Raw genomic sequence first — 56,410 nt, 5'->3', positions numbered from 1 at the left:
ATTGGGGCTGGAGGCGTGGAGCAGACGAGTATGCATAAAGCACACCGATCCCGCCGCGCCAAAACAGGCCTGCGGCTGCTGGCAGTGGGTCGCTTCAACCTCCCGATCCACGGCGCCGGTAAAACGATCGTTTTGCCAGTGAGACCACAGCGGTCCCCGATGGCTTCCCGGTACCACGTTGAGCGGACCGTTCTCCGGCGTCACTTCGCTGACCATCAGCAGGGCGGTGATGATGTCGTCGTTGCTGTGGGGGGTAAACAGAAAATCCTGGTGCCACTTCACCTGCGTGGCGGTGTGCGGCAGCTTGGAGTTGATTTTGCTGTGATGGAAGCGGGTCCCGCTGCCGCCGATCAGCTGGCCGGCAATCGCCGCCATTCTCGAATCAAGCGCGGCGTGGCGGTAGGCGGCGGAAATCTCCGTGGGGGAACTCACCCGGCGCAGCGACGGATGATGGGGCGCGTGGTCGCTTTCGAGGTCGAAACGCGGCCGACCGTCCAGGGTTTCGCCCCACACCTCGCTATGCTGTCGGCTCTCTTCGACCCAGGCGTCGAAATCGGCCTGCAGCAGCGCGACTTCCTCGGCGGAAAGCACCTCTTCGACAACCAGAAAACCCTGCTGATGAAACTGTTCGATTTGCCACTGCGCGATCATATTTTTCTCCTTTCGGGAACGGAGGCGTTAAGCCAAAGAGACATCTTTCAGGAAGGCGTCCACGCGCGGATGCTGGCCGTCGCGCATTGCCTGAGGCGTGTCGTCGCAGACCACGCGTCCTTTTTCCATAAACACAATTCGATCGGAAACCTTAAAGGCGAAGTTCATTTCATGGGTGACGATCACCATGGTGATGCCTTCATGGGCCAGCGATTCGATAACCTGCAGAACCTCGTTAACTTTTTCCGGATCCAGCGCCGAGGTGGGCTCATCGAACAGCATAATTTGTGGGCGCATCATCAGGGCGCGGGCAATCGCTACCCGCTGCTGCTGGCCGCCGGAAAGCTGATGCGGATATTTCCACGCGTGTTCCAGCATGCCGACTTTATGCAGCAGTTCGCAGGCGTGCTGCTTCAGCTCGCTTTCGCTGGCCAGATGGTGATAGCGAGGCGCCAGCAGCAGGTTGCCGAGTACGGTCAGGTGGGGGAACAGGTTGAAGCTCTGGAAGACCATGCCGATATTCTGGCGATGCTCGCTGTTCTCCATAAAACGCGGCTTCTGCTGCCCCTGGCGGTCAAGGTGAATAAAGGGCTGGCCGTTGATTTTGATCTCGCCGTTATCAATCTGCTCAAGGCCGTTCAGCAGGCGGATCAGCGTGGTTTTACCGGAGCCGGACGGGCCGATGACGGAGACCACTTCGCCGGGCTGAATTTGCAGGCTGACGGCGCCCAGCACTTCGACATTGTTATAGGCTTTATGCAGCTTTGACGCCTGTAGCGCCGGTTCCTGCGCGACGCTAACGCTGCGGGCCGTTGCCGGACGCCGCGCGGTGGCCAGCTGCTGCATTTCTTCATCCACCGGTCGCGTGGTTTTACGCTGGGTGACGTCGAGCCAGGTCTCGAGGCGCTTAAGCAGGAAATCAAACACCGTGACGATCAGGATGTAGTAAAACGCCACCGCCGCCATGGTCTCCATGACGAGGAAATTCTGCGAATAGAGCCGCTGGCCGACCATTAAGATCTCGGTCAGGGAGATAACCGACACCAGCGAGCTGAGCTTGACGATGGCGATATACTCATTAGCCAGCGCCGGCAGGGCGACGCGCAGCGCCTGCGGGATCACCACACGCCACTGGGTGCCGGCATAGCGCAGCCCGAGCGCGCGGGCGGCTTCGCTCTGTCCTTTCGGAATCGACAGCAGTCCGCCGCGATGAATTTCAGCAATATAGGCGGCTTCGCTCAGCACCATCGCCAGCAGTCCGGCCCAGAACGGGTCGTTAAGCACCGGGGCGAAGGCGGGCAGCGCCTGCGGCATGTTGTAAACAAAAATCAGCAGCACCAGCAGCGGCATGCTGCGAAACAGCCAGATATAGAGGCGGGCAGGCGCGTTAAACAGCTTGCGCGGCGACTGTTTGGCCAGCGCCAGAATAAACCCCAGCACAATACTGAAAGCCCAGGTCAGCAAACTTAATTTGATGACGGTCCAGGTGGCCTGCCAGAAATCGACATCGCTGAGCAGGCTTAACATATAGTTCCAGTTAAACGTCATGGGCTATTTCACTCGCCATAATTAACGGAAATTAAGGCGATTCCCCTGTTCTAAAATGGGGAGCCGCCGGCGTTCATCTTGCCATGACACTATGCTGGCACTCTTCGACCGGTGGCAATTAGTAAATTTTTGGCCTTTAAGTTTAAAAAAACTATACAGCTATATTAACCTCAGGGAATTTAACGCAATTAATGAGAAACAGCATTGAAACAACTTAAAAACAATCACCCTTATTTTTAAACCTGATTTTTCGTAAAATGACAATTTGTGCAATATTGGGGCGCGCCGCGGGCGAATAAGGTGCAGGGCGATGCTTTATGGTGCAATACGCGAAATCAGGCAAAAAAGAGGGTGGTTTATTAAATAGAAACGACGGCTATTTGCCGACGAGGCAAAGCGCAAACGGCATGGCACGATGCTTGCAGGCTGCTTATCGTAAAACTAAGCCCGTTCGTAATAAGACAATATTTTATCAATGGTGAAGCGATGAACCGATTTACCCTCAAACAGCTTAAATATTTCGTGACGGTGGTGGAAACGGAGAGTATCGCTGAGGCTTCCCGTCAGCTGCACATTGCCCAGCCGTCGATCTCTATTGCGATTAAAAACCTCGAAAGTACCTTCGACCAGCAGCTGTTTATTCGTCACCATGCGCAGGGCGTATCCCTGACCTCAAGCGGGCGGCGCTTCTACGATAAAGCCAAAGAGCTGCTGCGGTTGTCCTATGAGTTTGAGCAGAACTCGCGGGCGGATAAAGAGCTGGTATCCGGGACGATTTCCGTCGGCTGCTTTGAATCCGTCGCGCCGCTGTATATGCCAAAACTGGTAGCGGGATTTAAAAAAATGTATCCCGAAATTACTCTCCAGCTCTACGACGGCGAACAGCATGAACTGATGCACGGTCTGCACCGCGGACGCTTCGATCTGGCGCTGGTCTACGACCTGGAACTGGGTCACTCCATTCATAAAGAGCTGCTGAACGCCCCGCATAAACCCTATGCTTTGCTGCCCGCTTCTCATCCGCTGGCGCAGAAAAAATGCGTCACGCTCCAGGAATTAAGCCGGGAACCGATGATTTTGCTCGATGCGGTCCCCAGCAAAAACTATTTTGTCTCGATATTTAAAGAGAAAGGTTATCACCCGGAAGTGGCCTACAGTTCGCCGTCCATAGAAATGGTGCGCTGTATGGTCGGGCAGGGATTAGGCTTTTCGGTACTGGTTACCCGTCCGCTGTGCGATATGACCTATGACGGCGAAAAGCTGGTGCAGCTGGATATTGCCGACGAAATGCCCGCATCGACATTAATTATGGCGCATCTTGCCAATAATGAACCCACGCGTCCGACGCAGCTATTTATGGATTATTGCCGCAGCATAGAATTAACGCCGCATCAGCACGCGTAATTTAATTAACGCGACCGCAAGCGTTATTTTCTTGTCGCGTTATTCAGCCTCGTAAATTTCTATTCAGACGATCGTTTTATAATAATTTACCATTTCATCACACTTACTTAACCTGAGTTCTGTCAATCCCGGCGGATAAGCCGGACAACCGTGCTTGAAGGACACAGATATGACAGAGCAGATTACAGAGATCGATACCCTGGTGGTAGGCGCGGGGCAGGCGGGCGTCGCCATGAGCGAGCATCTGACGCATCACGGCATTCCGCATCTGGTGCTGGAAAAAAAGCGCATCGCTGAGGCCTGGCGCAGCGGCCGCTGGGATTCGCTGGTGGCCAACGGCCCGGCCTGGCACGACCGGTTTCCCGGCATGACCTTTCCCGGCTGCGACGCCGACAGCTTTGTCGCCAAAGAGCAGATCGCCGACTACTTCGCCGCGTATGCCAAAACCTTTAATGCACCGATCAAAACCGGCGTTGAGGTCTTTAGCGCCGAGCGTTTAAACGGCCGTCCGGGGTTTCGCGTGGAAACGTCACTGGGCGTGATTGAGGCGCAGCGTATCGTCGCCGCCACCGGGCCGTTCCAGCGCCCGGTGATACCGGCCATCGCGCCGCAGGATAGCGCTGTACAGCAGATTCATTCCGCACACTATTTCAACCCGCAGCAGCTTCCGGAAGGCGGCGTGCTGGTGGTTGGCGCGGGGTCGTCCGGCGTGCAAATCGCCGATGAGCTCCGCCGGGCGGGGCGCGCGGTATGGCTCTCCGTTGGCGCGCACGATCGCCCGCCGCGCCGCTACCGCCAGCGCGATTTTTGCTGGTGGCTGGGGGTGTTAGGGCTGTGGGATGCGGCGGCCAATCAGCCCGGCAAAGAGCACGTGACGATTGCGGTCAGCGGCGCGCGCGGCGGTCATACCGTTGATTTTCGCCAACTGGCGCACCAGGGAATTACCCTGGTCGGACAGACGCACGGCTTTACCGAGGGCAAAGCCGTTTTCCGTGCCGATCTGGCGGACAACATTCGTCTTGGCGACGCCTCCTATCTGGCGCTGCTCGACGCCGCGGATGAGTATATCGCCCGCAACGGGCTGTCGCTGCCGGAAGAGCCGGAAGCGCGCTTTTTCCTGCCCGACCCCGATTGCCTGACCCAGCCCCTCACCGAGCTCGACCTGGCAGCCGCGGGGGTGAGCTGCATTATCTGGGCTACCGGCTATACCACCGATTACCGCTGGCTGAAGGTCAACGCCTTTAATGAACAGCAGCGCCCGCAGCACCACCGCGGCGTCGCCAGCGAACCGGGGGTCTATTTCCTCGGTCTGCCGTGGCTCTCCCGCCGTGGCTCAACCTTTATCTGGGGCGTCTGGCACGATGCGAAATATATCGCCGACCAGATTGCCATTCAGCGCCAGTATCAACGCTATCAACCTTCCTGCTAATGCCTGATTTGAGGACGTAACCTATGCCAACCCATACCCGTATTCGGATGTTTAACACCAAAGAAACCTATCCCAATCAGACGCTCAATAACGATCTGTGCCAGGCGGTGCGCGCGGGAAACACCGTGTACGTTCGCGGCCAGGTGGGTACCGATTTTGACGGCAATCTGATTGGGCTGGGCGACGCGCGTGCCCAGGCGGAACAGGCGATGAAGAACGTTAAACAGCTGCTGGAAGAGGCTGGCAGCGATCTGACGCATATTGTGAAAACGACGACCTATCTGATCGACCCGCGCTACCGTGAACCGGTGTACCAGGAGGTGGGGAAATGGCTCAAAGGCGTGTTTCCCATTTCGACCGGCGTGGTGGTATCGGCTCTCGCGCAGCCGCAGTGGCTGATGGAAATTGACGTCACGGCGGTGATCCCTGACGACTGGCATGCGCAGGAGGCACCATGACCCTCTCTATTTCCGCCCTGTGCCCGGAGTCAGGTCAACTGGGCATTGCGATTAGCTCATCCAGCATTGCCGTTGGCGCCCGCTGCCCGTGGCTGCTGGCGGGCGTTGGCGCGGTGTCCAGCCAGAACATCACGCTGCCCGCGCTCGGACCGCAGATCCTTGCCGGGCTTGAGGCGGGGCTCACGCCGCAGCAGGCCCTGACGCAGGCGCTGGGCGAAGACCGGTTTAGCGATTATCGCCAGGTGGCGGTCATCGACGCCAGCGGCGAGAGCGCCGTGTTCAGCGGCGAACATACGCTCGGCATCTGGCAGCTGGCGCAGGGCGAGAACTGCGTGGCGGCGGGGAATATGCTGGCCAACCCGCAGGTGATTACCGCCATGACGGCGGCGTTCGAAGCCGCCAGCGGCGAACTGGCCAGCCGCCTGATTGCGGCTCTGCAGGCGGGTATCGATGCGGGCGGCGAAGCCGGGCCGGAGCACTCGGCGGCGCTTAAAGTCGTGGAGGATTACGCCTGGCCAGTGGTGGATTTACGCGTCGACTGGGCGGAAGAACGCCCGGTAGCGGCGCTGGAAGCGCTGTGGCTGGCCTACGAGCCGCAGATGGAAGCGTATATCACCCGCGCGCTTGACCCGCGCGAAGCGCCGACCTACGGGGTGCCGGGCGATGAATAACCGCGTGCGTGAGATCCTCGGCGCGCTGCTGGCGTTTGATACCACCAGCCGCGAGTCGAATCTGGCGCTGATTGCCTGGATCGGCGACTTTCTGCGCGCGCGCGGCGTGACGTCGCAGCTGTTTTATGACGACGAAGGGCGCAAGGCAAACCTCTATGCCCGCCTTGGGCCAACCGGCCCCGGCGGGGTGATGCTCTCCGGCCATACCGACGTGGTGCCGGTGGATGGTCAGGCGTGGACGGTGCCGCCGTTCGCCCTTACCGAACGCGACGGGCGCTACTACGGTCGCGGCAGCGCGGATATGAAAGGGTTTATCGCCTGCGTGCTGGCGTCGCTGGAGGCGTTTCTTGCCGCGCCGCTGCGGATGCCTCTGCACCTGGGGTTCTCTTATGATGAGGAGGTTGGCTGCCTGGGCGTGCGCAGTCTGGTGGATTTTCTCCGCGCCTCCGCCGGCAAACCGGCGCTGTGCATTATCGGCGAGCCGACCGACATGCGCCCGGTCTACGGCCATAAAGGCAAGCTCGCGGTGCGCTGCCGCGTGGAAGGACACGCCTGCCACTCGGCCTACGCCCCGGAAGGAGTTAACGCGATCAGCTACGCGGCCAGGCTGATTTCCCGGCTGGACGCGCTGGGTGAAAGCCTTGCGCAGCAGCAGGATAGCCGGTTTTCGCCGCCCTCGGGCACGCTGCAGGTGGGGACGATTCACGGCGGCGCGGCGCTGAATATCGTTCCGCAATCCTGCTGGTTCGACTTTGAAATTCGCTATTTACCCGGCACGCGCCCGCAGGCCGTGACCGACGCCCTGGGCGATTATGCCCGCGAGCAGCTGCTTCCGGCGATGCGCAAGGTGGCGCAGCGCAGCGATATTCATTTCCAGACGCTGAGCCACTATCCGGGGCTGCTGAGCGACCCGCAGTCAGAGTTCGCCCGCTGGCTGGCGCAGTGGTGCGGCAGCGATGATTTCACCACCGTCGCCTACGGTACCGAAGGCGGCCTGTTTGACGAGGCGGGCGTTGCGACGCTGATCTGCGGGCCGGGCAGCATGGCTCAGGGCCACAAGGCGGACGAATATATCAGCATCCCCCAGACCGAACGCTGTATGGCGATGCTGGAAAACCTTTGCGCCTGGATGCGCGCCGATCCCTCCGATTCTCTTCGCTGATTTATCAACACAGGATGGCGACTATGCAAAACCCGAACTCCCCGCTTATTGATCAACAGACCATCGACCGCTGGCAGGCCGACGGCGTCGTGCTACTTAAAGGCGTGTTCACGCCGTGGATCGAGAGCCTGTCGCGCGGCGTCGCCGCGCTGATGGCGAACCCCAGCGAGTACGGTCACGCGCGAACGGTGATCCCCGAGGACGGCTCGGCGCCGTTTTTTCAGGACTATTGCAACTGGCAACGAATCCCGGAATTTCGCGATTTTGTTTTTCAGTCGCCGGCGGCGGAGATCGCCGCGGCGCTGATGGGGTCGCAGACGGCGAAGTTTTTCCACGAGCACACGCTGGTGAAACAGCCCGGCGGCAGTACGGTAACGCCATGGCACCACGATCAGCCCTATTACTGCGTGGAGGGGCGGCAGAATGTCAGCCTGTGGATCCCGCTCGATCCGGTAGCGGAGACGATTTCTCTGCGCTGTATTCGCGGTTCCCATCGCTGGGACGATGAGTTCAGCCCAACGCGGTTTAACGGTTCAAAGCTCTATTCCCATTCGCGCTTTAAAGAGCTGCCGGACATTGATGCCCATCAGGAGGATTACGATATCGTCAGCTGGGCGCTGGAGCCGGGCGATGCGGTCGCTTTTCATTTCCGCACGCTGCATGGGGCAAAGGGCAATTCAACCGCCCGCGCGCGGCGGGTATTTTCCGCCCGTTGGGTAGGGGATGATGCGACATTCGCCGACCGTGGCGGCGTGACGTCGCCGCCGTTTCCGGGGCTTAAGCTTCGCGACGGAGAGCCGCTTGTCGCCGATGAGTTTCCGCAGGTCTGGCCGCGGTAGCGGCGGCAGGGCGGGCGAGGCCCCGCCCATCTTGCGGCGAAAGGTTTTCACTCACTGACTGAGGGAATTGAAGCTCCTTAATTTTTTGCTGTAAGGGCTAAGGGGGAAAATTGATATGACTCGGTTACTCGTGGTTATGATCTCTTAGAAAGACGGTCAGTACGTCCTTGGGTGGGGTTACACCACTTTCTGAAAGTAGCCAACCTACAGCGCCGCGATGATATGTTCCGTGAAACAGCACATGATTGAGCATATCGACCGCCTTCATCTCACCCGGTCCGCCATCGACAAACTGGAATTTAATGGTTTCAGCAAGGTCAACGGGGGACATAGCATTGACGTATTGAATATACCAGTCTGTACATTCAGTCATCGTTCTCAGAAGCTCATCGGCAGAGGGCGTCTCTGGCGTGTTCAGTGCGGTGTAGGAGTGCTTCTGGCCGGTAATGTTAGCGCGGAAGATCATATCAACCACATGTATGTGATTCATTAATCTGAGCGTCAGATGGTGTTTTTCTGCATTCGCAGACGCATCAATTCTTTTAATCGCTTGTAGCGTTTCAATATCTATCCAGCGTTTGTATCTAAACAGCGTAGCTATTTTGTCAGTACCCATGCGTCACCTCTTTTATCTATTTTGTGATTATATCAGTAACATTCAGTACCGCTGGCAGGGCGGTACTATTGCTTTAGCGTAGGCCGCCGTCAGGTTTATATGCCGTTTATGACGTCAGCCGATAGTGCGACTGCACCAGTCCCGAAGGGAAGCTGCGGCTTGATAACAGCGTCAAATCGATATCCCTGGTCAGGGATCCGAACAATGGTTTTCCCGAACCGAGCAGGACAGGAACGGTCGTGATAACGATATCGGCGACCAGACCTTCACGCAGGAACGACTGTATTACCTGCCCGCCATCCAGATAGACGCGATGCGCGTTTTGCGCCGCCAGGTCAGCAAGCACTTCCCCCGGCGTGCGGCTTGAGAGCTGCACTTTGCCCTTCAGCGCCTCGGGAATGGCGGTATCGGTTAGCTGTCGGGAGAGAACCAGCACGGGTCGATCGTAAGGCCATTGGTCAAAAGTCAGCGCTTTCTCATAGCTCCCCCGGCCCATCACGATCCAATCTTTGTCCGCGATGAATGCGGCATAGCCATGATCTTCTGTTGGGTCATCGCGCTGCAACAGCCAGTCGATATCGCCATCCTGTCGGGCGATATAACCATCAAGACTGACCGCGATAAAAACATGTGTGGTGACCATCAAGTGCTCCGTATACAGCTTATATTTATGCCGTTGAGTTTAGGGGGAGGTGTTTTGTCCACATAATATGATTCAAGCTTTTCCAGCCAAAATATTCAACATGCGGCGCAATGGTTCCGCTGCTCCCCACAATAGCTGATCGCCGACCGTCAGGACCGAGTAGATCGGTTCATTGTTTAGCGACATTTTCTTGTAACGACCAATACCCACCTTAAGCGAACCGCTGATACAGGCCGGTGTCAGGGTACTGACACTCTCTTCCTTGTTATTGGGCACATAGTTAACCCAGGGGTGGGAATTCATCACTAATTCGGCAAATTCCTCTTCGTTGACTTCACGCTTGAGCTTAAGGGTTATAGCAGCGCTGTGGCAGCGGATCACGCCGACGCGTATGCATAAGCCGTTTACCGGGATCGTACCGGGAGACAGGCCTAAAATTTTGTTGGTTTCCGCCTCACCTTTCCATTCTTCACGGCTATTGCCATCGCCTAAATCGCTGTCAATCCAGGGAATGATGCTGCCCATCAAAGGTGCACCGAAGTTCTGGGTCGGCATATCAGCGCTGTTAATCAATTCACTGACCTTATTAACTAACGGAAGCACTGAACCTGAGGATGCCAGCTCATCCGGAGATAAATGGCGGCTTATGTAAGCACTTTGCGCAATGAGTTCCCGTACATACTGTGCACCAGCACCCGATGCGGACTGGTAGGTCATCACACTCATCCATTCGATCAAGTCAGCCTTTATCAACCCAGCCAGCCCCATAAGACTCAGCGTAATGGAACAGTTGCCGCCGACAAAAAGTTTAATACCTTCTTTAATTGCACGATCGATATTGTTGCGGTTGACGGGGTCGAGAATAATGCAGGCTTTCTCATCCATCCGCAGCGCTGAAGCCGCGTCAATCCAGTAGCCTTCCCAGCCATGGTTAAGCAAAGCAGGGTATATTGCTTTGGTATAATCCCCGCCCTGGCAGGTGATGATGATGTCCATTTCGGCCAGCGCACTTACAGAATTAGCATCTTTAAGTGTGTAGCTGACGCCATCAATGACAGGACCGGCGGCTCCTGCACTGGAGGTGCTGAAAAAATGCGCTGATATATTGTCGAAGTCGTTCTCTTCGATCATTCGCTGTAGCAAAACAGAACCGACCATTCCTCGCCAACCAACAATGCCAACCTGCTTCATTTGCTTAATCCTGATTACGTTATGAGAATGTTAATTTTCTTCGGAGCACGTTATATCTCATTCCAAATTAAAGGTCATTACGAACAACATCCGATTCCATCATTATTAAAATCTTTCATCTGGCATCAGCGATTTTTATCTCTTTCACAGCTAAAAAATCATAACCTGTTGACCTGCGGCATTTGTATTTAAAGGCAAGAACAGGCGTAAGACATCCGCTTCTGGCACACAACAGCCAGACTGAACAAAGCCAGGGTTTGCAATGAGCGGGGAGCGGACGCTGGTTTACCGCGCCTTGTCATGGTAAATATCTGGCAGCAAGAGCCGTGCTTCGTTCAGTTAATATAGTGGAATCGATTTTTATTTGAGGTTATAGGGAAAAGCCGCTCTATGATCTTTTCTGTCCCTGATAGTTAATGAATAAGTAATAAATGAAGGTTAGCAAATAATGAAGTCAGTTCAGCCAACAATGATTGCCGCCGCCGAAACTCGCGGCGGTAGGGGAGTAATGGTGACTGACTCCTGATAAAACAGATTCTCACGCCCCGCCAAACCTGACGGGGAAGGAAATCTCTCCGTTCAGAACGTTCTGAGACGTCAGGAGGCGCGACTATAGTCTATCCAGCTCATGTACAGTACGTTCATTGACGATATTGCCCGTATTCAGCGTCGTTTTTGGCTCAAGTAAAACGACGCAGCACTCTTCAGTTAACGCTTCAGGACAATGCTCGGTTCCTTTCGGCACAATGATAAACTCACCCGCTTCAAGCACGATATCGCCCGTTCTTAACCCCATTCGCAAGCGGCCGCTGATAACAAGAAAAAGCTCGTCCTCATGCTCATGATGATGCCAGTCAAACTTTCCGGCTAACTTAGCCAGTTTGACATACTCGTTATTAATTTCGCCGACAATTTTGGGGCTCCAGCATTCGCTGAACAGAGCAAAACTTTCTTTTAAATTAACTTTATGCACTCATCTTCTCCGTCACATATATAATCCAGATGGATTTATTTGGCATAGTAAAAGAACCGACAATGGTAGCGCGGTGCGCTACCGGAAGGTTGATATTCATTGCTAAAAAAACTCCGGCGGACCAAAGATAAATTGGCCGTAACATGGCCAGCTTTCTGGCGCTAACAACTGCTTCGCATTGCGGAAAATACAGCGCAGGGAAGCCGGTGCTGTTGTTCGAAATAACAATACAGTCAGCCCGCACGCAGAACAATGGGTTTCCCGGTTACGGGCGCAATAATTTATCAATACGAAATCAGTCGGCTGAATTTACTTCATTTTATTTATAAAAGAATTTTCCGCCTGGCTTTCAGGAGAGCGTTTTTGTTTCTTTAAGTGAACACATGTCCGCTCTTCGGCATTTTATCAGAGGGCTCCTGGCCAGGTAATCGCGTAGAGGAGTTAACCTGGCTCGAGGTGAGTCATCACCACCGTTGCGCTAATCGCCGTCTCTTTTGAGCTGTATGTGTGCGCAACCTGCGCGGAGAAAGCGTAAAAATCCACGGGTTCTAATGTGATGACTTCGTACTGACTAAAGCGCAGATGCAGGGTGCCGCTGTGAACCAGAATATGTTCATGCGACCCGTCTGAATGCCCGGGGCTGTGGATGGTGACCTGCGGCTCCATTTGCAGCAACCATATCTCGGAGGTATTGCCGGGGCCGATGCGGAATTTCATCATTTGTGAATATTCGCCCGGTGCGGGACGATGCTTATCAAAACAGGGATATATCCTGCTGCCGCCGCTCAGTAAATCGCCAACCGGTAAACGTAATGCAGTGGCGATAGCGTCCAACGTATCGACACGGGGGCTGGAAAATCCTGACTCCAGTTTGGATAATGCCCCCTTTGAAACCCCTGACAATTTAGACAGGTCGTTTAACGAAATCCCCCGTGACTGCCGCAGTCGTCTTATTTTATTGCCGATATTTAATGACAACGCAGCAGGTTTATCGTGTCCTGAATCAGCCATTATTGCGACCCTCCCCGAGCGTGGCTTTCTCATATGAATAAATGCCCGCCCAGTTGTGATCGCGGTAAGGACATGACGATGCTGTCGCCGGCCTGATATAGCATAGCTGCATCAACAGGCAGCAATTTATCACGCGCCCGCAATGCCTGGATACTCTATTTATCCATTCAGATGACCCCCCCTGGGGTTTACAGACTCATGAGGGGCCGCCTGAAAAACGGGAAATATGGCACATCAAGTAAAAATTTTAGCGCTCAGATGTTGATGGGCTGCTTTGAACGATAAGCCGGTCTCCAATGATTTGTATCAGACTCTCTGACGAGAGTTCCATTGGTCGCGAGTGGTTTCCCGGATAGCGGTGTTTGTCCTGGGATTTGAGTATTGGCGGCATCTTCCACGATAGTTTTACATTCCGGCCATGTAAGCGGCCGGAAGTATCGTTTAAACCCGTTCAGAATACGCTTTCAGCATGGCAAGGAGCGCCCGTCGTGCCGCATCGTCCGCGATATTTTCAGGCAGCGCATCAGCGCGCAGATTGATATAAGCGTCAACCGCCTTTCTGATGGCGATGCTGACGGAGTCACGATCGTGCGTGGCCAGCGTGGAGGTCAGCAGGCCCTCAGGATCGATATTGTGGCATTCAATGCGGCGAACCCCACGCTGCGGTAGATTGGCGCGGCGGTACAGCATCGGTCCCAGCACTTGCTCCCGGAAGAATGACAGCATACCCATCGCTTCGAAAAGTTCGCCCCTTCCCAGTTTAACCACCGCATAATGAAGCCAGATCCAGGCTCGGGACTCAAACCACTCCGGCGTCATGTCAGGCCACTGGGCACGAAATTGTGCCAGATGTCGCTCCAGGGCATGGCGATCGCGAGAAAATAACACTACCGGCTCCTCAACGCGTTGAGTGAGCATGTCCAGGGTGACAAATTTCAGATCGACATGGAGGAGTTCAGGGCCATACAGGCATATCAGCAGGCGAGGCTCTCCGACATGTTCCCCGGTGAACGCATGCAGCAGGTTGCCTGCAGTTCCGGCGAACGCCACACGCTGCGCCATGATTTCATCATAGTAAAGAGGGTCTACTACAACGACAAAATCCAAATCGGAGTATTTATCAAATCCGCCATGAATAAGCGATCCGCCCGCGAGCAGGGAGTGAATCCGGGCGTCAGACTGAACGTTAAGCTTGAGTTGCTCTGCAAAACTTCTGTGTAAATCGGGTAACGTACTAAGCATACTTTTTCCTGTTCACAAAAAATACAAAGCATTATAGAATATCGAGTTCGGTATATTCGGGCCAGATATTTTTGCAGGAAGCGTCGTTTCCTCATTGAGTCTCGGGTCCACTATGGGTGGATAGCCTGAGCCACGTAGCCCGATCCTCCGCTACGCCCGCCGTCAGGGCTTTCAGGCAGGATGGAAACGCTGGCGGATAGTCCCGCCACCAGTTCAATCCCTTCCGGTATCTTATCTAACTGAATACGAACGGGGACTCGCTGCGCAAGTCGCACCCAGCTGAAGGTGGGATTGACATCCGGTAGTCCCAGCCCGCCGGTCTCGTCATTGCTATCATCGATCCCCCGGCCGATACTCTCCACGTGCCCGGTGATGAGCGGGTCAAACCCCATCAGAGAAATGTGTGCGGCGCTCCCGACGCGAATATGACGCAGCTTAGTCTCTTCAAAATAGCCCACCACCCAGAAACTGTGCGCATCGACCACGGCGATCTTTGTCTCCCCCGCCGCGGCGTAGTCGCCGGGGCGGAGCCGAAGATGCGTCACGTAGCCGGTAACCGGGGCGCGCACCGTTGCATGGGATAAATTCAGCTGCGCCAGTTCCAGCGCAGCCAGCGCCCCCTGATAATTGGCCGCCGCGACGCGCGCTGCGCTGCCTGTTTGCTGGATATCCTCGCCGGAAATGACCCCTTTGATGAGCGCGCGTCGCCGGGCGGCATCCTGGCGCATCAGCATTTCATGACGTTTTGCTTCGACGTCGGCCTGCGCGCTGAGCACCGCCAGCTTCAGCCAGCGCGGGTCGATGGCATAAAGCACATCGCCGCGGTTAACCCACTGATTATCCCGCACCGCCACGCTGCTCACCGGCCCGGAAACATCCGGCGCAATCTGCACCACATCTGCCCGAACCCGGCCATCGCGCGTCCAGGGCGTCTGCGCATACTGTTTCCAGAAAATAAACGCCACGCAGGCCGCTACCGCTACTGCGATTAACGTCAGCGCGTAACGGCCCAGCAAAGAGAAAAAAGATTTCATGCGAATAACCCCAGTGTGGTCAGGCCCTGCAAAAGCAGGAAAAAGGTCACGATATAGGTTGAAACATCAAGCAGCGGGCGTAAGGGCAAGCGGCGGTAAAGCCTGCTGCAGGAGAAAAGCGGTACGAGTAACAGCGTACAGACCAGGGCAATGAGCGCGGTCAGCAGCAGTCCGGGGATAAAAACGCCCCCGATATTGATGTCATTTATCATGGGTGGGTTCCTCGTTCTGCGTCCGTAACGCGCAGTGCAGATCGACCAGTCGGTCGATAAACCGGCATGATTGTTCATCCCTCGCGGGCAAGCAGCTGCCCACCATGGCGGCAATGCGCTCGCGTAAGGCTTCGGTCTCCGTTGCGCGGGTAAGACGAGAAAGGACATCGTGGATATCGCTGCCGGCGGGCGTTTCGCAACGGCGCAGGCGCATCACGCAGAGGCCTATGCGCAGAAAGTGCACCAGGCGATCGAGCGCCCGGGCGGAGGACTGCCCGCTGCGCGGCAAGCGTGGTAGCAGCAGGGCGGCCCGGTCGATCATCAGATTGGTCCAGTGCGTTTCATCGCCTTTAAATACGCCGCTCACGCTGCGGCGAATATCGCGTTGGCACAGTTTCAGCAGACGCTTTATCGCCGCGTCCGCCTGTACGGTTTGCAGCAGACTCATGCCGATAACCGCAAAGCCGGTCGCGAAAAACAGGGCGATCGCGGTGTTGGCCGCGTCGGCGAAGTCGCCGCTGTAGCGCGCGCCCAGCTCGCACAGTACCGGCAGCGTCAGGGTTATCCCCATGGCCATAAAGGTCGTGGGGGGCCGCGCCTGCAGCGATCCGGCAAGCAGATAGACCGGGGCAAGCACCGCCACCAGCACGGGGAAATCGCTGAGCGGAGGAAGCAGGGCGAAGCTATAGATAAGGCTTATCACTACGCCCCAGACAGAGCCGATAATATATTTCACAATATGCGGGGCCGGCGTGTCGAAACTGCCAAACAGCGTGCAGCAAACCCCGAGAATCGACACCGCCGTGCCGCCATCGGGCCAGGCAGAGTAAATCCATAGCAGACAGCCGCTCAGAATGATGACAAAAGCGCCCAGCGCCGTGCGGGCGGCGCTGAGGGGATCGCGATGGAAAACGTATCCTGTCGCCGCACGATCTTCCGCCTGCGCTGGCGCAGGTCTGGCGTGATGAATGGCCTCCGAAAGCCGCTCACACTGTTGCAGGAGGGTAATCAACTCAGCGATGTAGCGTAAGAAATTTACCCGCAGCGCATCTTCAAAGGTCAGCGCCTGCGCCGCGAGCCGCCGCGCTAACTGGGCGCTGCGCTGGTGCAGCGCTTCTGCGGCGTTTTTGCGTTGGCCGGTATCGTCGCAGGTCAGCCAGACCTGCACGTCATTCAGTAGAGTCTGCATCGCGGCGGGCATCTCGGCGATGGTCTGCAAACGATCGCGTACTTCGCCGTTGACAATCACTAACCGCGCCAGCCTGTCATGGAGCGCTTTCCTGGCCTGGCGGGCCGGAACCGAAAGGGCAAAATCATACGGGATATGGTGGCTGATGCCCTGCAGAAACTGTAGCGCCAGCGCCAGATGCAGCGGCTCTGACTGCGCGTCGGCCTTGCCTGCCAGGGTGTCGGCAATCCGCTGGCGCGCGGCGTGCAGCGTCTGGGCTAATTTGCTGTTGAACAGCCCTGATATCCGGGCAGGTAAAATGTAGCGGTGAATCAGCGCGGCGCAGACGATACCGATAGCGATTTCCTGTACCCGGATGAGGGCGATGTTAAACACCGTGCCGGGATCGGCGACGGCGGGAAAACCAATCAGGCTTGCGGTATAACCGGCCAGCACAAAGGCATAGGCGCGGGGCGTGCGTTCAAGCAGGGATAAATAGAGGCAGAAGGTGATCCAGCCAGCCAGAATCACGCTACAGAGAATTGGCGTATTCACAAACGTCGGCACAATCAATACCGTGGCCCCCGCGCCGGCCACGGTACCGGCCAGGCGATAAAGGCTTCTGCTCAGGGACGCGCCCACCGAGGTTTGCGACACGATGTAGACGGTGATGATGGCCCATGAGGGCCGTTCAAGGCCAATCGCCAGGGCAACGTAATAGGCGAGCATCGCGGCGGCAAAACTCCTGACGGAATAGAGCAGGGCATGGGCGTCGCTCAGCAGCGAGGGAGAGGCTATGCGGCCTGACCAACGGCTTATCGCGTGTAAAAAACGGCTGTGATGGGAAGTTAATGTGCTCATGCCGGGAATTATTCCCGCTTTGCGCGTCTCCTTAAATACTCTATTCTGTCAAAAAATACCTAAATGTTGCCAATGAGATGCCAACCAGACTTGCCCATACCCTGTTTGATCCCGATAGCACGCCGAGCCCTGCCGTCGCGCGGCATATTGATTTCGTTGATTACGCGGCAGAAGTGCCGGTTCATACCCACCGTAAGGGACAACTGATCGTTGCCCTCTATGGGGCGGTGATTTGTCGTGTGGAAAACGATATCTGGATAGTGCCGCCAGACTGCGCGGTGTGGATCCCCGGCGGGATCCCGCACAGCGCCAAAGCGACCTGGAATGCGCATCTCAACTATTTGTTTATTGAACCCGGCGCCGCCGCGCTGCCGGAGAAATGCTGCACGCTGGCGATTTCGCCGCTGATTAAAGCGTTAGTTGACCGCTTAACGAATGCGGACGTCGATTACGCCGCGGAGAGCCATGTCGGCAGGCTGACCAGAGTGACGCTCGATGAGCTGGCCACCATGCCGCAGCAGAAACTGAGCCTGCCGGTTTCGGCGCATCCTAAGATCCGCGCCATGGCGGATGCGCTGGTCAGCCACCCGGAGGATCGCAGCACCTTTAAAGTTTGGGCGAAACGGCTGGCGCTCAGCGAGCGCTCATTAGCGCGCCTGATGCTGCGCGAGACCGGCCTGACCTTCGGGCGATGGCGTCAGCAGCTGCACTTGATTATTGCCCTGCGGGAGCTGGCAAGCGGGGTATCGGTGCAAAACGTGGCGGCTAATCTGGGGTATGAGTCGGTCAACGCGTTTATCACCATGTTCAGAAAAACGATGGGGAGCACGCCCGCGCACTATTTTGCCGGTCGAAGGACGGCAGATCCCTGAGCGGCGCGCAGGCTGGATGCGGAGTGAGGCGCTTAATATCCGCCGCGGCCACAGCGCCGCGGCGAGCGCAAAATTTAGTCAGAGAAGGGCGGGGTCGGCTGGCGTAATCCCGTCGTATCCGGGTTGCCGATGCTGCGGCGCCATGCGCCGGGGGCCTGGCCGAACTGACGCTTGAAGCTGCGGTTGAAGGACTGCTGGGAGTCAAAGCCCAGGGCGATCGCCACGTTCAAAATCGGTTCGTCGCTGTGGGCTAAGCGCTCGACCGATTTTTGTAGCTTTTGTGCGCGAATATACTCGGCGAGAGGATAACCGGTATGCTCCTTAAATAGCCGCTGCAGATGCCATTTCGAATAGCCTGCTCGCCTGGCGACGGTGCCAATGTCCAGACGGCTATCAAGATTGTTGTCGATCCAGTCGAGTAAATCGTGAATGAATGCGCCAGTGTTCATCTGATGTACCTCTACGCAGCGTCTAAAAAAAGCATCTTTATCTGTTGCATTTAAAGGTGGCCCGTTTTCGCGTTAATTGCAAGTTTTATTGTTGCATTTAAATCCATGCCGGAAACGCGCCATTTTTAGGCGCCAGGAATAGCACATAAAGTGCAACAATTATTCTTGCACTAAATTTAGCGCCTTCCTACAATCGCCGCGATAGTGTATTCGCAACTGTTACATTTTTGTGGCGATGAACGACACAAATGGCCTTAAGCCAGCCCGGACAAAGGAAGTGGCGCGGTGTCTTCCGCTGCGTCTTGCCCGGCGGCTACCAATACCGGAATAAAAATAATGAGCCTGCAAAAATACTGGGGTAACTTTCATCTGACTGTGCCGGGCGTGATGCTGCTCTCGGCGTTCCTCGTTGGATGCGATGAGGGCGTCGCGCAAAACGCCGCGCCGCAGGCGCCCGCCGTCAGCGCCGCTGATGTGGTCGTCAAATCCATTAGTCAGTGGGACAGCTTTAACGGTCGGATTGAAGCGGTGGAAAGCGTCCAGCTGCGACCCCGCGTCTCCGGCTACATTGACAAAGTGAATTACACCGACGGCCAGGAGGTGAAAAAGGGGGAGGTGCTGTTCACTATCGATGACAGAACCTATCGCGCCGCGCTGGAACAGGCGCAGGCGACGCTGGCGCGAGCCAAAACGCAGGCCAGCCTGGCGCGAAGCGAGGCTAACCGTACCGATAAATTAGTCAATACCAACCTGGTCTCCCGCGAAGAGTGGGAGCAGCGCCGCGCCGCGGCCACTCAGGCGCAGGCCGACATTCGCGCCGCGCAGGCGGCAGTCGACGCCGCGCAGCTTAACCTGGACTTCACCAAAGTGACCGCGCCTATCGATGGCCGCGCCAGCCGGGCATTGATCACCAGCGGTAACCTCGTCACCGCCGGCGACAGCGCCAGCGTGCTCACCACGCTGGTGTCGCAGAAGACGGTTTACGTCTACTTTGACGTGGACGAGTCGACCTACCTCCATTATCAAAATCTCGCCCGCAGCGGGCAGGGCGCGTCCAGCAATCACCTGGCGCTGCCGGTGGAGATTGGCCTGGTTGGCGAAGAGGGCTACCCCCATCAGGGCAAAGTGGATTTTCTGGATAATCAGTTAACGCCGAGCACCGGCACCATCCGGATGCGCGCGCTGCTGGATAACGCGCAGCGTCAGTTCACGCCGGGTCTCTTTGCCCGCGTCCGCCTGCCGGGCAGCGCGGAATTCAACGCCACGCTTATCGATGATAAAGCGGTGTTGACCGATCAGGATCGCAAATATGTTTATGTCGTTGATAAAGAGGGTAAAGCGCAGCGCCGTGATATTACGCCGGGCCGTCTGGCCGACGGTTTGCGCATCGTGCAGCAGGGGCTGAAGCCGGGCGACAGAGTCATTGTCGATGGTCTACAGAAAGTGTTTATGCCGGGCATGCCGGTTAACGCGAAAACCGTGGCCATGACCGCCAGCACCGCCCTCAACTGATCCCTTGACCTGAGAATCCAACCCATGGACTTTTCCCGTTTTTTCATCGACAGGCCGATTTTTGCCGCCGTTCTGTCGATTCTGATTTTTATCACCGGATTAATCGCCATCCCGCTGCTGCCGGTGAGCGAATATCCTGACGTCGTACCGCCCAGCGTGCAGGTGCGCGCGGAGTATCCGGGCGCCAACCCGAAAGTGATTGCCGAGACCGTGGCGACGCCGCTGGAAGAGGCGATCAACGGCGTTGAAAATATGATGTACATGAAGTCCGTCGCCGGTTCTGACGGTGTACTGGTGACCACCGTAACCTTCCGTCCGGGTACCGATCCCGATCAGGCGCAGGTTCAGGTGCAAAATCGGGTATCGCAGGCCGAAGCGCGTCTGCCGGAAGATGTGCGGCGTTTAGGGATCACCACCCAGAAGCAGTCGCCGACGCTGACGCTGGTAGTGCATCTGTTTTCGCCCGGCGGTAAATACGATTCCCTGTATATGCGTAACTACGCCACGCTGAAGGTGAAGGATGAACTGGCGCGCCTGCCCGGCGTCGGCCAAATTCAGATCTTCGGCTCGGGCGAATACGCGATGCGCGTCTGGCTCGATCCCAACAAGGTGGCGGCGCGCGGGCTGACCGCGTCGGATGTGGTCACGGCGATGCAGGAGCAGAACGTCCAGGTTTCCGCCGGGCAGCTTGGCGCCGAGCCGCTGCCGAAAGAGAGCGACTTCCTGATCTCCATTAACGCCCAGGGGCGCCTGCATACCGAAGAAGAGTTTGGCAATATTGTCCTGAAAACAACGCAGGACGGTACGGTCGTCCGCCTGCGCGACGTGGCGCGTATCGAAATGGGCTCCGGCAGCTATGCGCTGCGTTCCCAGCTGAACAATAAAGACGCGGTCGGAATTGGTATCTTCCAGTCGCCGGGGGCGAACGCCATCGATTTGTCTAACGCGGTGCGCGCCAAAATGGACGAGCTGTCGAAGCGTTTCCCGCAGGATATGAAATGGGCGGCGCCTTACGATCCGACGGTATTTGTTCGCGATTCCATTCGCGCGGTAGTGCAAACGCTGCTGGAAGCGGTGGTGCTGGTTGTGCTGGTGGTGATCCTGTTCCTGCAAACCTGGCGCGCGTCGATTATTCCGCTGATCGCGGTACCGGTTTCGGTTGTGGGTACCTTCAGCATTCTCTACCTGCTGGGCTTCTCGCTGAATACCCTGAGCTTGTTCGGGCTGGTGCTGGCCATCGGCATCGTGGTGGATGATGCCATCGTGGTGGTGGAAAACGTCGAGCGAAATATCGAGGAAGGGCTGGCTCCGCTCGCCGCGGCGCATCAGGCGATGCGTGAGGTGTCCGGCCCGATTATCGCCATTGCGCTGGTGCTGTGCGCGGTGTTTGTGCCGATGGCGTTTCTCTCGGGCGTGACCGGCCAGTTCTACAAGCAGTTTGCGGTGACGATCGCCATCTCCACGGTGATCTCCGCCATCAACTCGCTGACGCTCTCTCCGGCGCTGGCCGCGCTGCTGCTAAAACCGCACGGCGCGCCAAAAGACTTCCCGACCCGGCTTATCGACCGTCTTTTCGGCTGGATTTTTCGTCCGTTTAACCGCTTTTTCCACCGCAGCTCGAACGGCTATCAGGGGCTGGTGGGAAAAACGCTCGGACGACGCGGGGCGGTGTTTGTGGTCTATGTGCTGCTGCTCTGCGCGGCGGGCGTCATGTTTAAAGCGGTACCCGGCGGATTTATACCGACGCAGGATAAACTGTATTTAATCGGCGGCGTGAAAATGCCGGAAGGTTCTTCGCTGGCGCGCACCGATGCGGTGATCCGCAAAATGAGCGAAATCGGGATGAATACCGAAGGTGTGGATTACGCGGTCGCGTTTCCGGGGCTTAACGCGCTGCAGTTCACCAATACGCCGAATACCGGAACGGTCTTCTTTGGCCTGAAGCCGTTCGACCAGCGTAAACATTCGGCTGCGGAAATTAACGCTGAGATCAACGCGAAAATCGCGCAAATCCAGCAGGGCTTTGGCTTCTCTATTTTGCCTCCGCCGATTTTAGGGCTCGGCCAGGGTTCCGGCTATTCGCTCTATATTCAGGACCGGGCAGGTCTTGGCTATGGTGCGCTGCAAAGCGCGGTAAACGCGATGTCCGGTACCATTATGCAGACGCCGGGGATGCACTTCCCGATCTCCACCTACCAGGCTAACGTGCCGCAGCTGGATGTCCAGGTCGATCGTGATAAGGCGAAAGCGCAGGGCGTGTCGCTCACCGATCTGTTTGGTACGCTGCAAACCTATCTGGGATCGTCTTACGTCAATGATTTTAACCAGTTCGGCCGGACCTGGCGCGTGATGGCGCAGGCCGACGGCCCGTTCCGCGAAAGCGTGGAGGATATTGCCAATTTGCGCACGCGGAATAATCAGGGCGAAATGGTGCCAATCGGCAGTATGGTGAATATCAGCACCACCTACGGGCCGGATCCGGTGATTCGCTACAATGGCTATCCGGCGGCGGATTTGATTGGCGATGCCGATCCGCGCGTACTCTCTTCCTCGCAGGCGATGACGCAGCTGGAGAAAATGTCCGGCCAGATATTGCCGAACGGGATGAATATCGAATGGACGGATCTGAGCTTCCAGCAGGCCACGCAGGGCAATACGGCGCTGATCGTCTTCCCGGTGGCGGTGCTGCTGGCGTTCCTGGTGCTGGCGGCGCTGTATGAAAGCTGGACGCTGCCGCTGGCGGTGATTCTTATCGTGCCGATGACGATGCTCTCCGCGCTGTTTGGCGTCTGGCTGACCGGCGGCGATAACAACGTGTTCGTACAGGTGGGGCTGGTGGTGCTGATGGGGCTGGCCTGTAAAAACGCGATTCTGATCGTGGAGTTTGCCCGCGAGCTGGAAATTCAGGGGAAAGGGATCATGGAAGCGGCGCTGGAGGCGTGTCGCTTGCGTTTACGTCCAATTGTGATGACCTCTATCGCCTTTATTGCCGGGACCATCCCGCTGATCCTCGGCCACGGCGCGGGCGCGGAAGTGCGCGGCGTTACCGGGATCACGGTGTTCTCCGGGATGCTGGGGGTGACGCTGTTTGGTCTGTTCCTGACCCCGGTGTTTTACGTGACGCTGCGTAAATTCGTGACGCGCGGTAAACCTGCTGAGGACGTTTCGCCGGCGTAGGGTGCGGCAGATAACAAAAAACCGCCTTCACTGTGAAGGCGGTTTTTTTTTGCGCTCAAGGAAAATTAATGGGCTTCTTTATATTTGGCGATAAGTTCAGGCACCGGATCGCACCCGCTGGTATCGGCTTTTTTCACCTCTTCCAGCGCGCTTGCCACGGTGTGGCGTGCCAGTACCTGTAGCGAAGCCTGCTCCGCTTCATCGGCGATAGATTTGAAGTACCAGCACGCGTTCGCGCTGACCACGCAGCGGGCGGGGACGTCAGGGCGCGACGCCCACAGTTTTTTATCTTCGATAACGGAGACGTAGATATCGCGCAGGGTGATCTCTTCCGCCGGGCGGCCGAGATGAATAGAGCCGTTGCGGCCAAGCGTTGAGACAATTATGCCGTCACGCGTGAGAGGAACCATGAGTTTGCGGATAAAGCTCGGGTTCGCTTCCAGGCCGTAGGCCAGAATCGCGCTCGTCGAACGTTCACCCAACTGCTCCGCCATTGCTACGCTGAGAACCATCTGCAAAGCTGTCGGGAAGCGGTAATCTAACATTTTCTTATCCTGGGTAGCGGTGAATCTTGTTCTTTTTGGCACCGCAGAGGTGAGTAAGCAATAAACAACAATATACCAAATACGGTAATTTTTTTGAAGCAATCTGCGCTTTTCCCACCAGGTAAAAAAGCGTAAGTGAGAGCGGGGCCAGCCGACGCTTCACGCCATGGCGTGAGGCACTGATGAAAAAGGTATCAGCATTTAATACCCGCTCGGGCACACAGGACCCCCGGGGTCTTAATGGGCGTTTACCGTTGAAGTTGAATGAGGTGGGTAGCCATCCCCCATCTGAGTGCGGCGCATTTGCCGTCCGTAAAATCGAAAACAGAGTAACTCGCATTGGGGTGAGCATAGCGAGAGAAGTTATCGAGAGCCCCCTCTTTAAGTATCGCCAGCACGCCCTGACTGACATGCCCGTGAGAAACAACACAGACGATCTGATGTTCATTGGTATTTTGCAGGTGTTGTAAGAAATTTATCACGCGTCGAGTCGCCTGGGCTAACGACTCTCCCTCCGGGGGACAATAGGCTGCATCAAGGGAGAGCAACGCATCTGCATCACGCGGATTGTTTCGCCTGAAGTGATCGAAAGATATCCCTTCAAAGCAACCAAAGGACTGTTCCTTAAGAGATTCTTCAACTTTTAACGGGCAGCCAAGACCTTCAGACAGCTTCAGCCCCATGTGCAAGGCGCGCCCAAGCGGGGAGCTGTAAACACATTCTATTGGATATGCCTCTTTCGTCAGCGCTGTCAGTAACGCCGCTGTTTCTTGCATACCGCGGTGGGTTACGAAGCTGTCGCGATGCCCCTGAATAATCCCTCTATGATTCCACTCGGTTTCTGCGTGCCTCACCCATATCACTTTCATCGTATTTGAGATCCGTTATCCAATGTGAATACCCGTTTGTTTATCTGATTCAGGGCGAAAGTGTAGCATGGTGAACGTTTGAAGCCGGTTTCTGGATATTATCCAGCGATAATGTCCGCTTCTGGCACAAAGCGCTGCCTACCAAACTCACCCCATGTCCTGTCGCGGTGTATTAAACAACGGGGAGCCACTCAGCTTAAGCATGTACGTTTGCTTTATACTAAGATATTTATCCAACATAGGCGTTAAGATATCGTCTCAGGATCAAGATGGATTTATCAGCATGACCAGAACAGAAAGGCTTCTCGAATTACTACAGATATTAAGGGCGCAAAGATATCCGATCACGGCTTCCGCTCTCTCAGAAAGATTAGAAATAAGCGTGCGCTCCCTTTACAGAGATATAAAAACGCTACAGCAGCAAGGCGTGTGCATTGAAGGGGGGGCTGGAATTGGTTATATCGTTAAGTCTGACTTTCATTTGCCGCCTTTAAATCTTTCTCATGAAGAAATTAATGCTATTATACTTGGGCTAAATTGGGTTTCTCATAATACGGATCATGATTTCAAAAAAAACGCAAGGAATGCGCTTGCTAAAATACATGCCGTTATTCCCGGTGAATTAAAAAATCTTATTGAGAGTCAATCCTATCTGACCGGTCCCACAGAAAAGAATGAGGTGTTTTTTGAAGACTTGCGTGATGCGATTAAAAAACGAAAGAGAATCAAAATAAAGTATTGTGATAAGAGCAATGTTAACTCTTCTCGAGTCATATGGCCCATCGCATTGGTATATATGGAGTCATGCTGGCTTTTGGTTGCATGGTGTGAAATGAGAAAGGATTTCCGTCATTTTAGAACGGACAAAATACAAGGCTTTGTGCCGCTGGATTCCAGGTATAGTGAAAGCAGGTTAGTTTTATTGAATAAATGGAGAATGAAAGAGGGGATCGGCCTGGAGAAAGAGTACTGACAAAAACTGTCACTGCGAATTTGTATACTTCCTCAGATGTAAGACTCAATGCTACGTCATAGGGGGGATTATGAATTTTCAAAATAAAGTGGCTGTTATCACCGGCAGCACTGCAGGTATAGGCGAGGCAGTCGCAGAGCAATTACACAAACATGGCGCGAAGGTCGTCATTGTGTCCCGCTCGTCAGAGGAGGCGAAACAAAAAGCGAAACAATTGTCTTCACAGGGACAACCAGCAATGGGGATCGGATGCGATGTGTCACAGCCCGAACAAGTACGGCAAATGATAGATGACGTTATCAACTATTTTGGCAGGCTTGATTATGCTGTCAATAATGCAGGCATAACAGGTGAGCATGGTAAAAAGATAACAGAGCAGACAGTTGAAAACTGGGATAAGGTCATTGCCACCTCATTGAGCAGCGTTTTTTACTGCCTAAAATACGAGATACTTCAGATGATGAAGATGGGGGGCGCTATCGTTAATTTATCTGCAGTAAATGGTCTGGTTGGCATTCCTGGGCTGGCGCCTTACACCGCCGCTAAGCATGGTATAATTGGTTTAACCCAAACCACAGCGCTGGAGTTTGCATGTCAAGGCATTCGCATCAATGCCGTCGCTCCGGGCTATGTCCAAACCCCACGAATAAGCGAATTCCCTGAAAATATCGTACGCAGTTTCGCAAATAGCCACCCTATGAAAAGGATGGCAAAAATGCAGGAAATCGCAGACTTCATATTGTTTTTGTTGTCAGATAAATCAGCGTTCTGTACCGGAGGCGTTTATCCCATTGATGGTGGTTTTTTAGCTGAGTGACATTCCCGTTAGGTTTTTTAAAGCCTCCGTTTTGCCGCGTCAGAGGCCAGGGGCATGCCGGGCCGTTCCGTCAACGTCAGCCCGGCGCTGGCTATCACTGATCTTTGGCGACCAGATACACCTCTTCGCTGCGTCGCCAGAAATGTGAAGGAATAAACGGGGATATATACTCATACGAGGGCGCGAAGAAGGATCGTACCTGAGCCCGGCGATAAAAAACGAAAAAACGTATTGCACATATCCGGGAGCCGCTGGAGCGGGGAACGCCCCTGAAAAAAAGCGGCGGGCCGGTCATATTTGCTGCGCGCTTTTCCCTCACTATCTGCTACGGGACAGCATACCGCGTCGTATGCTGCCTTGCCGTTCTTTTCGTTAACCCGGAGTTCACTATGAACACGTTGTCGTTTTTACATTCCGCCATTAATCAACGTCTGCTGCTGCCCGTGGTGTTTGCTCTGCTGACCACGCCGGTTTTGGCCGCAGGTGACAATAGTACCAACAGCAAAACGCCGGACTGCCCCAGCGGACAGGTGTATGACAGCACGAAAAAACAGTGCGTACCTGAAAAAACAAGCCAGCTCAGCGATGAAGATAAAACGCGTTATGCCTATCATCTGGCCAAAAAAGGGGAGTACCAGGCGGCCCTGGACCTGCTCAACACCCTGAAAAATGGCGATACCGCGGAAGCCTGGAATTACCGGGGCTATGCCACGCGTAAGCTGGGCCGTACCGATGAGGGCATCGGCTACTATCAGCGTTCAATCGCGCTCGATCCGACCTATGCCAAAGTACGTGAATACCTTGGTGAAGCATGGCTGGCGAAAGGCCGTCCTGACCTGGCAAAAGAGCAATTGAAAACTATCGCCACGCTGTGCGGCCATAGCTGCGAGGAGTACCGGGATCTTCAGGCAGCGATCGACGGTCATCCTGAGTCCTGAATAAGAGTATGAGGATAAAAAAATTACGACCAGCGGCGTCCGTCAGCATCTTGCTGCACATCTGACACGCCTGTGGCGCTATGGGCTGGTTCTGTCGCGTAACCGAGAGGTTGTCGAAGAGCTGGTTCAGTCTGCGTGTGTCCGCGCGCTTGAAAAAAGCGCGCGGTTCACCCCGAGGAGGCGGCCGACACGTTGCCCGTCCCGATTGGTTACCCTATCTATAAACGTATCCTGGTTTTATCTCCAATTGACCGGCCCCGGGCAATAGCCGCTGTCAATGTTCCCTGGCCAATTCGTGGCATACGATACCGAGCTGTTCCACGGCATGCAAAAGCGCGGGGGTGGGTTCATTCGCACCGTTCAGGCGCAGGTAGTTTTGCAGTTCCGCCGCGCCCGGGGAAAACAGCGGCCCCGGACTGACGCCAATGCCCAGGGCGAGTGCGCGACGATGTACCTCCAGCGCATCTATCCTGGAGGGGAGTTGTACCCAAATCAAAAAGCCGGCTTCCGGAGCCGCGACGCGCGTGCCCGGTGGGAAGCAGGCTTCAACTCGGGTGATGATGGCGCGCATACCTTCCGCAATCCGCAGCTTCAGGTGCCGCAGGTGCCTGTCGTAATCGCCGCTGGCGAGGATCTCGTTTGCCGCGGCTTCAATCAGCGGCGCGCCTGCCCATTCTCCGGCCATGCGGGCCTGCAATACCGCGGAGTGGTAGCGTCCGGCAGCAATCCAGCCAATTCGCCAGCCCGGCGCCAGGGTTTTCGACAGCGAACTGCAATAAATCACATTTCCGTCCCTGTCGAAGGCTTTACACGCGGGCGGACGCTGAGCGCCACCGGCCAGATCGCCATACACATCGTCCTCAATGAGCGGGATGCCCTTATCGGCGAGCAGCGCCACCAGCGCCTGTTTGCGCACCACGGGCATGCTGGCACCCAGCGGATTTTGCACCGTGGGTGAGGCAAGCACGGCCGCAGGGCGGTGGCGCTGGATAGCGTCTTCAAGGGGCGCCAACAATAAGCCTTCAATCGGGTCTGTGGGGATCTGTAACGCCTTCAGACCCAGATCTTCCAGCAGCAGAAGCGTGCCGAAGTAGGCGGGCTGCTCAATCGCGACAGCATCACCCGGCTGGCATACCGCGCGGAGCGCCAGACGTAGCGCCTGGGTTGCGCCTGCCGTAATGATAAGGTCATCCGCGCCAAAAAGAGCGCCCCACTGCGCAGCGCGTGCGGCAATCTTTCTGCGCAGGTCCGCTCTTCCCGGGGGCAGGCTGTAGCTCTGCCCGCGCGCATCAAGCCGACGACCGGCGGTGTGCAGCGCCCGCTGTAGTGCATCCACGGGAAGCCAGGCGGGATCGGGTAGCGCGGCGCCAAGCGGCACCAGACGCGCTTCAGCGCTACCGAACAGCGACCGGGCAATGGCGGACATAGTCACCGGCACCGGCCCGGGCAAAGAGGCAGCGCGCTGTTCGTTTCCGGAGGCGGCTGGCTGGCGGACAAAATAGCCTGAACGCGGTCGCGCGATAATCAGGCCCTCCGCCTCAAGATAACGCAGCGCTTCCAGGGCCGTGGGGAGGCTGACCTGTTCGCGTTCGGCCAGTTTACGCGCGGAGATAATGCGATCGCCAGCCCGTAAAGCGCCTGAAGCAAGCGTCAGCCGCAGCATATCGGCTATACGGCGGTAGCGGGGCGTCGGCGGGGATATTTCGGACATCGTCATCTGTATAGTCTGCTTTTTGATAAATCTGACTATACAGGCGAAGCGGGGCGCCATCTATAGTGTGTTCCACACCAACCAGCCGGGGAAATCATATGCACAGCGACAGTTTTGACCTTTCACTTTACTTCCGCCGCATAGGCTATAGCGGGCCTGCGGCAGCGGATACCGCAACGCTACACGCGCTCATGCGTCACCAGCTCTTTGCCATCCCCTTCGAAAATCTGGACGTACAGGCAGGTAAAATCGTGTCGATGGAGCCCGATGATATTGCCAACAAGCTCTTACGGCAGAGACGGGGCGGCTACTGCTATGAACTCAACGGGCTGTTTAGCATGGCGCTGGAAGCGCTGGGCATTGCCTGGCGGTTTGTCGCGGCGCGGCCCATGTTCTATCCCGCGCGCCGGCCTAAAACCCATATGGCGGTCGTCGCGGAAGTCGAGGGCCGTCAGTGGCTTTGCGACCTTGGCTTTGGGAGCTACGGTATTCGCGCGCCGCTGGCCCTGGATGAACTTGATACGGACATTATCCAGGATTTCGATACGTTCCGGCTTAGCCGCGATGCGCACGGCGACTATCTGCTGCAGGCAAAAGTTGAGGGAAGCTGGGCCAATCAATATGGTTTTGACCTGTCACCTCAGGAATGGATTGATTTTGCTCCGGCCAATTTCCTTAACTCCACGCACCCCGACGCGGTCTTTGTACAAAAGCTGCTGGTTATACAGCATCAGCCCGAGGGGCGCTTTATTCTGCTGGGCAATACGCTCAAGAGCATTACCGCGGATCGGGTAGAAAAGCAGCGGCTGGAAGACGATGAAATTGCGCATGTACTTGAGCAGCGCTTTGCGTTGTCTGCCCGCTAATTAATCAAAGGGGCCAATGAGTCCGGGGCGGAACGGGCACGAAGCAGGGATGCCGGGGGAGCCATCGCGATCGCCATGAGGTGGGAGTGACCGCTTCCCCGTGCCCCTCTCAATCTGTTCATCTGCTGCGACATCAGCAGCGGGTGATTATTTACGTTGCCGGCGGGTATATGAAATAGCAGATAATGCAAATAAAAAACTAACGCCACTTTTAATAAACAAGGCTATTCAGTTAATTACCACTACAAAAATAAGATAATTCTATCTGAGCTGGCCAATCTGTATCCGTAGTACATATTTCCGCCACACAACCCCCTGCACCTGGAAATTCATTGCTAACAAGTAGTTACAGCTGTGCGGCAATATTTTTGGCGATAAAAAATGGTTAAAATAAAATCATCTACTAAAATCAAATTGTTGATTAAATTCATACACTGCTCGTTCGTATTAATTTAGATAATTGGCTTTGTGTCGAATGCCCAAAATTTAAGCAGCGGGTGATAGCTGCTGACGATAATTATCCCGCTCGATATTGCCCTGGGTCTGGCAGGTAAATTCCTGCTCTGGACGTTTGTGTAAAACGACACCGGGCTAATTGAGTTATTTCAAAGGACAACGTAAATGACGAATATCTACGACTCTACCAATATAAGCAGTCAGGAAGCAGCCAGGCACTTGCCTGCGGCTGCTGTAAACAGCGCGAGCGCGGTTTCATGGGGGGCGATATTTGCAGGCGCCGCCGCTGCCGCCTCGCTGGCGCTTATGCTGCTCATGCTTGGCGCCGGATTAGGCCTCACTTCAATCTCTCCCTGGGAAAATCAAGGTCTTGCGGCGGGTACCGTCGGTATTGCCGCCATCGCCTGGCTGACGTTTACCCAAATTGTGGCATCAGGAATGGGGGGATATCTGGCCGGACGGCTTCGGACTAAATGGGTTGATACGCATACCAATGAAATCTATTTCCGCGATACGGCGCATGGCTTTCTGACATGGGCGGTGGCGCTGCTGGTATCAGCCGTTCTTTTAACCACCACCATCAGTTCACTCATCGGCGGCAGCGCAAAAGTCATTGGTTCCGTTGCCGGGGGCGCGACGGCAACCGCCGTGAATAACGCGGGGGAGGGATCCTCGATGTTATCGAAGTCATCGATGGAATATTTTACCCGCTCGCTGTTCAGGGCGAGCGGCTCCACTCCGGCAGGTAACAGCAACGCACCGGGCAATGATGTCATGGCCATGAATCAGCCGGTGCCGCCAAAGGCGGAGTCACCCGCTCAATTAGCCGAGGTGACGGGCATTTTTGCTAACAGTATTTATTCTGGCGCGCTTCCCAAGGATGATCTGACCTATGTGGCGCAGCTGGTTTCTCAGAATACCGGCATCAGTCAGCAAGAGGCCGAACAGCGGGTACAGGCGGTTTATGATAAAGCCCAGGCTAATTTGAAAGAGGCAAAAGATAAAGCGCAGCAGGCCGCAGACGCCGCCAGAAAAACCACCAGCTACGTCACTCTGTGGTCATTTATTTCTCTGTTAATTGGCGCTTTTGTTGCCAGTCTCTGTGCCACCTATGGCGGCCGTCAGCGTGATTTATAACGTCTAATACTCATTATACGGGAGGAACCTATGCGTTCAATATTGCTTTTCTTTCTGGGTGTGCCAATTCCTATCATTATTTTAATCGCGCTATTTGTGCACTGACTATTTTCCGGCCCCGCAGGAATCGTGGTTAAGAAAATACTGACCCTCGCACATTACCGCTAAAGCATAAATGCCCTTCGAGGGCATTTATGCTTTTTATCAGGCGCTCAGAGGAGCCTGCTGCGCGTCACCAGGGAAGCTCTCCGCGACAGGGTGATGTCAACTATCAATAACACCCGCAGTGAATTAACGCTCACGCCTTGCCATCATCAGCGCCAGGTCAACGAGGCGGTTAGAGAAGCCCCATTCATTGTCGTACCACGCCAGAATTTTAACCATATTGCCGCCAATCACCAGCGTTGACAGACCGTCGATAATCGACGAGCGCGGGTCACCCTGGTAGTCGCTGGAGACGAGCGGTTCATCGCTATAGCCGAGGATCCCTTTTAGCGGCCCAGCCGCGGCGGCTTCACGAAAGGCATTGTTCACCTCTTCGGCCGTCACCTCTCGCGCCAGCGTCACGGTCAGGTCGACAATAGACACCACCGGTACCGGGACGCGCAGCGAGTATCCCGTTAAGCGGCCATCCAGCTCAGGAATAACTTTGCCCAGCGCCTTCGCTGCGCCGCTGGAGTAAGGCACTATCGACAGAGCGGCGGCGCGAGCGCCGCGCAGATCTTTTTCCGGCTGATCGTGCAGGGCCTGGCTGTTGGTGTAGGCGTGGGTGGTGTTCATCAAACCGTGCTTAATACCGAAATGCTGGTGCAGAACCTGCGCGGCAGGCGCCAGACCGTTGGTGGTGCAGCTACCGTTGCTGACCACGTAGTGTTTATCCGGGGAGTAGAGGCCATCGTTAACGCCCATCACGATGGTTAAATCATCGTTTTTGCCGGGGGCGGAGATAATCACGCGCTTTGCGCCACCGCTGTGGATATGCACCGCCGCCTTGTCGCGATCGGTGAAGAATCCGGTGGCTTCAATGACGATATCGACTTCACGCTGATGCCACGGGATATTGGCCGGGTCGCGTTCGCTGAATACGGTTATGGGTTTACCGTCAACCACAAGCTGCCCTTCACCGGCGGTGACGTCCGCGTCGAGCTTACCGAGCAGCGAGTCGTATTTCAGCAGATGCGCCAGCGTTTTGCTGTCCGTCAAATCGTTGATCGCCACAATCTGAATATCCGGATGACCCAGTGCAGCGCGTAGTACGTTGCGTCCGATACGGCCAAAACCGTTAATACCGACCTTTACCATGATTAACTCCTTATCCATTGTCTCTGGCGTCAGAGTAGGCCGGGCAGGCTTTGGCGTAAATGACAAAAAAGGATCACTTTACGCCATTTTGCGACAGTGAAATCGCTGGCGATATTCCCCGGGGGTGAGGTGAAGCTGTTTTTCAAATAGCCGTCGCAGGTTAATGCTGCTGCCAAATCCCGTTTGTTCGGCGATACGATCCAGCGTCTCGTTAGTTTGCTCCAGACGCTGCCGCGCGGCGGCCAGACGGGCTTCGGCGACGTAGCGCGCCGGCGAAGCACCGGTTTCCCGGGTAAATACGCGGGTGAAATTCCTTGGACTCATGGCGACCCTTTCCGCCAGTTTATCCACGCTGAGATCGGCGGTGAGGTTTGCGAGCAACCACGCCAGCAGATCGTTAATAGGGCCCAGGGTGCTGGTCTGCTGAAGGTTGTAGCGGCTAAACTGCAGCTGGCCGCCGGGGCGACGCAGGTACATGACGAAATCCTGGGCAATATCGCGCGCCAGGCTGAAGCCGTAGTCCTCTTCAACCAGCGCCAGGGTGAGATCGAAGCCGGAACTGACCCCGCCAGAGGTCCATATGTGTTCGTCCTGAATATAGAGCGGACCGCCTTCGACGCGTACCTGAGGAAATTCCGCCTGCAGGGTATCCAGTAGCTTCCAGTGGGTAGTGGCTCGCCTGCCGTCCAGCAGCCCGGTTTGCGCCAGCAGCAGGGCTCCACCGCATATGGAGGCAATGCGGCGGGCATGGGGAGCCGCAAGGCGCAGCCAGTCAACCACCGCAACCCCTTCCTGCGGGTTTTGACCTCTGCCGGTAATCATGATGGTATCGAGCGGCTCGCGAGGGTCTATCTCATGCAGGCGATGATCGGCCAGCAGATTTAAACCGGACTGACCATGGATCACCTGATGCGGCTGGGTGGTCGCTAGCTGGACCTGGTAGCAAAGCCCCCCGGCGCCTTCCGGGTGCAGACGGTTGGCCTGCATCAGAATGTCGGCAATACCGGCGGATTCAAACAGCATGCCGCCATCCGGGACAATAATAAGTATCTTCTTCATGTCCTGAAAAGTAATCTTTTTACAGAATAAGTCAACAGAACAGACGGGGGAGGGGGAGTTTCTGCCACCACAGCGACGCTCTCGTCTCGCTCGCTGATGGTGTGACGTCGACGGGATGGGGTTGCCTGCTGAGGTAGGTCTCGCACAAACTGGACTGGAAAAATAGTACCGAATGTCTGCTATGAGCGAGGAGCAGACGTTGCTAACAGCATTCTATGTGAATCAACAACGATATATTTTCTCCACATGCACCTCAAGTACATTGCGCCACTACACTTTATAATCGCTAACGATGATAAGTATACTTATATAAGTCTTTGCCCTTAGCTCTTGGATTAACTTGTTGAAGTTTCGAGAAAATAATGATAAACAAAAAAAGTGGCAATAATAATGGATTTTAATTATGGAATGGAGATTTTTAGGTTCAATATCAGAGGCTAGGAAATCTGGCTGTAGCGGAGTTTATCTTATTGTCCATAAAGGACTTTTCAATCGTGTGGTTTACGTTGGAGTAAGTTGTAATGTAGGTAGAAGGATAAACGAACATTACGACGGTTACCTGAGAGGAAACCGAACAATTTACGACGCGGGTCACGATGACGACGTGTATCGCTTCATGTCAGCGTATAAAATTCATAACCATACAAAATATTATCAAGCCTTAGCGAAGGATTATAAGATATGGGCATCTACAACGTTATATTCTGATTTGCCGAAAAACATGCTAGCAAAAAGCCAAAGCTTTGATACTGACTGGCAGAGTATTGCATTAGAAAAATATATTCCTCAACTGGTAGTATGGGCCCTTCCAATGGCAAGCTACTGTTATTCAAATGCAAGCAGGATTGAAAGTGTAATCCAATCAAAACTCATTAAATCTTTTGATTTGAGAGGTTTTTTTAATTTAAAACAACTAAGCATATTGGGTAAGATTGAATACCCATATATGGAAAAGATTAAGGTTTTTATTATTGATACGCCTGATTTAGACCCGGCATCCCAACTTATCTTTAGCAATCTGTATAATAAAAAAACAGATGACAATTTCTGTAAAGAGTTCCGTTCACAGTTTAAAAGCGAGATTTTTCAGAGGGAAAGTGAAACTCAGAGAAAACGAACTCTCAGGGAGCATAAGGTCTCTCTTTATGAAAATTTTGGCAAGCCTTGGACTTTAAAGGAAATGGAAAAACTTAGAGTCATGCTTGTCGATTTTGATTTGTCCCCGACAGAAATATCTGAGTATCTAGGAAGAGAGCCTCGCTCTATCTCTAAAAAAATAAGCGAAAATGATAAAGTTACTAATTATAAGTGGAGAGAGAGCGTTGGCTGGTTGTGACGTTACGTTTTGATTGAAATAACCCCATTTCGTAAGGTCCGCTCTTGGCACGAAGCGGACCAGATAACTGAGCTGGAGGTCCGCTGTGAGCGAACAGCAGACGTTTGCTGAGGTGTATTAGTAAATCAGGAAAAAATCATTATTTCTAATTGCCCGGTACAATTCTTTTTCATCATATCTCGACATGTAAAAATTACCAATAGCTCTAAATAAATTATAATTCACATCCCAGTTAGACCATTTCAGGATTAATTCTTTGTAATGCGGAAAAATCTCACTATCTTGAACGTAGCGTTCTGTATCGAAAACTTCTATGATCTCACAAATTCCCCACTTATTTAACCCATAATATATATCATCAAATCGCTCGGCTTCTTCTTCAGTAAAATGCGTTGCATATTGCGCAAGGTTAAATCGAATTTCTTGCGAAACGTCATCCTCCCTATTCCTGCCATTTACAAAACCATACTGATAAACCATACAAATAAAATTACGCTGCAACATTGATAGTTCTGATAATTTTTTTTGAAGATGATACAAATCATTTTCACACTGCTCACGCAACCATTCTTTATGGGAGTCAGTTAAGTTCCAATTTAGACCTAATTTATTTATTTCAATGAACTTATTAAAAAGAGATTGGTTTCTTTTGAAACTGGTTATTTGTGGTATGAATAATCCCGAAGAGTTTAAAGGAATCCAATTGGAAAAATTCTCTTTAAGATAAGCAACGACTTTATGCCGTTCTCCTGTTTCTAAAGTACATAGAGAGGATATTAAGTCATTAATATCAAAAACTTTCACGTTAAAGTGTTGATGAGAATATTTTATTCGTTTGTTAGTGGAGTTGATGAAAAAGTAAAAATCTTTATATCCGCTTTTTCTGAGCCAATCAGGTGTTTTGTCTATGCTATCTCCGAATTTTTTGCTACTTGCGGTTGCCGTTACTTGCATCACAATTTTATTGTGCTCATCAACACAATCTATGCCGGGGTAATTATGCTTAAAAACTTTGTTAGCGTCTTCAAACTCTTTTTGAAAAGCTTTATTTATTAGCCACATTAAGGCCTCTTCCGAGGAGGTTGTTCCATTTTGCAAATTAAGTTTTGATTCGTTAGAAATTGTTGCACTATAGCTACTTAAGACTCCAGCTACGAACCTCTTAAAAGTTTCAGTTTTAGTTGCATATATGTTCATTATTGAGAATCCTTTTTCATTTTTATAACTGCCAGAATACAGCTCAGCGGTTTTCTTTTCAATATGGGAATGTCCGCTCCTGGCACGGAGCGGACGAACTAACTGAGTTGAATCTCCGCTATGAGCTAATAGCAGACATAACATCCCCGGGATAGTTTGGGAAAGGATACTCTTCCAGCATCAGTTTCGGTTCATGCTTTTTGGGACAGGATACTTTATGCTGGTTACTCTCATTTATAGGATACGACCATGATAACTGTAGAGAAATCCGATCCATTTTCTTCAGAATCCCATCGCTTAATCGAAATGCTATCAGCTGAACTTGCCGCTATTACGGGGGATAGTGGCAAAAGCAATTTCACCGTTGAAGCAATGAATGATGACAAAGCCTTATGGGTATTAGCAAAGAATACTCATGGCGAAGCAATAGGATGCGGCGCTATTCGGCCGATAACGCAAAATATAGCCGAGCTTAAAAGAATGTTTTCAGACCGAAGCGTGCCAGGAGTTGGGGGAGCTTTACTCACTTTTCTGGAAACATCTGCAAAAGATATGGGTTATAGCGAACTCAGACTGGAAACCCGACACATCAACCATCGAGCAGTAAATTTCTACGAGAAAAATGGATATATTCGTATTGAAAATTACGGCCCCTATGTCGGTAGGACAGAAGCCGTATGTTTCTCAAAAGCATTGCGCTGATTGTATTAATTGGACCTGCTTTCCGCTCCAGGCACAACGCTGTCTACCAAACTCCACCAATGCCCGTTTAGCTATAGCGTTAAGGCTGTGAGCATAAAGACAGATAACGATAATGCGCAGGATCGTGTGTTGCGCTCATGCAGAACCATGGTCGTCGCGGTTTCTGCATCGAAACGGAGCAGCCGGCATGATCGAGGAGGGGACTCCTCCGGAGAAAACGTGCGGAGTATACAGGCACCTTAAAGGGAGCATTTTTCCATGGCGATTCACTGTGCCTGTCTCTGGCCGATATATTCCTCTAATCCCTTTGCCAGGACATCGAAAACCAATTTGCAGCACAGACTATTGCGCAGGTCTTCGTGCATGACGATCCAGGTATCAAGATAGAAAGAAAAGAAATTCGGCAGTAACCTCTGCAGTGGAACAGAGCCATTGGCCAACTGCACCTGGCATATGCCAATGCCGGCCCCGGCGCGAATAAGATTCAGCTGAGCCACGTCGCTGTCGGTGCGCATGGAAAATGCATTCCGGCTTAGCTGAGGGAATTTTTCCAGGGCCTTACGGATGAAAGGCGTATCCTGATCAAAGCCAATCAGCGCATGTTTCAGCAGATCTTCGCTATTTTCAGGCGTGCCATGTCGTGCAAGATAGGACGTCGATGCGTGGAGACCGAGTTCAATGCAGCCAACGCGACGCGCAATAAGCTGTTCCTGTACTGGCGTCGTCATGCGTACAGCAATATCGGCTTCCCTGTGCAGTAAATCCTGAACCCGGTTCGACAGAACTAATTCAATCGTTATTTGTGGGTGAGACTCCCTGAGCCTGGCAATAAGCGGCGGCAGAACTTCAACGCCGATAACGTCACTCGCGGAGACGCGGACGACGCCATGAATGGACGCGTTGTTATGACTGAAGTTGGAGGCTGTGCGCGCTAGCGTATTCGCGGTGCTCTCCATCGCTTCGGCATGCACCCTCAGCGCCAGCGCCGTTTCAGTCGCCAGCAAGCCCGTCTGCGACCGCGTGAACAACACCTGGCCCAGAGCGGACTCGAGCGCAGCGATATGCCGTCCCGCCGTAGGCTGCGTAATCGAAAGCCTGCGTGATGCGCCGGAAAGCGAGCCTTCCCTGAGCACAGCCAGAAATGTTCGGTACCACTCCCATGGGATAGATGTATTCATACAAATTTGTATAGCTGCCCTATAAAGATATGCAATTCAATTTAGCTCTGCCTGTACGTACGCTGTCAAGGTCAAATCAGCAAAGAGGCAGACAATATGGAAACCCGAGGCAAGGTCCTGATACTTGGCGCAACCGGCGGAATCGGTGGTGAAACGGCGCGCCGGCTCATTCAGAACAAATGGGACGTTCGTGCACTAAAACGAGGACTTCATGGCAGTGAACGACGTGGTGACATCCAGTGGGTAGGGGGCGACGCTCTCGACCCGGAGCAGGTCGCCGCTGCGGCAGCAGACTGTAGCGCGATCGTTCACGCCGTCAATCCGCCCGGCTACAGAAACTGGAAGCATCTGGTGCTGCCTATGCTGCGCAACACGATTGGCGCAGCAGAAAGAACCGGCGCCTTGATCGTGCTTCCCGGGACTGTTTACAACTATGGTCCTGACGCTTTTCCGCTATTACGGGAAGACGCTCAGCAGACGCCGGTCACCAGGAAGGGAGCTATCAGGGTACAAATGGAGAAAGAACTGGCGGCCTATTCGCAGCGTGGCGGACGGGTATTGATCGTCCGCGCGGGGGATTTTTTTGGTCCGCGCGCCGGTAATAACTGGTTTTCTCAAGGTCTGATTAAGCCCGGCAAGCTGCCTGGCGTCATTACCAATCCAGCTTCGTTTGCAACCGGTCACCAGTGGGCTTACTTACCTGATGTCGCGGAAACGATAGCTGCGCTGCTGGCACGACGCGAGGAGCTTGAGCCCTTTGCACGTTTTCATATGCAAGGTCACTGGGATGCCGACGGCAGCGAAATGGTCAGCGCGATTCAACGCACTGCGGTACGCTATGGCGGCATGGCCAAAATACAATCATTTCCGTGGTGGTTGATGTACCTGGCAGCACCTTTCAACGCAACCTTACGCGAACTTCTGGAGATGCGGTACCTGTGGCGCCAGCCGGTTCGCCTGGACAATACGAAACTGGTGAATTTTTTAGGTGCCGAGCCTCACACCCCTCTTGATGAAGCCGTCCATGCAACATTACAGGGCCTGGGCTGTATTGATCGTACCGAGATGCCTCGTATAACAAGGTAGCGGTACTGCCAGCCACTCATCGGCTGGCACACCATGCCAGGACGTGTGGCATAACGCTAAAGGCGCTGGCAGACCAGCCCTTTATTCTGGCGACAGGCGGATGCGCCGTTAATGGCAAAAGCCTGATGGAAAAGGCGGGTCTGCAACTTGTTGATATACGCGTGACGGTACGCGACTGGATTAGCGCCTGTAAGCTGGTCGCGGAAGGGATGGGCGTCGCCATTGTGCCTGAATCAGCCCTGCCAGAGGCGTTGCGCAATCTGTGCGTGGTGCCAGTGACGCCTGCCATACACCGTGAGTTTCGGCTGGTCTGTTCGTCATCCGGAACGTCTTCCGGCGCAACGCAGGCGCTACTGAACGCGCTACGTAAACGAGGATGAGCGGGCACGCGGCGAACCGGATGGTCGGCGATAAGCGACAAACCGGCTTATTGTTTATATCGGCGCAGGCTGGAGGCGGGATGCCGAAGGAGGGATGATTCGGGGCGTATTGGGCGGCGCACCAGCTCTCCTCCACAGTTCGGGCACCGGCCTTGCAGCCGCTGAGTCACGCAGTCAACGCAAAAGGTGCATTCGAATGAACAGATGTACGCGCTTGTTGATTCTGGCGGCAGATCGTTATCACAGCATTCACAATTAGGGCGAAGTTCAAGCATGGTGATCTCCTGCTATTAAATAAAGGGGCGTCATGAGCGCGCGAGGGGCATCTGCCTGTCCCGTATTCGAACCGCTGCGCTTAATCTGCACGAGATGAGCATGATCGACAGGTCGAAAAAAAGCAAGAGATTGAGTGGCTTATCAGTACCAACCGCTTCTGGCGCTGGTGGTTGGGGGAAAAGACCGCTGAGCCTGTGCAGCGCGAGAAGAGGACGTTAATAGAGGAATAAAAACATCGCCAGATTTGCCCGTGGCGGCTACAGTTAAAATTATTTAACTGGTATGACCACATGGGTGGGTATCTTTTATGAACCTGATAACAATCCCTGTAAAGCAGGGGGATGTTCTGGCTGCCACAGTATGGGAGAGAAGCGATGCTAAAGCGCTGGTGATCCTCCATCCTGCCACCGCGGTATCACAGGCGTTTTACAAGGACTTCGCTGAGTATCTTTACGCAATGGGATTCAATGTTCTGACCTACGACTATCGGGGGATAGGTCATTCCAGGTCAGGCACGCTGCAACACTGTCATGTCTCAATGTCTGACTGGATCGAGCAGGATGTCGGCTGCGTCACCGCGTGGGCAAAGCTGCGTTTCCCCAATCTTCTGCTGATGGCGGTAGGGCACAGCGTTGGCGGGCACGCTATTCTGCTTTCGACGGCCACCCGGTCGCTGCATGCGGCGGTTCTTGTTGCTTCGCACGCTGGCGTCACCCGCACAATTAAACAAACGCAGGAAAAGCTCAGAGTCTGGTTTTTATTACGTATTCTGGCGCCGGTTCTGTGTCGTACCTTTGGCTATATGCCTGCCAGACGCCTCGGGCTGGGGGAAGATTTACCCGCGCCCGTCATGCTGCAATGGGGGCGCTGGAGTGCCATGCCCGACTATTTTTATGACGATCGCGCCTGGGATGCGCGCCGACGGGCAAGCGAAGTCACGTTACCCCTTCTGGTACTCGGTTTTGATGACGATCCCTGGGCTAATTCTGCAGCGATTACGCGCCTGATGGCGCCGGTGGAAAACGCAAAAATTGAACGCCGCGAGATCCGGCACGCGGATTATGGTATTCCGGCCGTCGGCCACATGGGCTTTTTCCGTACCCGATGTGCGGAAAAAATATGGCCTGAAGTCGGTCGCTGGCTGGAGAGACAGTGTCAACCCCAGGGATAATGTCTTCCCGGCTATTTTTCTTATAGTCGAAGAGATTAACAGGACATGGTATGCCGTAACCGTCGGTGCTCAGGTTTCAACGCGGCAACAGGCGCATCCGGGGAAATAGTTCATCGCGACTCAGAGAGATATCATGTCTGTTCAAAAAAGGGCAAAGAGGATGCACTAAGATGCTGGCTTATATCACTATAGGTACAAATGACTTTCAGCGCTCCGTGGACTTTTACGAGGCTATTTTTAAAGTTCTTGGCTACTCACGACTGCCAGCCTGGACAGAAAGCTGGGCAATGTGGGGAGATGAAAATAATCCACATGAGGTGTTCAACTTCTGTATTTGTCCTCCTTTTGACCAGCATCCCGCAACGGCGGGAAACGGGACAATGTTCGCATTCCGTGCAGACAGCGCTGACCTTGTCAGGCGGTTTCATGCAGCAGGCCTCCTTGCGGGAGGGGAGAATGAAGGCGAGCCAGGTACACGAATCGCATACGGCCCCGACTTTTATGTTGCCTATTTGCGCGATCCTGACGGACATAAGCTGGCATGCGTTTGTCAGCATTATTCTCCTGAAGCCGATAAGTTCGTAGATGAACAATAGTGACTTCACTTAACACATTTAACGGTTTGAGCATTGATAAATCCTGGCGATGAAATGCGGCGTTTGCGGCGAACTCGCTCAATATCGTTTACGGCTGCCACCGTTTGCTCCCGGCCCTTAGCCGTCCGGGCTAATTAACTCCCGCATTAAAGCTGCCGGGCTGATTATGGTGCAGGAGAGCGGAGCGACAGGGCATTTTCCTGAATAAGCTGAGAACGGCGATAGCCCCAGACCCTGGTTGTATCGCCGTTTAGCGTCTAAGCCACCTTACTCCTTCTTCTCGCCCAGCGTCGGCGTCTCGTCAAAGAAGTTCCACGGTTTCAGCAGCGCGTGCGCCCACTCGGTCGGCATAATCGGCCACTCCTCGGCGCGAGCCACGTGGGTGGTGCCGGTGGTGATCCACACCACGTCATCATGGTTGTCCAGCGACTCGTCATCTTTCGCGTACTGGCCGAGGCCGGTGTCGTGAATCGAACGGTTAGGGTACTTGCCTTCCGGGAAGCGCTCGGTGGGATGATAGCGGGTGACCCACAGCTGCTTATCCATAAAGCTCAGACGATGATAAATCCACTCATCAGGGGCAAATTTTGCCCCGGTGGCGACCGGATGCGTGCCGCCCGCGTAGGGGATAATCTGATACGACACCGGGTTGCCCATCCGGTTTTCTTTCGTGGTATTGCTCAGCAGACGAATGGTGCCCGGGTCAAATTTCTGCGCCGCTTTCTGCTCGCTATCAATCGTGTACTGATTGATCTGCATGGTGCTGGTACGCGGACCGCCAGCGGTATTCGGCTTCACTTCCGGGTCCATGGCCACCAGCGTGTTGTTCTCGCCGTCAACGTCAAGATCGAGGCGGAAGTTATAAATATGCTGGTGGGTGGTGCCGACAATATTATGGTCAATCAGCGTGCCGTAGCGGGTGTCCTCTTTGGCGCTCGGATCGTGCATGGTCTTCGCCTGCACGCCTTTCACCGCTTCGATGCCGGTCGCCCCGGCATCAATGCCGATGGTGCCGTTTTCGTGGAATACCCAGTCAAAAATATAGTCGTAGTTGCCGACGGTGCTGATCCAGCGCACCACCAGCTCGCGGCGCTCGGTACTGACGTTTGGCTTGCCCATCTCCTGATGCTTATACTCCGGCCCGGCGTAGCGTTCGAAGATGGCGATTGCGCGCGGGATGGTCGTGGGCGTGCCGGTATAGTCGGCGATGGTTTCATCCAGCAGGACCGCGTTGGACGGCGCGTCCTTGCCGCGCACGATAGGCGATGTCAGGGTGCCCATGCCGTAGTCGCCGGAGTCCAGATAGGCTTTAAAATACCAACCCACGTCCGGGTCGCCGTAGGGCACGATCATCCCGCCCAGCGAACCTTCATACATCACCTGACGTTTCTTGCCGTTATCGTTATATGTCACGGTGGAGAGAATCGGCCCAACGCGGGAGTTCATGCGCAGGTGGAAATCCCAGTTTTGCCAGTGGATCATATCGCCGGTAATGGTGTAGTTTTTGCCCTCTGGCTCAATGATATCCAGCGGTTTAATCTTTGGCGCAACGCGGTCGCGACCATCATAGGGGCGGGCCGCCATCGGCACCGGGATCGTCGGCCCCTCTTCGATTTTGATGATCTTCTTCTGCTCAAGGTCGACCACTGCTACCAGGTTTTCAATCGGGTGTGCCCAGTAGTTACCGTCGCCAACGTCAAGATAGCTGACCACTTTCAGCAGCCGCGCGTCCTGCTTGAGGCCATCTTTGCCGTCGAAGTAGCCGACGGTTAGCGGGGTGGTAATCACCTTACTCGGGTCGTCGATGCCGTGTTTTTTTAACACTTCGGCAAATTCGCTGCTGGCGTTGATGATGTTCTGCACGCTGGCGAAATCATCCAGCAGCACCATGCCGTGGGCGTCTTTAATCGGCGTCCATGAAAGCACCTTTTTATTCTGTAAATCCACCACCGCCTCAATAACGTGCTTGCCGTCGAGCATGATCACGTCGGCAGCGCGCGGGGCGTTGACCGGCGTACCGTTGAGGGCAAAATCCCACACCGCTTTTTTATCCGGCTCGCGCAGGGAGATCTCGGTGAATCGGGTATTGGGTTTGAAATCCGCCGCGGCTTTAACGATAGCGACCGCTGCGCTGATTTCCGCCGCTGACAGCGAGTTCAGCGGATGCGGACGTTTTTCCACCTGGAAGGTCTGGTCAAGACCGGACTGAAACACGTCGTTAATAAAGGTGTCAGAAACCCACGCTTTGCCGTCTTTCATCACTACCGGCACCTGCAGCTCCAGGGTTTTACCATTGACGATGGCCGTTTTCGCCCCCGGTTTTACCTTTACGTAAGCGCCGTCTTTAATCAGGGTAAACATCTGCGCGTAGTCATCCCACTGAACGTCCGCGCCAAAATCCTGCAGGGTTTTGTCCATCGGGACCATATGGGCTTCGCCGCCGTGGGCGAACGCCGGGCTTTGCCAGGCGCAAGACAGAGCGACAGCCAACGCCAGAGCCGTTTTGCGGGGAGAAAGAATCGCCATTGACACCTCACCTTATTGTTGTGTTGTGCAGTGCCGCTGCGAATGTCGGCTTGTGTATCGTTAACCTAACAGCGGTCAGCGCCGGGGCGTTTGCCTGCTTTTGCCAGGTTGTTTGTCAGTTTTGCCAGTTACAAAAAATGCCTCCGCAGAGGCATGAAGATGGCGATAAAGATGGGCGAATTTCTAATATTTACTCCGCAAAATCCCCCTGCTGGCGGGCCACCAGGGTCAGGATGGAGTAGAGCGCGACCGCCTGCTGGTGCTGGTTAAAAATCTCTACCGCCCACTCGACGACGCCGGTCGCTTTCTCCTCCGCGCTGCGCTGGCGTTTCACCGTTTTGCGTTTGCAGGTCAGGCGTACCTGGATGGTATCCCCCGGCTTCACCGGCTCGATAAAGCGCAGATTTTCCATTCCGTAGTTGGCGATCACCGGGCCGACCCCGGCGTCAACAAATAGCCCGGCAGCGGCGGAAATCAGGAAATAGCCGTGCACCACGCGCTCGCCGAAAATCGACTCCGCGGCGGCAATCTTATCCATATGAGCGTAAAAGTGATCGCCGCTCAGACAGGCGAAGTTGACGATATCCGCCTCGGTCAGGGTGCGGCGCGGCGTCAGCAGGCTGTCGCCCGGCTGGATCTCCTCGAAATATTTACGGAAAGGGTGAATGCGGTCTTCCACTACCTGCGCGCCGCGCACCCACTGCTGGCCAATGGCGGCGAGCATCGTCGGGCTGCCCTGAAGCGCGGTGCGCTGCATATAGTGCTTCACCGCCCGCAGGCCGCCCAGCTCTTCGCCGCCGCCGGCGCGCCCCGGGCCGCCGTGTACCAGCTGCGGCAGCGGGGAGCCGTGGCCGGTGGACTCTGCGGAAGACTCTTCGTTCAGTATCTGAATACGCCCGTGGGCGCGGGCGGCGCCGAGAATAAACGCCCGCGCCAGTTCGCCGCTGGCGGTCACCAGGGTTCCGGCCAGGCTACCTTCGCCGGCCCGCGCCAGGGTCATGGCGTGCTCAACGTTCTGATACGGCATCAGGGTGGCGACGGGACCAAACGCTTCAATAGCGTGTACCGCCGGGGTCTCGTCCGGCTGCGGGCAGTACAGCAGCGTTGGCGGGAAGAAGGCGCCGGCGGCGCTGAAATCGGCCTGGCCCCCCAGCAGCACGTCACATCCGGCGGCCACCAGACGGTTGACGTTATCCTGCACGTCCTGACGCTGTTCGTGGTTCACCAGCGCGCCCATCTTCACGCCTTCCTGCGCCGGGTCGCCGACCACCACTTTTTGCAGGCGCGCAATCAGCGCGTCGCTCACCGCTTTCACCTGCGCCTGCGGCACGATAATACGCCGGATGGCGGTGCACTTTTGCCCGGCCTTCGCCGTCATCTCTCGTACCACTTCGCGAATAAATAGCGCGAACTCCGGCTGCGCCGGCGTGACGTCGTCACCGAGTACGCAGCAGTTCAGCGAATCCGCTTCCATGGTGAAGGGGATGGACTTCGTGACCAGGTTGGGATGCACCCGCAGCTGCTGTCCGGTACGGGCCGAGCCGGTAAAGGTGACCACGTCCTGGCTATCGAGATGGTCGAGCAGATCGCCCGCGCCGCCGCAGATCAGGCTGATTGCCCCCTCCGGCACCAGCCCGCTATCAACAATCATTTTGACCATCGCCTGCGTCAGCTGCGCGGTAGCGGTAGCCGGTTTGACGATGGCCGGCATACCGGCAAGCCAGGTGGGCGCCAGCTTTTCCAGCATGCCCCAGCAGGGGAAGTTAAAGGCGTTGATATGTACCGCTACGCCGGATTTTGACGTGAGCACGTGGCGGGCGGCGAAGCCTCCCTGTTTTGACAGCGGAATCAGCTCATCTTCCGGCCACAGGGTATCGTCCGGCAGCTCGCGGCTGCCGAGACCGGCGTAGGCGAAAAGGGTGCCAATGCCCCCTTCGATATCTACCCAGCTATCGGCGCGGGTGGCGCCGGTTTCGGCGGAGATCGCGTACAGCTCTGCCTTCTGCTCCAGCAAATATCTGGCGAGCGCCTTCAGCATCGCGCTGCGCTCAATAAAGGTCATCGCCCCCAGCGCTTTGCCGCCGCGCTCAATCGCGAAGCGTCGCGCCTGCGCCATATCCAGACCCGCGCTGGTGACTTCCCATAGCGCTTCGCCGCTGATGGCGTGATGGATGGTACGCGCGTGGCCCCGGCCGGTCTGCCACGCGCCGGACAAGTAGCTGGCTAACTGCTGCATGGTTCATCTCCAGATGTGTTACGTGAAATATCTATAAATAGTTATTTGGTGAATCATAAAAATCAAGCTCGCATTTAATAATTTATTAACATTGCGATCGGTGATGATCTGCGTTATTCACTTAATACCTTGTTAATAAGGGTTTTTACAAAAGCTTTTGCGGTCGCTATCACAAAAAGAACAAACAAAATTTGTGGTTTTATTTAACCTGAATGTAACTTTTGTAAAACAAAGTGATTCGAAAATTATTTTTAATCGAATTTATTGGAATCATAAAGGTGATGACGTGACAGAAGAACAACGCTTTGACCAGCGCATCGCGCAGGAGACGGCCATCGAACCGCAGGACTGGATGCCGGAAGCCTACCGCAAAACGCTGATCCGCCAGATTGGTCAGCACGCGCACTCGGAAATCGTCGGCATGCTGCCGGAAGGCAACTGGATCACTCGCGCGCCGACCCTTAGGCGCAAAGCGATTCTGCTGGCGAAAGTACAGGATGAAGCCGGGCACGGTCTGTACCTCTACAGCGCGGCGGAAACCCTCGGCTGCGCCCGCGAAGACCTGTATCAGAAGATGCTCGACGGCAAGATGAAGTACTCCTCCATTTTTAACTACCCGACCCTGAGCTGGGCGGATATCGGCGTGATTGGCTGGCTGGTGGACGGCGCGGCCATCGTCAATCAGGTGGCGCTGTGCCGCACCTCCTACGGACCCTACGCCCGGGCAATGGTCAAGATCTGCAAAGAGGAGAGCTTTCACCAGCGCCAGGGGTTTGAAGCCTGCATGGCGCTGGCGCAGGGCAGCGACGCGCAGCGGCAGATGCTGCAGGACGCCATCAACCGTTTCTGGTGGCCGGCGCTGATGATGTTCGGCCCGGGCGACGATAACTCGCCAAACAGCGCCCGCAGCATGGCGTGGAAAATCAAGCTCCATTCGAACGACGAACTGCGCCAGCGCTTTATCGATAACACCATTCCGCAGGTGGAAATCCTCGGCATGACCGTACCCGACCCGGATTTGCGGCTGGATGAAACCAGCGGCCACTACCGCTTTGGCGCCATCGACTGGCAGGAATTTAACGAAGTGATTGCCGGACGCGGGATCTGCAACCACGAACGCCTGGGCGCTAAACGCAAGGCATGGGAAGAGGGCGCGTGGGTGCGGGAAGCCGCGCTGGCGCATGCGCAAAAACAGCAGGCTCGCGACGCCGCGTAAGGAGAATGAAGATGAGCAAAAACTACTGGCCGTTATATGAAGTGTTCGTTCGCAGCAAACAGGGACTGTCGCACCGCCACGTCGGCAGCCTGCACGCCGCCGATGACCAGATGGCGCTGGAAAACGCCCGCGATGCCTATACCCGCCGCAGTGAGGGCTGCTCGATTTGGGTGGTGAAGGCCAGCGAAATCGTTGCCTCGCAGCCTGAAGAGCGCGGCGCATTTTTCGACCCGGCGGAGAGCAAAGTCTATCGTCATCCCACCTTCTACACCGTGCCCGACGGCATGGAACATATGTGAGGCCACGATGAAAAACGACAACCCCGTTGCCGCTTATGCCCTGCGCCTCGGCGATAACGGCCTGGTGCTGGCCCAGCGTCTGGGCGAGTGGTGCGGCCACGCGCCGGAGCTGGAGATCGATCTGGCGCTGGCCAATATCGGCCTCGACCTGCTGGGGCAGGCGCGCCATTTCCTCAGCTACGCCGCCGAACTGACCGGCAGCGGCGATGAAGATACCCTGGCCTTTGGCCGCGACGAGCGCCAGTTTTGCAATTTACTGCTGGCGGAGCAGCCAAACGGCAACTTCGCCGACACCCTCGCTCGGCAGTTTTTCATCGATGTCTGGCACGTGGCGCTGTTCGGCCGCCTGGTCGGCAGTCGCGATGCGCAGCTTGCCGCCATCGCCGCCAGGGCGCTGAAAGAGGTGCGCTACCACCAGCGCTTTAGCCGCGGCTGGCTGGAGCGTCTGGGCAACGGCACGGCGTTTTCCGCCCAGAGAATGCAGAGCGCGGTGGATAACCTGTGGCGCTTTACCGGCGAGCTGTTCCAGGCCGATGAGCTGGAAATTGAGCTGAGTGCGCAGGGCATCGCCGTCGACCCGCGCGAACTGCAGGCCGAATGGCAGAACGCGGTGCACACGGCGCTGATCGACGCCGGTTTGCAGATCCCGCAAGAAGCGGCTTTCCGCAGCGGCGGTAAGCAGGGGCTGCACAGCGAACATCTCGGGCCGCTGCTGGCGGAGATGCAGTATTTACAGCGCGCCTATCCCGGCCAGCAGTGGTAGCAGGAGGGGATTATGCAACGTCTGGTTGATATCGCGCCCCCGGAGGTCCACGCCGTCTGGGATCTGTTAGGCGCCATTGCCGATCCGGAAGTGCCGGTGCTGACCATTACCGACCTTGGCCTGGTGCGGAGCGTGGAGCGCCGCGGCGATGGCTGGGTGATTGGCTTCACGCCAACCTATTCGGGCTGCCCGGCCACCGAACATCTGCTGGGAGAAATCCGCGCGGCAATGACGGAAAACGGCTACGCGCCGGTGCATATCGTGCTGCAGCTTGACCCGCCGTGGACCACCGACTGGATGGGGCCGGACGCGCGTGAACGCCTGCGCCAGTACGGCATCAGTCCGCCGCAGGGCCATGCCTGCCATGCCCACATGCCGGAGGACGTGGTCTGCCCGCGCTGCGGCAGCCGCCACACCTCGCTGATTAGCGAATTCGGTTCCACGGCCTGCAAAGCGCTGTATCGCTGCGACAGCTGCCGGGAACCCTTTGATTACTTTAAATGTATTTGAGGTTGCGATGACGACATTTCATTCGCTTACCGTGGCGAAAGTGGAGCCGGAAACCCGCGATGCGGTCACCATCACCTTTGCCATTCCCGACGCGCTGCGTAATGCATACGCCTTCCGTCCGGGCCAGCATCTGACCCTGAAAGCGCGCCTTGGCGGGGAAGAGCTCAGGCGCTGCTACTCCATTTGCCGCAGCCGCTCGCCGGGTGAAATCAGCGTGGCGGTGAAGGCCATCGACGGCGGGCGCTTCTCGCGCTATGCCCAGAGCGACATTCAGCAAGGCATGGCGCTGGACGTGATGGTGCCGCAGGGCCACTTCGGCTACCAGCCGCAGGTCGGGCGTTGCGCTGAGTACCTGGCGATTGCCGCCGGTTCCGGCATTACGCCGATGATGGCGATTATCGACGCCACCCTCGCCACCGAAGTCGACAGCCGCTTCACGCTGGTTTACGGCAACCGCAGCAGCCACAGCATGATGTTCCGTCAGGCGCTGGCCGACCTGAAAGACCGCTATCCGCAGCGTCTGCAGGTGGTGCACCTGTTCAGCCAGGAGTCGATGGACAGCGATCTGCTGCAGGGGCGCATCAACGGCGACAAGCTGCGCGAACTGGCCGCCCATCTGCTGGACTTCAGCCGCTTCGAGCATGCCTTTATCTGCGGCCCGGCGGCGATGATGGATGAAGCGGAGATCGCCCTGCGCGAGCTGGGCGTACCGGAGGACGCGATTCATCTGGAACGTTTTAATACCCCGGACAGCCGCGCCAGGCGGGCTACCGGCGTACAGGCGGAGGGCCGCGCGGTCACGATTCGTCAGGACGGCCGCGACCGAACCATTGCCTTGAGCGCGGAGGATGACAGCATTCTTGACGCCGCGCTGCGCCAGGGGGCGGACCTGCCGTTTGCCTGCAAGGGGGGCGTCTGCGCCACCTGTAAATGCAAAGTGCTGCGCGGCGAGGTGGCGATGGCCGCTAACTACAGCCTTGAAGCCGACGAACTGGCGGCGGGCTACGTGCTGAGCTGTCAGGCGCTGCCCACCAGCGACGATGTGGTTGTCGACTTTGACGCGCGGGGGATGGCATGAGCGAACTGTTCATTGCTCGTCACGCGCGCGTACTGCAGCTGACGCTAAATCGCCCGCAGGCGCGCAACGCTTTGAATAACGCGCTGCTGACGCAGATCGCCGACGTGCTCGACGCGGCGGAGCTGGACCCGTCGGTCGGCGTCTGCGTCATCAGCGGTAACGAACGCTTCTTTGCCGCAGGGGCTGACCTGAACGAAATGGCGGAAAAAGATCTGCCCGCCACGCTCGATGATATTCGCCCGCGGCTGTGGGCGCGTATCGACGCCTTCAGTAAACCGCTGATCGCTTCGGTTAACGGCTATGCCCTCGGCGCCGGATGCGAGCTGGCGCTGCTCTGCGATCTGATCGTCGCCGGCGATAACGCCCGCTTCGGCCTGCCGGAAATCACCCTCGGCATTATGCCGGGCGCGGGCGGGACCCAGCGCCTGATCCGCTCCGTCGGTAAGGCGCTGGCCAGCCGGATGGTCTTGAGCGGCGAAAGCATTGATGCCCATCAGGCGCAGCGGGCGGGGCTGGTATGCGAGGTTTATCCGCCAGCGCTCACCGATGAATATGCACTCGCTTTGGCGGCAACCGTGGCTCGCCACTCGCCGCTGGCGCTGCGCGCGGCTAAGCAGGCTTTGCGGTTGTCGCAGGAGGTGAGCCTGCAGGCCGGGCTTCAGCAGGAGCGCCAGCTGTTTACTTTGCTGAGCGCGACCGAAGATCGCCGCGAAGGCATCGACGCCTTTTTACATAAACGCACTGCGGAATTTAAAGGACGCTAATCGTGGAAGCTTTCATTCTCAGCGAAGTGGAACAGGGCGTGATGACGATTACCCTTAATCGCCCGGACCGTCTGAACAGTTTTAACGACCTGATGCACCTGCAGCTGGCGACGTGCCTGAAACAGGCCGAACGCGACGACAGCGTGCGCTGTTTACTGCTGACCGGCGCCGGGCGCGGCTTTTGCGCCGGGCAGGATTTAAATGACCGCAACGTTGACCCCAGCGGGCCGGCGCCGGATCTCGGTTTATCGGTCGAGCGTTTCTACAACCCCCTGGTGCGCCGTCTGGCGGCGCTGCCGAAACCGGTGATTTGCGCGGTGAACGGCGTCGCGGCGGGCGCGGGGGCTACGCTGGCGATGGGCTGCGATATCGTGCTGGCGGCGCGTTCAGCGAAGTTCGTCATGGCGTTCAGCAAGCTTGGTCTGGTGCCGGACTGCGGCGGCAGCTGGTTTCTGCCGCGCGTGGCGGGGCGCGCGCGGGCGATGGGGCTGGCGCTGCTGGGCGATAGCCTGAGCGCGGAGCAGGCGGCGCAGTGGGGGATGATCTGGCAGGTGGTGGACGATGCCGAGCTGAAAGACACCGGCCTGGCGCTGGCCCGGCACCTGGCCGCCCAGCCGACCTATGGCCTCGGGCTGATTAAAAACGCGCTGCGGCTGGCGGAAACCCAGACCCTGGACCAGCAGCTTGACCTGGAGCGCGACTACCAGCGCCTGGCCGGACGCAGCGCCGACTATCGCGAAGGCGTCAGCGCTTTTCTGGCGAAGCGTCCACCTCACTTCAGCGGGAAATAGCCGATGAGCACAACGTTACCTACCGTCGCGGTGATAGGCAGCGGCACCATGGGCGCCGGCATTGCCGAAGTTGCCGCCGCCGCCGGGCATCCGGTACTGATTTACGACATCGCCCCTGAGGCGGTGGTTCGCGCCATCGACGGGATTCGCCAGCGGCTGGCCTCCCGCGTCAGCCGCGGCAAGCTGGCGGCGGAACAGGCCGGGGCGCTGCTGTCGCGTCTGGCACCGGCTGAGGATCTGAGCGCTTTAGCCCATGCGGAGTTGGTTATTGAAGCCGCCTCCGAGCGCCTGGACGTGAAAAAAGCGCTGTTCAAACAGCTGGCCGAAATCTGCTCCCCGTCGACGCTGCTGGTCAGCAACACGTCGTCGATATCGATCACCGCCATCGCCGCGGGAATAAAACACCCGGAGCGGGTCGCCGGGCTGCACTTCTTTAACCCGGCCCCGGTAATGAAGCTGGTGGAAGTGGTCAGCGGCCTGGCCACCTCGGCGGAAGTCGTTGAACAGCTCTGCCTGCGGGTCAGCGACTGGGGAAAACAGCCGGTTCGCTGCCGCTCAACGCCCGGCTTTATCGTCAACCGCGTGGCGCGGCCTTTTTATGCCGAAGCGTGGCGAGCGCTGGAGGAGCAGGTCGCCGCGCCGGAGGCGATTGACGCCGCCCTGCGCGACGGCGGCGGTTTTCCCATGGGGCCGCTGGCGCTGACCGACCTGATTGGCCAGGACGTCAACTTTGCGGTGACCTGTTCGGTATTTAACGCCTTCTGGCAGGACCGCCGCTATCTGCCGTCGCTGCTGCAGCAGGAGCTGGCGCTGGCCGGACGGCTGGGTAAAAAGAGCGGGCAGGGGGTCTACTGCTGGCCTGGCGAAGCGCAGCCTGAGCTGGCCCTGGCCGCCGTATCGGCAGAACGGGCAGCAAAGTGCATAAAACGTGACGTTGTCACCGAGCTGGACGAGGTGCTGCTGCTGGAAACGACCGGTGAAACCGCCCTGGCGTTAAGCCTTCAGCACGGCCGTCCGGTGGTGGTCTACGACCATAGCGCAGGCGATACGGTGGTGCTGGCCAGCGCGGAAACCACCTCTCAGGCGGCGATCGATAAAGCGACTTTTTATTTTCAGCAGCAGGGCAAAAAGGTGCTGCAGATCGCCGACTATCCCGGCCTGCTGGTGTGGCGGACGGTGGCGATGCTGGTTAACGAAGCGCTGGACGCGCTGCAGAAGGGCGTTGCCAGCGCGGAGGATATCGATACCGCCATGCGTCTGGGCGTCAACTACCCGCACGGCCCGCTGGCGTGGGGTGAATCACTAGGCTGGGGCCGGGTGCTGCGGCTGCTGGAAAACCTGCAGCAGCACTACGGCGAAGAGCGCTATCGCCCCTGTTCCCTGCTGCGCCAGAAGGCGCTGATGGAGAGACATCATGAGCAATGAAGCCTGGCACAACGCCCGCGCGATGTACGAGAACGATAACTGTGCGAAAGCGCTGGGAATTGAAATTATCGCGATGGACCAGGGCTACGCGCAGATGACCATGGCGATCGCCCCGAACATGCTCAACGGCCACCATACCTGCCACGGCGGACAGCTGTTTTCGCTCGCCGATACCGCCTTCGCCTACGCCTGCAACAGCCAGGGGCTGGCGGCGGTCGCGTCGGCGGCGAGCATCGATTTTCTGCGTCCGGCCTTTGTCGGCGAGCTGCTGACCGCGACGGCGAGAGTTAAGCATCAGGGCAAGCTGACCGGGGTCTATGACATAGAAATTGTTAACCAACAGCAAAAAGTTGTCGCTCTGTTCCGCGGTAAATCGCACCGCATCGGCGGCACAATCACAGGAGAAGTCTGATGCGCGACGCCTTTATTTGTGACGGGATCCGCACGCCGATTGGCCGCTACGGCGGGGCGCTGGCCAGCGTGCGCGCCGACGACCTCGCCGCCATCCCGCTGCGCGAACTGCTGAGCCGTAACCCGAAGTTCGATCCGGCATCGATCGATGATGTGATTCTCGGCTGCGCCAACCAGGCCGGCGAAGACAACCGCAACGTGGCCCATATGGCGACGCTGCTGGCGGGCTATCCGCACACCGTACCCGGCACCACCATTAACCGTCTGTGCGGCTCCGGTCTCGACGCTATCGGCTTCGCCGCACGCGCCATCAAAGCCGGAGAGGCGGATCTGATGATCGCCGGCGGCGTCGAGTCCATGTCGCGGGCGCCGTTTGTGATGGCCAAAGCCAGCGCCCCCTGGCAGCGCCAGGCCGAGCTGTTTGATACCACCATCGGCTGGCGTTTTGTGAACCCGCGCATGCAGCAGCGATTTGGCACTGACAGCATGCCGGAAACGGCGGAGAATGTAGCTGAATTGTTAAATATCAGCCGCGCCGATCAGGACGCTTTCGCTTTCCGCAGCCAGCAGCGTACGGCTCAGGCCCAGCGCGACGGCATTCTGGCGCAGGAGATCGTACCGGTAAACGTTGTCGACAGGAAAGGAGCGGTAAACGTCGTGCGCGACGACGAGCATCCGCGGGCGGACACCACCATTGAACAGCTTTCGCGGCTAAAAACGCCGTTCCGTCAGGGTGGCGTAGTGACCGCGGGAAATGCCTCCGGCGTCAACGACGGCGCCGCGGCGCTGATTATCGCCAGCTCGCAGCAGGCCATCGTCCAGGGGCTGACGCCCCGGGCGCGTATTGTGGCGATGGCGACGGCGGGCGTCGAGCCGAAGCTGATGGGGCTTGGACCGGTACCGGCGGTACGTAAAGTGCTGGAGCGCGCCGGGCTGAGTATAAACGATATGGATCTGATTGAGCTGAATGAAGCCTTCGCCGCCCAGGCGCTGGGCGTGCTCAGACAGCTGGGGCTGGCGGATGATGCCCCGCATGTTAACCCCAACGGCGGCGCCATCGCCTTAGGCCATCCGTTGGGAATGAGCGGCGCCCGGCTGGCATTAAGCGCCAGCCTGGAGCTGCAGCGCCGCGGCGGGCGCTATGCGCTGTGTACGATGTGTATTGGCGTGGGTCAGGGCATTGCCATGATCCTTGAGCGAGTGTGAGCGAATCTACCTGCGAGTACCCTACAAAATGACAACGATAACTCAATTAGACCCGATTGAAACCGCATCGCGCGACGAGCTACAGGCCCTGCAAACCCAGCGTCTGAAGTGGACCCTTAAGCATGCGTATGAGAACGTGCCGATGTATCGCCGTAAATTTGACGCGGCGGGCATTCATCCTGACGATTTTCACGAACTGAGCGATCTGAGCAAGTTTCCCTGCACCACCAAGCAGGATCTGCGCGACAACTACCCCTTTGATACCTTTGCGGTGCCGATGGAGCAGGTGGTGCGTATCCACGCGTCTTCGGGCACCACCGGCAAGCCGACGGTGGTGGGCTATACGCAAAACGATATTGATAACTGGGCCAATATTGTCGCCCGCTCCCTGCGCGCGGCGGGCGGGACGGCAAAAGACAAAATTCATGTCGCCTACGGCTATGGCCTGTTTACCGGCGGGCTGGGCGCCCACTACGGCGCGGAGCGTTTAGGCGCGACGGTCATTCCCATGTCCGGCGGGCAGACTGAAAAACAGGCGCAGCTGATCCGCGATTTCAAGCCGGATATGATTATGGTGACGCCGTCCTACTGTTTGAACCTGATTGAAGAGCTGGAGCGCCAGATGGGCGGCGACGCCAGCGGCTGCTCCCTGCGGGTGGGCGTGTTCGGCGCGGAGCCGTGGACCCATGCGATGCGGGCGGAAATCGAGCGTCGTCTGGGGATTTCGGCGCTGGATATCTACGGCCTGTCGGAGGTGATGGGGCCGGGGGTGGCGATGGAGTGTCTGGAAACCGCCGACGGTCCGACGATCTGGGAGGATCACTTCTACCCTGAAGTGGTGAATCCGGACACCGGTACGCCGCTGGCGGACGGCGAACACGGCGAGCTGCTGTTCACCACCCTGACCAAAGAAGCGCTGCCGGTGATCCGCTACCGCACCCGCGACCTGACGCGACTGCTGCCGGGCACCGCCCGCACCATGCGCCGGATGGATCGCATCAGCGGGCGCAGCGACGATATGCTGATTATCCGCGGCGTGAACGTCTTCCCGTCGCAGCTGGAAGAGGAGATCCTCAAGTTCGAACATCTGGCGCCGCACTATCAGCTGGAAGTTAACCGCCGGGGTCATCTTGATTCACTTTCGGTGCGCGTGGAGCTAAAAGAGAGCGGTCTGGCGCTGAACCACGAGCAGCGCTGTCAGATTTGCCACCAGCTGCGCCACCGGATCAAGTCGATGGTGGGGATTTCGACCGATATCAGCATTGTTAACTGCGGCAGCATTCCGCGCTCCGAGGGTAAGGCCTGCCGCGTGTTCGATCTGCGCAAGGTGGCCGCTAACGGATAACGCATTCTCCCGGAGGCGGCGCATTGCGCCTGTCCGGGCTACCCGATGCCGCAACTCCCTTGGCCTGGACAGTGGTAGCCCGGGTAAGGCGTTTACGCCGCGACCCGGGGAGTGTGCCGGGG

At 56.2% G+C, this 56,410-nt stretch carries 52 protein-coding genes and 2 pseudogenes (1 of these 54 cut by a window edge); 32 read left to right on the top strand and 22 right to left on the bottom strand.

Annotated elements, in window-relative coordinates:
* Both F8562_RS06125 and F8562_RS06120 read right to left on the bottom strand, forming a co-directional pair.
* Positions 1-651, bottom strand: partial view of a phytanoyl-CoA dioxygenase family protein gene (locus F8562_RS06125; RefSeq protein WP_014838320.1) — the 5' portion only. 222 nt of this gene lie to the left of the window's left edge; 651 of the gene's 873 nt are visible here — the first part of the coding sequence; the start codon lies at positions 649-651; its stop codon lies beyond the left edge, outside the window.
* Between the two features lie 27 nt (positions 652-678).
* Positions 679-2,199: an amino acid ABC transporter permease/ATP-binding protein gene (locus F8562_RS06120; protein WP_014838321.1), complete on the bottom strand. Its 1,521-nt coding sequence runs from the start codon at positions 2,197-2,199 to the stop codon at positions 679-681.
* A gap of 486 nt (positions 2,200-2,685) precedes the next feature.
* On the opposite strand from F8562_RS06120, the gene F8562_RS06115 reads away from it, so the two are divergent.
* From F8562_RS06115 to F8562_RS06090, 6 genes are all read left to right on the top strand, one after another.
* Positions 2,686-3,603, top strand: coding sequence for a LysR substrate-binding domain-containing protein (locus F8562_RS06115; RefSeq protein ID WP_009653045.1), 918 nt, complete (start codon positions 2,686-2,688; stop codon positions 3,601-3,603).
* Between the two features lie 169 nt (positions 3,604-3,772).
* The gene (locus F8562_RS06110; RefSeq protein WP_014229144.1) at positions 3,773-5,032 is read left to right on the top strand and encodes a flavin-containing monooxygenase; all 1,260 of its coding nucleotides are present in this window, start codon (positions 3,773-3,775) and stop codon (positions 5,030-5,032) included.
* Between the two features lie 23 nt (positions 5,033-5,055).
* Positions 5,056-5,490 carry a RidA family protein gene (locus F8562_RS06105; protein ID WP_014838322.1) on the top strand — a complete coding sequence of 145 codons (435 nt, stop codon included), beginning with the start codon at positions 5,056-5,058 and terminating at the stop codon, positions 5,488-5,490.
* Positions 5,487-6,161, top strand: a complete 675-nt coding sequence (locus F8562_RS06100; RefSeq protein WP_014229145.1) for a DUF1028 domain-containing protein — start codon at positions 5,487-5,489, stop codon at positions 6,159-6,161. The genes F8562_RS06105 and F8562_RS06100 overlap by 4 nt, the downstream gene beginning before the upstream one ends.
* Complete coding sequence (gene argE, locus F8562_RS06095; RefSeq protein WP_014838323.1) at positions 6,154-7,323, top strand: acetylornithine deacetylase; 1,170 nt, start codon at positions 6,154-6,156, stop codon at positions 7,321-7,323. The genes F8562_RS06100 and argE overlap by 8 nt, the downstream gene beginning before the upstream one ends.
* Positions 7,324-7,346: 23 nt before the next feature.
* Positions 7,347-8,162 carry a phytanoyl-CoA dioxygenase family protein gene (locus tag F8562_RS06090; RefSeq protein WP_014838324.1) on the top strand — a complete coding sequence of 272 codons (816 nt, stop codon included), beginning with the start codon at positions 7,347-7,349 and terminating at the stop codon, positions 8,160-8,162.
* Positions 8,163-8,286: 124 nt separating this feature from the next.
* On the opposite strand, the gene F8562_RS06085 is transcribed toward F8562_RS06090, so the two are convergent.
* From F8562_RS06085 to F8562_RS06045, 9 genes are all read right to left on the bottom strand, one after another.
* Positions 8,287-8,778 carry a DinB family protein gene (locus tag F8562_RS06085; protein WP_014838325.1) on the bottom strand — a complete coding sequence of 164 codons (492 nt, stop codon included), beginning with the start codon at positions 8,776-8,778 and terminating at the stop codon, positions 8,287-8,289.
* Positions 8,779-8,884: 106 nt separating this feature from the next.
* Complete coding sequence (locus F8562_RS06080; protein ID WP_009652973.1) at positions 8,885-9,421, bottom strand: dihydrofolate reductase family protein; 537 nt, start codon at positions 9,419-9,421, stop codon at positions 8,885-8,887.
* Positions 9,422-9,493: 72 nt separating this feature from the next.
* Positions 9,494-10,612 carry an aspartate-semialdehyde dehydrogenase gene (asd, locus tag F8562_RS06075; RefSeq protein WP_014838326.1) on the bottom strand — a complete coding sequence of 373 codons (1,119 nt, stop codon included), beginning with the start codon at positions 10,610-10,612 and terminating at the stop codon, positions 9,494-9,496.
* Between the two features lie 610 nt (positions 10,613-11,222).
* On the bottom strand, positions 11,223-11,585 hold the full coding sequence (locus tag F8562_RS06070; RefSeq protein WP_014229150.1) for a cupin domain-containing protein: 363 nt from the start codon (positions 11,583-11,585) through the stop codon (positions 11,223-11,225).
* Positions 11,586-12,026: 441 nt separating this feature from the next.
* Positions 12,027-12,596: an XRE family transcriptional regulator gene (locus F8562_RS06065; RefSeq protein ID WP_151891893.1), complete on the bottom strand. Its 570-nt coding sequence runs from the start codon at positions 12,594-12,596 to the stop codon at positions 12,027-12,029.
* Positions 12,597-13,037: 441 nt separating this feature from the next.
* Positions 13,038-13,838 (bottom strand): hypothetical protein, encoded by an 801-nt coding sequence (locus F8562_RS06060; protein WP_014838330.1) that lies wholly within the window; start codon positions 13,836-13,838, stop codon positions 13,038-13,040.
* Between the two features lie 110 nt (positions 13,839-13,948).
* Entirely contained in the window at positions 13,949-14,872 is a 924-nt protein-coding gene (locus F8562_RS06055) for an HlyD family secretion protein (protein WP_032720798.1), read from the bottom strand.
* The gene (locus tag F8562_RS06050; RefSeq protein ID WP_014229155.1) at positions 14,869-15,084 is read right to left on the bottom strand and encodes a DUF1656 domain-containing protein; all 216 of its coding nucleotides are present in this window, start codon (positions 15,082-15,084) and stop codon (positions 14,869-14,871) included. Before F8562_RS06050 ends, F8562_RS06055 begins: the two co-directional genes overlap by 4 nt.
* The gene (locus F8562_RS06045) at positions 15,074-17,113 is read right to left on the bottom strand and encodes an FUSC family protein (protein ID WP_014838332.1); all 2,040 of its coding nucleotides are present in this window, start codon (positions 17,111-17,113) and stop codon (positions 15,074-15,076) included. The genes F8562_RS06050 and F8562_RS06045 overlap by 11 nt, the downstream gene beginning before the upstream one ends.
* 77 nt (positions 17,114-17,190) lie before the next feature.
* On the opposite strand from F8562_RS06045, the gene F8562_RS06040 reads away from it, so the two are divergent.
* Positions 17,191-17,985, top strand: coding sequence for an AraC family transcriptional regulator (locus tag F8562_RS06040; RefSeq protein ID WP_014838333.1), 795 nt, complete (start codon positions 17,191-17,193; stop codon positions 17,983-17,985).
* A gap of 74 nt (positions 17,986-18,059) precedes the next feature.
* On the opposite strand, the gene F8562_RS06035 is transcribed toward F8562_RS06040, so the two are convergent.
* On the bottom strand, positions 18,060-18,434 hold the full coding sequence (locus F8562_RS06035; protein ID WP_004850429.1) for a helix-turn-helix domain-containing protein: 375 nt from the start codon (positions 18,432-18,434) through the stop codon (positions 18,060-18,062).
* A 336-nt stretch (positions 18,435-18,770) separates the two neighbouring features.
* Between F8562_RS06035 and F8562_RS06030 the strand changes: the two genes are divergently transcribed.
* Both F8562_RS06030 and oqxB read left to right on the top strand, forming a co-directional pair.
* Complete coding sequence (locus F8562_RS06030) at positions 18,771-19,946, top strand: efflux RND transporter periplasmic adaptor subunit (RefSeq protein WP_042934084.1); 1,176 nt, start codon at positions 18,771-18,773, stop codon at positions 19,944-19,946.
* Positions 19,947-19,970: 24 nt separating this feature from the next.
* Complete coding sequence (gene oqxB / locus F8562_RS06025) at positions 19,971-23,123, top strand: multidrug efflux RND transporter permease subunit OqxB (RefSeq protein ID WP_014229160.1); 3,153 nt, start codon at positions 19,971-19,973, stop codon at positions 23,121-23,123.
* Positions 23,124-23,188: 65 nt separating this feature from the next.
* Here the strand turns inward: oqxB and F8562_RS06020 are convergent, their stop codons facing one another.
* On the bottom strand, positions 23,189-23,668 hold the full coding sequence (locus F8562_RS06020) for an RrF2 family transcriptional regulator (protein WP_004121015.1): 480 nt from the start codon (positions 23,666-23,668) through the stop codon (positions 23,189-23,191).
* A gap of 248 nt (positions 23,669-23,916) precedes the next feature.
* The gene (locus F8562_RS06015; protein WP_042934085.1) at positions 23,917-24,537 is read right to left on the bottom strand and encodes a histidine phosphatase family protein; all 621 of its coding nucleotides are present in this window, start codon (positions 24,535-24,537) and stop codon (positions 23,917-23,919) included.
* A 283-nt stretch (positions 24,538-24,820) separates the two neighbouring features.
* Between F8562_RS06015 and F8562_RS06010 the strand changes: the two genes are divergently transcribed.
* The 4 genes and pseudogenes from F8562_RS06010 to F8562_RS05995 form a co-directional block, all read left to right on the top strand.
* Positions 24,821-25,510, top strand: coding sequence for a helix-turn-helix transcriptional regulator (locus tag F8562_RS06010; protein WP_032720791.1), 690 nt, complete (start codon positions 24,821-24,823; stop codon positions 25,508-25,510).
* 70 nt (positions 25,511-25,580) lie between these two features.
* The gene (locus F8562_RS06005; protein ID WP_042934086.1) at positions 25,581-26,327 is read left to right on the top strand and encodes an SDR family NAD(P)-dependent oxidoreductase; all 747 of its coding nucleotides are present in this window, start codon (positions 25,581-25,583) and stop codon (positions 26,325-26,327) included.
* Between the two features lie 389 nt (positions 26,328-26,716).
* The gene (locus F8562_RS06000) at positions 26,717-27,265 is read left to right on the top strand and encodes a tetratricopeptide repeat protein (protein WP_014838337.1); all 549 of its coding nucleotides are present in this window, start codon (positions 26,717-26,719) and stop codon (positions 27,263-27,265) included.
* Between the two features lie 22 nt (positions 27,266-27,287).
* Positions 27,288-27,458: pseudogene (locus F8562_RS05995) on the top strand (RNA polymerase sigma factor); the annotation flags it as partial.
* An 81-nt stretch (positions 27,459-27,539) separates the two neighbouring features.
* On the opposite strand, the gene F8562_RS05990 reads toward F8562_RS05995, so the two are convergent.
* Complete coding sequence (locus F8562_RS05990) at positions 27,540-29,036, bottom strand: PLP-dependent aminotransferase family protein (protein ID WP_014838338.1); 1,497 nt, start codon at positions 29,034-29,036, stop codon at positions 27,540-27,542.
* A gap of 38 nt (positions 29,037-29,074) precedes the next feature.
* Between F8562_RS05990 and F8562_RS05985 the strand changes: the two genes are divergently transcribed.
* Together F8562_RS05985 and F8562_RS05980 are read left to right on the top strand one after the other, a co-directional pair.
* On the top strand, positions 29,075-29,842 hold the full coding sequence (locus F8562_RS05985; protein WP_014838339.1) for an arylamine N-acetyltransferase family protein: 768 nt from the start codon (positions 29,075-29,077) through the stop codon (positions 29,840-29,842).
* 621 nt (positions 29,843-30,463) lie between these two features.
* A complete protein-coding gene (locus tag F8562_RS05980; protein ID WP_042934088.1) occupies positions 30,464-31,435 on the top strand; it encodes a hypothetical protein in 972 nt (323 codons plus the stop codon).
* A gap of 291 nt (positions 31,436-31,726) precedes the next feature.
* Here the strand turns inward: F8562_RS05980 and gap are convergent, their stop codons facing one another.
* Complete coding sequence (gene gap, locus F8562_RS05975; protein ID WP_014838342.1) at positions 31,727-32,737, bottom strand: type I glyceraldehyde-3-phosphate dehydrogenase; 1,011 nt, start codon at positions 32,735-32,737, stop codon at positions 31,727-31,729.
* 78 nt (positions 32,738-32,815) lie between these two features.
* Positions 32,816-33,796: a GlxA family transcriptional regulator gene (locus F8562_RS05970; RefSeq protein WP_014838343.1), complete on the bottom strand. Its 981-nt coding sequence runs from the start codon at positions 33,794-33,796 to the stop codon at positions 32,816-32,818.
* Between the two features lie 403 nt (positions 33,797-34,199).
* Here F8562_RS05970 and F8562_RS05965 point away from each other — a divergent pair, with 403 nt between their 5' ends.
* Complete coding sequence (locus F8562_RS05965; protein ID WP_014838344.1) at positions 34,200-35,132, top strand: GIY-YIG nuclease family protein; 933 nt, start codon at positions 34,200-34,202, stop codon at positions 35,130-35,132.
* A 117-nt stretch (positions 35,133-35,249) separates the two neighbouring features.
* Here the strand turns inward: F8562_RS05965 and F8562_RS05960 are convergent, their stop codons facing one another.
* Complete coding sequence (locus F8562_RS05960) at positions 35,250-36,329, bottom strand: SMEK domain-containing protein (RefSeq protein WP_014838345.1); 1,080 nt, start codon at positions 36,327-36,329, stop codon at positions 35,250-35,252.
* A 249-nt stretch (positions 36,330-36,578) separates the two neighbouring features.
* Between F8562_RS05960 and F8562_RS05955 the strand changes: the two genes are divergently transcribed.
* Positions 36,579-37,031, top strand: a complete 453-nt coding sequence (locus F8562_RS05955; RefSeq protein ID WP_014229171.1) for a GNAT family N-acetyltransferase — start codon at positions 36,579-36,581, stop codon at positions 37,029-37,031.
* A 266-nt stretch (positions 37,032-37,297) separates the two neighbouring features.
* On the opposite strand, the gene F8562_RS05950 is transcribed toward F8562_RS05955, so the two are convergent.
* Positions 37,298-38,209: a LysR family transcriptional regulator gene (locus tag F8562_RS05950; RefSeq protein WP_014838346.1), complete on the bottom strand. Its 912-nt coding sequence runs from the start codon at positions 38,207-38,209 to the stop codon at positions 37,298-37,300.
* 96 nt (positions 38,210-38,305) lie between these two features.
* Here F8562_RS05950 and F8562_RS05945 point away from each other — a divergent pair, with 96 nt between their 5' ends.
* Complete coding sequence (locus tag F8562_RS05945; protein WP_014838347.1) at positions 38,306-39,295, top strand: NAD-dependent epimerase/dehydratase family protein; 990 nt, start codon at positions 38,306-38,308, stop codon at positions 39,293-39,295.
* Positions 39,292-39,675: pseudogene (locus F8562_RS05940) on the top strand (LysR family transcriptional regulator substrate-binding protein); the annotation flags it as partial. The gene F8562_RS05945 and the pseudogene F8562_RS05940, both read left to right, overlap by 4 nt.
* Positions 39,676-39,722: 47 nt before the next feature.
* Here F8562_RS05940 and F8562_RS05935 read toward each other — a convergent pair.
* Complete coding sequence (locus tag F8562_RS05935; RefSeq protein WP_071886331.1) at positions 39,723-39,950, bottom strand: DUF1272 domain-containing protein; 228 nt, start codon at positions 39,948-39,950, stop codon at positions 39,723-39,725.
* A 308-nt stretch (positions 39,951-40,258) separates the two neighbouring features.
* Here F8562_RS05935 and F8562_RS05930 point away from each other — a divergent pair, with 308 nt between their 5' ends.
* Positions 40,259-41,122 (top strand): alpha/beta fold hydrolase, encoded by an 864-nt coding sequence (locus tag F8562_RS05930; RefSeq protein ID WP_032720781.1) that lies wholly within the window; start codon positions 40,259-40,261, stop codon positions 41,120-41,122.
* Positions 41,123-41,292: 170 nt separating this feature from the next.
* The gene (locus F8562_RS05925; RefSeq protein WP_042934089.1) at positions 41,293-41,718 is read left to right on the top strand and encodes a VOC family protein; all 426 of its coding nucleotides are present in this window, start codon (positions 41,293-41,295) and stop codon (positions 41,716-41,718) included.
* Between the two features lie 267 nt (positions 41,719-41,985).
* On the opposite strand, the gene tynA is transcribed toward F8562_RS05925, so the two are convergent.
* On the bottom strand, positions 41,986-44,244 hold the full coding sequence (gene tynA / locus F8562_RS05920) for a primary-amine oxidase (protein ID WP_014838349.1): 2,259 nt from the start codon (positions 44,242-44,244) through the stop codon (positions 41,986-41,988).
* A gap of 190 nt (positions 44,245-44,434) precedes the next feature.
* Positions 44,435-46,480 carry a phenylacetic acid degradation bifunctional protein PaaZ gene (gene paaZ, locus F8562_RS05915; RefSeq protein ID WP_014838350.1) on the bottom strand — a complete coding sequence of 682 codons (2,046 nt, stop codon included), beginning with the start codon at positions 46,478-46,480 and terminating at the stop codon, positions 44,435-44,437.
* A 286-nt stretch (positions 46,481-46,766) separates the two neighbouring features.
* On the opposite strand from paaZ, the gene paaA reads away from it, so the two are divergent.
* Genes paaA through paaK form a run of 11 tightly spaced genes read left to right on the top strand, consistent with a single transcriptional unit; the run spans position 46,767 to position 56,288 of the window.
* Positions 46,767-47,696, top strand: coding sequence for a 1,2-phenylacetyl-CoA epoxidase subunit PaaA (gene paaA / locus F8562_RS05910; protein ID WP_014229180.1), 930 nt, complete (start codon positions 46,767-46,769; stop codon positions 47,694-47,696).
* An 11-nt stretch (positions 47,697-47,707) separates the two neighbouring features.
* Positions 47,708-47,995: a 1,2-phenylacetyl-CoA epoxidase subunit PaaB gene (paaB, locus tag F8562_RS05905; RefSeq protein WP_004850493.1), complete on the top strand. Its 288-nt coding sequence runs from the start codon at positions 47,708-47,710 to the stop codon at positions 47,993-47,995.
* 7 nt (positions 47,996-48,002) lie between these two features.
* Positions 48,003-48,758, top strand: a complete 756-nt coding sequence (gene paaC, locus F8562_RS05900; protein ID WP_014229181.1) for a 1,2-phenylacetyl-CoA epoxidase subunit PaaC — start codon at positions 48,003-48,005, stop codon at positions 48,756-48,758.
* Between the two features lie 12 nt (positions 48,759-48,770).
* Positions 48,771-49,268, top strand: coding sequence for a 1,2-phenylacetyl-CoA epoxidase subunit PaaD (gene paaD, locus F8562_RS05895; RefSeq protein ID WP_014229182.1), 498 nt, complete (start codon positions 48,771-48,773; stop codon positions 49,266-49,268).
* Between the two features lie 7 nt (positions 49,269-49,275).
* A complete protein-coding gene (paaE, locus tag F8562_RS05890; protein WP_014838352.1) occupies positions 49,276-50,346 on the top strand; it encodes a 1,2-phenylacetyl-CoA epoxidase subunit PaaE in 1,071 nt (356 codons plus the stop codon).
* Positions 50,343-51,110 carry a 2,3-dehydroadipyl-CoA hydratase PaaF gene (gene paaF, locus F8562_RS05885; protein WP_014838353.1) on the top strand — a complete coding sequence of 256 codons (768 nt, stop codon included), beginning with the start codon at positions 50,343-50,345 and terminating at the stop codon, positions 51,108-51,110. The genes paaE and paaF overlap by 4 nt, the downstream gene beginning before the upstream one ends.
* A gap of 2 nt (positions 51,111-51,112) precedes the next feature.
* The gene (gene paaG, locus F8562_RS05880) at positions 51,113-51,901 is read left to right on the top strand and encodes a 2-(1,2-epoxy-1,2-dihydrophenyl)acetyl-CoA isomerase PaaG (RefSeq protein ID WP_032693438.1); all 789 of its coding nucleotides are present in this window, start codon (positions 51,113-51,115) and stop codon (positions 51,899-51,901) included.
* Between the two features lie 3 nt (positions 51,902-51,904).
* Entirely contained in the window at positions 51,905-53,326 is a 1,422-nt protein-coding gene (locus F8562_RS05875) for a 3-hydroxyacyl-CoA dehydrogenase (protein WP_014838354.1), read from the top strand.
* Positions 53,316-53,738, top strand: coding sequence for a hydroxyphenylacetyl-CoA thioesterase PaaI (gene paaI, locus F8562_RS05870; protein WP_014229187.1), 423 nt, complete (start codon positions 53,316-53,318; stop codon positions 53,736-53,738). Before F8562_RS05875 ends, paaI begins: the two co-directional genes overlap by 11 nt.
* Complete coding sequence (gene pcaF / locus F8562_RS05865; RefSeq protein WP_014838355.1) at positions 53,738-54,943, top strand: 3-oxoadipyl-CoA thiolase; 1,206 nt, start codon at positions 53,738-53,740, stop codon at positions 54,941-54,943. Before paaI ends, pcaF begins: the two co-directional genes overlap by 1 nt.
* 28 nt (positions 54,944-54,971) lie before the next feature.
* A complete protein-coding gene (paaK, locus tag F8562_RS05860) occupies positions 54,972-56,288 on the top strand; it encodes a phenylacetate--CoA ligase PaaK (protein WP_004850513.1) in 1,317 nt (438 codons plus the stop codon).
* Positions 56,289-56,410: the final 122 nt, after the last annotated feature.

The organism is Klebsiella sp. RCJ4 (assembly GCF_009025755.1).
GTDB classification, from domain to species: domain Bacteria; phylum Pseudomonadota; class Gammaproteobacteria; order Enterobacterales; family Enterobacteriaceae; genus Klebsiella; species Klebsiella michiganensis.
The sequence above is the reverse complement of the archived record's forward strand: the minus strand, read 5'-3'. Positions and strand labels throughout refer to the sequence as shown.

Excerpts from the sequence above, each read along its gene's own strand:
- F8562_RS06120 (WP_014838321.1), bottom strand. The coding sequence starts at position 2,199 with ATGACGTTTAACTGGAACTATATGTTAAGCCTGCTCAGCGATGTCGAT.
- F8562_RS06115 (WP_009653045.1), top strand. The coding sequence starts at position 2,686 with ATGAACCGATTTACCCTCAAACAGCTTAAATATTTCGTGACGGTGGTG.
- F8562_RS06110 (WP_014229144.1), top strand. The coding sequence starts at position 3,773 with ATGACAGAGCAGATTACAGAGATCGATACCCTGGTGGTAGGCGCGGGG.
- F8562_RS06105 (WP_014838322.1), top strand. The coding sequence starts at position 5,056 with ATGCCAACCCATACCCGTATTCGGATGTTTAACACCAAAGAAACCTAT.
- F8562_RS06100 (WP_014229145.1), top strand. The coding sequence starts at position 5,487 with ATGACCCTCTCTATTTCCGCCCTGTGCCCGGAGTCAGGTCAACTGGGC.
- argE (WP_014838323.1), top strand. The coding sequence starts at position 6,154 with ATGAATAACCGCGTGCGTGAGATCCTCGGCGCGCTGCTGGCGTTTGAT.
- F8562_RS06090 (WP_014838324.1), top strand. The coding sequence starts at position 7,347 with ATGCAAAACCCGAACTCCCCGCTTATTGATCAACAGACCATCGACCGC.
- F8562_RS06085 (WP_014838325.1), bottom strand. The coding sequence starts at position 8,778 with ATGGGTACTGACAAAATAGCTACGCTGTTTAGATACAAACGCTGGATA.
- F8562_RS06080 (WP_009652973.1), bottom strand. The coding sequence starts at position 9,421 with ATGGTCACCACACATGTTTTTATCGCGGTCAGTCTTGATGGTTATATC.
- asd (WP_014838326.1), bottom strand. The coding sequence starts at position 10,612 with ATGAAGCAGGTTGGCATTGTTGGTTGGCGAGGAATGGTCGGTTCTGTT.
- F8562_RS06065 (WP_151891893.1), bottom strand. The coding sequence starts at position 12,596 with ATGGCTGATTCAGGACACGATAAACCTGCTGCGTTGTCATTAAATATC.
- F8562_RS06060 (WP_014838330.1), bottom strand. The coding sequence starts at position 13,838 with ATGCTTAGTACGTTACCCGATTTACACAGAAGTTTTGCAGAGCAACTC.
- F8562_RS06055 (WP_032720798.1), bottom strand. The coding sequence starts at position 14,872 with ATGAAATCTTTTTTCTCTTTGCTGGGCCGTTACGCGCTGACGTTAATC.
- F8562_RS06050 (WP_014229155.1), bottom strand. The coding sequence starts at position 15,084 with ATGATAAATGACATCAATATCGGGGGCGTTTTTATCCCCGGACTGCTG.
- F8562_RS06045 (WP_014838332.1), bottom strand. The coding sequence starts at position 17,113 with ATGAGCACATTAACTTCCCATCACAGCCGTTTTTTACACGCGATAAGC.
- F8562_RS06040 (WP_014838333.1), top strand. The coding sequence starts at position 17,191 with ATGCCAACCAGACTTGCCCATACCCTGTTTGATCCCGATAGCACGCCG.
- F8562_RS06035 (WP_004850429.1), bottom strand. The coding sequence starts at position 18,434 with ATGAACACTGGCGCATTCATTCACGATTTACTCGACTGGATCGACAAC.
- F8562_RS06030 (WP_042934084.1), top strand. The coding sequence starts at position 18,771 with ATGAGCCTGCAAAAATACTGGGGTAACTTTCATCTGACTGTGCCGGGC.
- oqxB (WP_014229160.1), top strand. The coding sequence starts at position 19,971 with ATGGACTTTTCCCGTTTTTTCATCGACAGGCCGATTTTTGCCGCCGTT.
- F8562_RS06020 (WP_004121015.1), bottom strand. The coding sequence starts at position 23,668 with ATGTTAGATTACCGCTTCCCGACAGCTTTGCAGATGGTTCTCAGCGTA.
- F8562_RS06015 (WP_042934085.1), bottom strand. The coding sequence starts at position 24,537 with ATGAAAGTGATATGGGTGAGGCACGCAGAAACCGAGTGGAATCATAGA.
- F8562_RS06010 (WP_032720791.1), top strand. The coding sequence starts at position 24,821 with ATGACCAGAACAGAAAGGCTTCTCGAATTACTACAGATATTAAGGGCG.
- F8562_RS06005 (WP_042934086.1), top strand. The coding sequence starts at position 25,581 with ATGAATTTTCAAAATAAAGTGGCTGTTATCACCGGCAGCACTGCAGGT.
- F8562_RS06000 (WP_014838337.1), top strand. The coding sequence starts at position 26,717 with ATGAACACGTTGTCGTTTTTACATTCCGCCATTAATCAACGTCTGCTG.
- F8562_RS05990 (WP_014838338.1), bottom strand. The coding sequence starts at position 29,036 with ATGGCGCCCCGCTTCGCCTGTATAGTCAGATTTATCAAAAAGCAGACT.
- F8562_RS05985 (WP_014838339.1), top strand. The coding sequence starts at position 29,075 with ATGCACAGCGACAGTTTTGACCTTTCACTTTACTTCCGCCGCATAGGC.
- F8562_RS05980 (WP_042934088.1), top strand. The coding sequence starts at position 30,464 with ATGACGAATATCTACGACTCTACCAATATAAGCAGTCAGGAAGCAGCC.
- gap (WP_014838342.1), bottom strand. The coding sequence starts at position 32,737 with ATGGTAAAGGTCGGTATTAACGGTTTTGGCCGTATCGGACGCAACGTA.
- F8562_RS05970 (WP_014838343.1), bottom strand. The coding sequence starts at position 33,796 with ATGAAGAAGATACTTATTATTGTCCCGGATGGCGGCATGCTGTTTGAA.
- F8562_RS05965 (WP_014838344.1), top strand. The coding sequence starts at position 34,200 with ATGGAATGGAGATTTTTAGGTTCAATATCAGAGGCTAGGAAATCTGGC.
- F8562_RS05960 (WP_014838345.1), bottom strand. The coding sequence starts at position 36,329 with ATGAACATATATGCAACTAAAACTGAAACTTTTAAGAGGTTCGTAGCT.
- F8562_RS05955 (WP_014229171.1), top strand. The coding sequence starts at position 36,579 with ATGATAACTGTAGAGAAATCCGATCCATTTTCTTCAGAATCCCATCGC.
- F8562_RS05950 (WP_014838346.1), bottom strand. The coding sequence starts at position 38,209 with ATGAATACATCTATCCCATGGGAGTGGTACCGAACATTTCTGGCTGTG.
- F8562_RS05945 (WP_014838347.1), top strand. The coding sequence starts at position 38,306 with ATGGAAACCCGAGGCAAGGTCCTGATACTTGGCGCAACCGGCGGAATC.
- F8562_RS05935 (WP_071886331.1), bottom strand. The coding sequence starts at position 39,950 with ATGCTTGAACTTCGCCCTAATTGTGAATGCTGTGATAACGATCTGCCG.
- F8562_RS05930 (WP_032720781.1), top strand. The coding sequence starts at position 40,259 with ATGAACCTGATAACAATCCCTGTAAAGCAGGGGGATGTTCTGGCTGCC.
- F8562_RS05925 (WP_042934089.1), top strand. The coding sequence starts at position 41,293 with ATGCTGGCTTATATCACTATAGGTACAAATGACTTTCAGCGCTCCGTG.
- tynA (WP_014838349.1), bottom strand. The coding sequence starts at position 44,244 with ATGGCGATTCTTTCTCCCCGCAAAACGGCTCTGGCGTTGGCTGTCGCT.
- paaZ (WP_014838350.1), bottom strand. The coding sequence starts at position 46,480 with ATGCAGCAGTTAGCCAGCTACTTGTCCGGCGCGTGGCAGACCGGCCGG.
- paaB (WP_004850493.1), top strand. The coding sequence starts at position 47,708 with ATGAGCAAAAACTACTGGCCGTTATATGAAGTGTTCGTTCGCAGCAAA.
- paaC (WP_014229181.1), top strand. The coding sequence starts at position 48,003 with ATGAAAAACGACAACCCCGTTGCCGCTTATGCCCTGCGCCTCGGCGAT.
- paaD (WP_014229182.1), top strand. The coding sequence starts at position 48,771 with ATGCAACGTCTGGTTGATATCGCGCCCCCGGAGGTCCACGCCGTCTGG.
- paaE (WP_014838352.1), top strand. The coding sequence starts at position 49,276 with ATGACGACATTTCATTCGCTTACCGTGGCGAAAGTGGAGCCGGAAACC.
- paaF (WP_014838353.1), top strand. The coding sequence starts at position 50,343 with ATGAGCGAACTGTTCATTGCTCGTCACGCGCGCGTACTGCAGCTGACG.
- F8562_RS05875 (WP_014838354.1), top strand. The coding sequence starts at position 51,905 with ATGAGCACAACGTTACCTACCGTCGCGGTGATAGGCAGCGGCACCATG.
- paaI (WP_014229187.1), top strand. The coding sequence starts at position 53,316 with ATGAGCAATGAAGCCTGGCACAACGCCCGCGCGATGTACGAGAACGAT.
- pcaF (WP_014838355.1), top strand. The coding sequence starts at position 53,738 with ATGCGCGACGCCTTTATTTGTGACGGGATCCGCACGCCGATTGGCCGC.
- paaK (WP_004850513.1), top strand. The coding sequence starts at position 54,972 with ATGACAACGATAACTCAATTAGACCCGATTGAAACCGCATCGCGCGAC.